34 protein-coding genes are annotated in these 50,056 nt (G+C 71.7%); 23 read left to right on the forward strand and 11 right to left on the reverse strand.

The genetic code is table 11. The annotated features are described in order from the left end of the window. On the forward strand, positions 1-1,011 hold a 1,011-nt coding region (locus VMF70_07440; protein HTT67843.1), incomplete at its 5' end, for a hypothetical protein. A 141-nt stretch (positions 1,012-1,152) separates the two neighbouring features. Here the strand turns inward: VMF70_07440 and VMF70_07445 are convergent. After that, positions 1,153-1,545 (reverse strand): hypothetical protein, encoded by a 393-nt coding sequence (locus VMF70_07445; GenBank protein HTT67844.1) that lies wholly within the window; start codon positions 1,543-1,545, stop codon positions 1,153-1,155. A gap of 237 nt (positions 1,546-1,782) precedes the next feature. On the opposite strand from VMF70_07445, the gene VMF70_07450 reads away from it, so the two are divergent. From VMF70_07450 to VMF70_07475, 6 genes are all read left to right on the forward strand, one after another. Further along, positions 1,783-2,247: a PPC domain-containing protein gene (locus tag VMF70_07450; GenBank protein HTT67845.1), complete on the forward strand. Its 465-nt coding sequence runs from the start codon at positions 1,783-1,785 to the stop codon at positions 2,245-2,247. 22 nt (positions 2,248-2,269) lie between these two features. Further along, complete coding sequence (locus VMF70_07455; protein ID HTT67846.1) at positions 2,270-3,190, forward strand: sugar ABC transporter substrate-binding protein; 921 nt, start codon at positions 2,270-2,272, stop codon at positions 3,188-3,190. A gap of 294 nt (positions 3,191-3,484) precedes the next feature. Next, complete coding sequence (locus VMF70_07460) at positions 3,485-5,002, forward strand: PLP-dependent transferase (GenBank protein ID HTT67847.1); 1,518 nt, start codon at positions 3,485-3,487, stop codon at positions 5,000-5,002. Between the two features lie 2 nt (positions 5,003-5,004). Further along, entirely contained in the window at positions 5,005-6,363 is a 1,359-nt protein-coding gene (gene thrC, locus VMF70_07465; protein ID HTT67848.1) for a threonine synthase, read from the forward strand. Next, positions 6,360-7,595 carry a cofactor-independent phosphoglycerate mutase gene (locus VMF70_07470; GenBank protein HTT67849.1) on the forward strand — a complete coding sequence of 412 codons (1,236 nt, stop codon included), beginning with the start codon at positions 6,360-6,362 and terminating at the stop codon, positions 7,593-7,595. Before thrC ends, VMF70_07470 begins: the two co-directional genes overlap by 4 nt. Before the next feature lie 140 nt (positions 7,596-7,735). Further along, positions 7,736-8,599, forward strand: a complete 864-nt coding sequence (locus VMF70_07475; protein HTT67850.1) for a tellurite resistance TerB family protein — start codon at positions 7,736-7,738, stop codon at positions 8,597-8,599. A gap of 97 nt (positions 8,600-8,696) precedes the next feature. Here the strand turns inward: VMF70_07475 and VMF70_07480 are convergent, their stop codons facing one another. Continuing rightward, positions 8,697-11,213 (reverse strand): beta-galactosidase, encoded by a 2,517-nt coding sequence (locus VMF70_07480; GenBank protein ID HTT67851.1) that lies wholly within the window; start codon positions 11,211-11,213, stop codon positions 8,697-8,699. A 240-nt stretch (positions 11,214-11,453) separates the two neighbouring features. Between VMF70_07480 and VMF70_07485 the strand changes: the two genes are divergently transcribed. The 5 genes from VMF70_07485 to VMF70_07505 all read left to right on the forward strand — a co-directional run bounded on the left by VMF70_07485 (position 11,454) and on the right by VMF70_07505 (position 24,404). Continuing rightward, positions 11,454-12,398, forward strand: coding sequence for a hypothetical protein (locus VMF70_07485; protein HTT67852.1), 945 nt, complete (start codon positions 11,454-11,456; stop codon positions 12,396-12,398). Between the two features lie 57 nt (positions 12,399-12,455). After that, positions 12,456-14,639 carry a TIM-barrel domain-containing protein gene (locus tag VMF70_07490; protein HTT67853.1) on the forward strand — a complete coding sequence of 728 codons (2,184 nt, stop codon included), beginning with the start codon at positions 12,456-12,458 and terminating at the stop codon, positions 14,637-14,639. Then, positions 14,636-15,277 carry a hemolysin III family protein gene (locus tag VMF70_07495; protein HTT67854.1) on the forward strand — a complete coding sequence of 214 codons (642 nt, stop codon included), beginning with the start codon at positions 14,636-14,638 and terminating at the stop codon, positions 15,275-15,277. The genes VMF70_07490 and VMF70_07495 overlap by 4 nt, the downstream gene beginning before the upstream one ends. A 191-nt stretch (positions 15,278-15,468) precedes the next feature. Beyond that, positions 15,469-15,750, forward strand: coding sequence for a hypothetical protein (locus VMF70_07500; GenBank protein HTT67855.1), 282 nt, complete (start codon positions 15,469-15,471; stop codon positions 15,748-15,750). Positions 15,751-15,827: 77 nt separating this feature from the next. Beyond that, a complete protein-coding gene (locus tag VMF70_07505; protein HTT67856.1) occupies positions 15,828-24,404 on the forward strand; it encodes a glucoamylase family protein in 8,577 nt (2,858 codons plus the stop codon). A gap of 5 nt (positions 24,405-24,409) precedes the next feature. Here the strand turns inward: VMF70_07505 and VMF70_07510 are convergent, their stop codons facing one another. Continuing rightward, positions 24,410-24,721 (reverse strand): hypothetical protein, encoded by a 312-nt coding sequence (locus VMF70_07510; protein HTT67857.1) that lies wholly within the window; start codon positions 24,719-24,721, stop codon positions 24,410-24,412. A 283-nt stretch (positions 24,722-25,004) separates the two neighbouring features. On the opposite strand from VMF70_07510, the gene VMF70_07515 reads away from it, so the two are divergent. From VMF70_07515 to VMF70_07525, 3 genes are all read left to right on the forward strand, one after another. Next, positions 25,005-25,697, forward strand: coding sequence for a hypothetical protein (locus VMF70_07515; protein HTT67858.1), 693 nt, complete (start codon positions 25,005-25,007; stop codon positions 25,695-25,697). A gap of 307 nt (positions 25,698-26,004) precedes the next feature. After that, on the forward strand, positions 26,005-26,160 hold the full coding sequence (locus VMF70_07520) for a hypothetical protein (protein ID HTT67859.1): 156 nt from the start codon (positions 26,005-26,007) through the stop codon (positions 26,158-26,160). 132 nt (positions 26,161-26,292) lie between these two features. Then, positions 26,293-26,925 (forward strand): NADPH-dependent F420 reductase, encoded by a 633-nt coding sequence (locus tag VMF70_07525; protein HTT67860.1) that lies wholly within the window; start codon positions 26,293-26,295, stop codon positions 26,923-26,925. A gap of 43 nt (positions 26,926-26,968) precedes the next feature. On the opposite strand, the gene VMF70_07530 is transcribed toward VMF70_07525, so the two are convergent. Beyond that, positions 26,969-28,126, reverse strand: coding sequence for a hypothetical protein (locus VMF70_07530; protein HTT67861.1), 1,158 nt, complete (start codon positions 28,124-28,126; stop codon positions 26,969-26,971). 183 nt (positions 28,127-28,309) lie between these two features. Between VMF70_07530 and glgB the strand changes: the two genes are divergently transcribed. Next, positions 28,310-30,295: a 1,4-alpha-glucan branching protein GlgB gene (gene glgB / locus VMF70_07535; GenBank protein HTT67862.1), complete on the forward strand. Its 1,986-nt coding sequence runs from the start codon at positions 28,310-28,312 to the stop codon at positions 30,293-30,295. Positions 30,296-30,368: 73 nt separating this feature from the next. Here the strand turns inward: glgB and VMF70_07540 are convergent, their stop codons facing one another. Continuing rightward, positions 30,369-30,830, reverse strand: a complete 462-nt coding sequence (locus tag VMF70_07540) for a hypothetical protein (GenBank protein HTT67863.1) — start codon at positions 30,828-30,830, stop codon at positions 30,369-30,371. Positions 30,831-30,911: 81 nt separating this feature from the next. Beyond that, on the reverse strand, positions 30,912-32,387 hold the full coding sequence (locus VMF70_07545; protein ID HTT67864.1) for a multiheme c-type cytochrome: 1,476 nt from the start codon (positions 32,385-32,387) through the stop codon (positions 30,912-30,914). Between the two features lie 303 nt (positions 32,388-32,690). Between VMF70_07545 and VMF70_07550 the strand changes: the two genes are divergently transcribed. Beyond that, a complete protein-coding gene (locus VMF70_07550; protein ID HTT67865.1) occupies positions 32,691-33,092 on the forward strand; it encodes a hypothetical protein in 402 nt (133 codons plus the stop codon). Between the two features lie 209 nt (positions 33,093-33,301). On the opposite strand, the gene VMF70_07555 is transcribed toward VMF70_07550, so the two are convergent. Both VMF70_07555 and VMF70_07560 read right to left on the reverse strand, forming a co-directional pair. Further along, the gene (locus VMF70_07555; GenBank protein HTT67866.1) at positions 33,302-34,201 is read right to left on the reverse strand and encodes a sulfurtransferase; all 900 of its coding nucleotides are present in this window, start codon (positions 34,199-34,201) and stop codon (positions 33,302-33,304) included. Between the two features lie 180 nt (positions 34,202-34,381). Next, entirely contained in the window at positions 34,382-36,259 is a 1,878-nt protein-coding gene (locus VMF70_07560; protein ID HTT67867.1) for a beta-L-arabinofuranosidase domain-containing protein, read from the reverse strand. Positions 36,260-36,483: 224 nt separating this feature from the next. Between VMF70_07560 and VMF70_07565 the strand changes: the two genes are divergently transcribed. Continuing rightward, positions 36,484-38,112: an alpha-amylase family glycosyl hydrolase gene (locus tag VMF70_07565; GenBank protein HTT67868.1), complete on the forward strand. Its 1,629-nt coding sequence runs from the start codon at positions 36,484-36,486 to the stop codon at positions 38,110-38,112. Positions 38,113-38,136: 24 nt separating this feature from the next. After that, a complete protein-coding gene (locus tag VMF70_07570) occupies positions 38,137-38,724 on the forward strand; it encodes a hypothetical protein (protein ID HTT67869.1) in 588 nt (195 codons plus the stop codon). Between the two features lie 6 nt (positions 38,725-38,730). On the opposite strand, the gene VMF70_07575 is transcribed toward VMF70_07570, so the two are convergent. From VMF70_07575 to VMF70_07585, 3 genes are all read right to left on the reverse strand, one after another. Beyond that, entirely contained in the window at positions 38,731-41,448 is a 2,718-nt protein-coding gene (locus VMF70_07575; GenBank protein HTT67870.1) for a UPF0182 family protein, read from the reverse strand. Then, positions 41,445-42,629 (reverse strand): glycosyl hydrolase 53 family protein, encoded by a 1,185-nt coding sequence (locus tag VMF70_07580; GenBank protein HTT67871.1) that lies wholly within the window; start codon positions 42,627-42,629, stop codon positions 41,445-41,447. Before VMF70_07580 ends, VMF70_07575 begins: the two co-directional genes overlap by 4 nt. Before the next feature lie 79 nt (positions 42,630-42,708). Then, on the reverse strand, positions 42,709-43,722 hold the full coding sequence (locus VMF70_07585) for a transglycosylase SLT domain-containing protein (GenBank protein ID HTT67872.1): 1,014 nt from the start codon (positions 43,720-43,722) through the stop codon (positions 42,709-42,711). A 164-nt stretch (positions 43,723-43,886) separates the two neighbouring features. Between VMF70_07585 and VMF70_07590 the strand changes: the two genes are divergently transcribed. The 4 genes from VMF70_07590 to VMF70_07605 form a co-directional block, all read left to right on the forward strand. Further along, complete coding sequence (locus tag VMF70_07590) at positions 43,887-44,510, forward strand: hypothetical protein (GenBank protein ID HTT67873.1); 624 nt, start codon at positions 43,887-43,889, stop codon at positions 44,508-44,510. 123 nt (positions 44,511-44,633) lie between these two features. Next, positions 44,634-45,788 (forward strand): hypothetical protein, encoded by a 1,155-nt coding sequence (locus VMF70_07595; protein ID HTT67874.1) that lies wholly within the window; start codon positions 44,634-44,636, stop codon positions 45,786-45,788. After that, positions 45,782-46,792, forward strand: coding sequence for an AAC(3) family N-acetyltransferase (locus tag VMF70_07600; protein HTT67875.1), 1,011 nt, complete (start codon positions 45,782-45,784; stop codon positions 46,790-46,792). Before VMF70_07595 ends, VMF70_07600 begins: the two co-directional genes overlap by 7 nt. A 676-nt stretch (positions 46,793-47,468) precedes the next feature. Continuing rightward, positions 47,469-50,056: hypothetical protein (locus tag VMF70_07605; GenBank protein HTT67876.1), on the forward strand; the 2,588-nt coding region annotated here is incomplete at its 3' end.

Here is a 50,056-nt window from a genome sequence, read left to right on the forward strand (position 1 = left end):
TCGGCGGCGCTGCGCCCGGCCATCCAGGGCATCGTGGACATCATGGTGGGCAACACGCCGGCGCAGGCGGGCCACCCGAAGCCCGGCCCGGACCAGTGCCACGACATCACCGTCTATCCGGCCATCGGCCTGGCGGGCGGCGCGTGCGCCGGCTACGGGTTGCTGCTCGACATCCACGACGTGGCGCATCCGCGGCGGATCGGGGCCGTCTCCGACTCGAACTTCTCCTACTGGCACTCGGCCACGTTCAACAACGACGGGACCAAGCTGCTGTTCTCCGATGAGTGGGGCGGCGGTGGACAGCCCAAGTGCCGCGCGACCGACCGGCCCGAGTGGGGCGCGGACGCGATCTTCACGGTGGAGCAGGGCGCGATGCACTTCCACAGCTACTACAAGATGCTCGCGCCGCAGACACCGTTCGAGAACTGCGTGGCCCACAACGGGTCGCTGATTCCGATTCCCGGACGCGATGTGATGGTCCAGGCCTGGTACCAGGGCGGCATCTCGGTGTTCGACTGGACCGACCCGGCGCATCCCCGGGAGATCGCGTTCTTCGACCGGGGACCGGTGGATTCGACCAAGCTGGTGGGGGCCGGGTCGTGGTCGGCGTACTGGTACAATGGCTACATCTACAGCTCCGAGATCGCGCGCGGGCTCGACGTCGTCGAGCTCCAGCCGAGCGGGTGGATCTCGCAGAACGAGATCGACGCCGCCAGGACGGTCCACCTCGACTTCCTCAACGTGCAATCCCAGCCCAGGCTGGTCTGGCCGGCGAGCTTCGCGCTGGCACGCGCCTACCTGGACCAGCTCGAGCGGTCGAACGGTCTGGCGGCGGCGAAGATCTCGGCGGCGCGCACGGCCCTGCAACGCGCCGAGCCACAGTCCGGGCGGCAGCGCCGCTCGACGCTCACCCAGCTGGCGTCGCAGCTCGACCGCGACGGGGCCGGTGCGGGTGAGGCCGCGAAGATCCGGACGCTGGCGGGGGTGGTGCGGGCGCTGGCGGCGAGCTAGCTCGAGCGCGGCGCCCCCGAGAGGAGTGACGAAGGCCGGGGCGGTTGCCCCGGCCTTCGTGTCAGCGGCCCGCTCCGATGCGTGTGCTCGAGGGAGGCCGCGATCAGCCGGGGGTGTCCCCGGTCCTCGCCGGTCCGACGCTCAGCCCGTCTCCCACCACGCGATCTCGGCGCGGTGGCCGCACTTGGCGCACCTCGCCATCTCCTGATGCTCGAGCACCCGCACGCGTTGCGTACAAGCCGGGCAGACCGCGTAGATCCGCTGGATCGGAGAGCCGCGGGTAGGGGGCGCCGCGGCGGCGGCATCGCGCGACCGCACCACGACCGTGAACAGATCGGGCCGGTGAGGCCGGACCTCGAGCAGCTCCCTCAGGATCGCGACGCGCTTGCCCCGGACCTCGAGCACGGCACGCTGGCCCGACGCCTCCCCCACCACGGGATACCACGCGCCGGCGCGCGGCATGGGCCGGGCGAACGGACGCGCCGTCGCCCAAATGCGGGCCCAGCCCATCGGTTCGGCGCTGGTGTCGGTCACGGGCGAGACCTCCGACCACGTGCGGGGCGCGGCAACTGACGCCTCATGTCAGTCTATCAGCGAACCGGTTGGCCCGCGAGGGGGCATCGCGAGGGGGCCGCCCCGGTCCTTGCCCATTGCGCCGTCGGGCGTATACTCGCCCGTGCAGGCGTCATCCCGCACGGAGCGGACCTCCGAACCCAGGCACCGGGAAGGAGTACGGCGAGTCTGGCTCACCACGCTTCGACCCTCGGGCGCGTGCTGCTGGCTGGCGTGGGCGTGCTGGCATCGGCCGCGCGACCCGCGACGGCGCAACAGTCAATCGCCATGGGCACGTCCGTGACCGGTACCCTCACCGCGGCGGATCCCGTTCTCCCGTCCGACTCGTCGCACTACAAGCTGTTCACCTTCTACGGCACGGCCGGGCAGACGGTGGAGATCAGGCTCGTATCGAGCGACTTCGACGCCTACGTCTACTTGCGGGACCAGAACGGGCAGATCATCGCGCAGGACGACGACAGCGGCGGCGGGCTGAACGCGCTCATCTTCTGCCCTCTGCCGCGCACCGGGACCTACCAGATTCTCGCCAACGCGCAGCGCGCCAACGAGTACGGCACGTTCACCCTGAGCTTGGCGGCGACAGTGGACCGCGTGGTCAGGACCCCGACGCCCACTCCGGCGCAGCCCCCACCGGTCCACGAGCCCGTCGGCGCCACGCCGTGACCGCGTCCAACGGAGGCTACTGATGAAGAGCATCAGGGTGCTGCTGTCGCTCATCACGCGGGACAACGACTACCAGCGCGAGCAGGCATCGGTCGCGGAGGCCACCGCGCAACGCCTGGGCATCGGCCTGCAGGTCGTCTATGCCGACAGCGACGCCATCGGCCAGACGAAGCAGATCCTGTCCGCGATCAACGCCGCCGCGACGGATCGTCCCGACGCCGTCATCGCCGAGCCGGTGGGCACGGGCATGCTCGGGGTGGCCAGCGCCGCCGCCGACAACGGCATCGGATGGATCGTGCTCAATCGTGAGGCGGACTACCTCGTGCCGCTGCGCCAGCGGTCGTCGGTGCCCATCGGGAGCATCGAGTGCGACAACACGGAGGTCGGGAGAATACAGGGACGACAGTTCGCCGCGCTCCTGCCCGCCGGCGGCACGATCCTCTACATCGAGGGGCCCAGCACCGACGTCACCAAGCAGCGCCGAGCCGGCCTGGACGCGACGCTGCCCCCCAACATCAGGATCCTGCCGGGCTGGGGGAAGTGGACGGAGGAGAGCGGCTACGAGGTCGTCGCGTCGCGGCTGCAGCTGCAGGGGCCGACGCCGCCGAACGTCGGGCTCATCGGGTGTCAGAACGACGCGATGGCGATGGGCGCGCGGAGAGCGGTGGAGACGCTGACGTCCGCCCAGCAACGGGCGCAGTGGATGAAGGTCCCGTTCACCGGCGTCGACGGCGTTCCCACCAGCGGCCAGGTCTGGGTGCAGCAGCGACGGCTCGCCGCGACGGTCGTGACTCCGGCGCTGACCGGGGTCGCCCTCGAGCTGCTGGCGAAGGCGATCGCGACCTCCACCCCGATGCCCGAGCGCACGCTCACGAGAGCGACCTCGTACCCTTCGATCGACGAGCTGCGCGAGAGGGTGGCGGCGGAGACCGCGCGCGTCTGAGCGCGGCGCCTCCCGGCCGGCCTCCGCGGCGGGCGGGCGGCCGGGCCGAGTGCGACCGGTCCGCGCGTGCCCGCAAATCCAACCGCAGCGCTCGTCATTCCGACCGGCTCCCCGCCTCCCTTCTGGCCGTGCCCCGGGCCGCGCCGTACTGTTGAGCGACCAGAGTGGGTCCGGAGTGCTTCAGGGCTCCGAGGTCCGCGCGCAGCTGCATGGCCGGGCAGGCAAGGCCCGCAGACAAACGCAGCACCCAACCTCGAGGGCTGCATCATGTCCGACGCCAGGATCTCTCCGGGAGTGGAGCGTCGCGTCGCGGTTGTCGAGCCGGTCGAGCAGCCGCGGGCCGCCGGCGTCACCAGCGGCTCATCCGGAGTGGAGCGCTACGTCGCCACCGCCGAGGAGGCCGCGCGCCGGCGGGCGGCCGACGTCGCCACCATCCGCAGGTGCCGCTTCGACACGATCGCGGTGCACGGGCTGTACAGCATGGGGGAGGCGCTCGACTTCAACCAGGGCTCGGTGATCGAGCCGATCTACCTGAGCACGTCGCAGGGCTACCGCGACGCCGACGAGATGGAGGCGGCGCTGTCGTACCGCATTCCCACCTGGTGCTACTCCCGCATCGCGAATCCCAGTCTCTACTACCTCGAGAACGTGCTCGCGCTGCTCGAAGGCTACGGGTTCGACGGCGACACCTCCTGCTGTGCGACCTCCTCGGGCATGTCGGCGATCGTCAGCGCCACCGAGCCGTTCATCGCCGTGGACCCGGCGGAGCCCCATCGCCCGATGAACTTCGTCTCCACCTGCCAGGTCTACGGCGGCACCTTCCAGTTCTTCAACGAGCGCCTCGCCCGCGAGCGCGGCGTCGAATGCCGCTGGATCTGCAATTCGACCGATCTCGACGAGTGGGAAGGGAGCATCGACGAGCACACCCGCTTCCTGTACGGAGAGCTGCCCTCGAATCCCGGACAGGCGTTCTTCGACCTTCGCGCCGTGGCCGAGCTGGCGCACGCCCACGGGCTTCCCCTCATCGTGGACTCCACCGTGGCGACGCCAGCGCTGCTGCGGCCGCTGCAGCACGGCGCGGACGTGGTCGTCCAGTCCGTGACCAAGACGCTGACCTCGTCCGGCTTCGGGATCGCCGGCGCGGTCATCGCCCGAAAGGGCCTGACCTGCCGCACCGGTCCCGAAGAGATGAAGGCCGACTTCGCGATGTACCTGAAGAAGCTGCCGAACCGCGACCACGGCCCGAACCTCTCCCCGATGCACGCGATCCTGTCCCTCAACGACATCCGCACCCTGCGGTCCAAGGTGGATCTCTTCAGCCGCAACACGATGCAGGTGGCCAAGTACCTCGAGCAGCACCCGCGCGTCGAGCAGGTGGACTACCTCGGCCTGCCCGGCCACCCGCTGCACGAGCTGGCGAGCCGGTACCTGTTCCTGGTGGACGCCGAGCACGACCTCGAATACGGCGCGCCGACCAACCGCTACGGACACCTGATGTCGTTCCGCGTGAAGGGCGGGGCGGTCGCCGCGCGGCGCATGTTCGACGGGCTGCAGCGCATCTGGCGCGCCACCGACCTCGGCCGGGTGAAGTCGGTCGCCACCATCCCCGCGATCTCCACGCACCTGCAGCAGGGCGAGGAGTGCCGGGAAATGGCGGACATCCCGCCCAACCTGGTGCGGCTGTGCGTCGGCGCCGAGCACCCCGACGACGTCGTCGCGGATCTCGACCAGGCGCTGGCGGCCATCGACGGCAGGGTGTCGGTCAGCGTGCCGGCGTCCTTCTCGGTGGGCGGGGCGTCGCGGGGGAGGTAGGCATCCGCTACTACAGCACCAACCACCGGGCGGCGGAGGTGGATCTCGCCCAGGCCCTGCTGCAGGGGCAGGCGGGCGACAAGGGGCTGTTCATGCCCCGGCCGATCCCGCACATGAGCCGCGACCTGCTGGCGCGCGCCGGGTCGCTTCGCTATCCGGAGCTGGCCGCTTCGGTGCTGGGTCTGTACACCGGGGGGACCTTCTCCCCCGACGCGCTGCGCGAGATCTGCGAGGACGCCTACGACTTCGACGTGCCCCTGGAGCGCGTGGACGGCGCCCGGCACGTGATGCGGCTGGACCGCGGACCGACCGCGTCCTTCAAGGACTTCGCGGCGCGCTTCATGGGACGGGCGCTCGGCCGCCTGGTGCGCGAGCGTGGCCGGGACCTGCTGATCCTCACGGCCACGTCCGGCGACACGGGCTCGGCCGTCGCGAACGCCTTCCTCGGCGTGGCTGGCATCCGCGTGGTGGTCCTGTTCCCGATCCACGAAGTCTCCGAGCGGCAGCGCCGGCAGATGACCACCCTCGGCGGGAACATCACGACCCTCGCGCTCGACGCGAAGTTCGACGACTGCCAGGCGCTGGCGAAGCAGGCGTTCGCCGATCCCGAGCTGGCGAGCCTGAACCTCTCCTCCGCCAATTCGATCAACATCGGACGGCTCCTGCCGCAGGCGGTCTACTACGTGTACGCCGCGTCGCGCCTGGCCGACGCCGGCGGCGGCGAGAAGGTGGTCTTCTCGGTGCCCTCGGGGAACTTCGGCGACCTGATGGGCGGCCTGCTGGCCCGGCACATGGGACTGGCGGTGGAGCGGTTCGTCGTCGCGACCAACGCGAACGACGAAGTGCCGAGGTTTCTCGCGACCGGCTTGTACGAGAGGATCGTTCCGTCGCGGAAGTGCATCTCCAACGCGATGAACGTCGGACACCCCTCCAACCTCGCGCGGGTCGTGGATCTCTACAGCGGCACGATGGACGAGCAGGGCAACGTGCTGACCCCGCCCGACCTCGCGCGGATGCGGCGGGAGCTGTGCGGCATCAGCATCGGCGACGCCGAGACGCGCCAGACGATCGTGGAGGCCTGGCGCCGCCACCACACGATCCTGGAGCCCCACGGCGCGACCGGATGGGCCGGACTGGACCACTTCCTGGCGGACAACCCGCAGCACGCGGACACCGCGGCGATCTCACTCGAGACGGCGCACCCGGCGAAGTTCCCGGAGGAGATCCGCGCGCTCATCGGGGTGGATCCCGCGGTGCCGCCGAGCCTCGTGGGGCTCGACGGGATGCCGGAGCACCACCGCGCGCTGGAGACCGACTACGGGGCCTTCAAGGATCTGCTGATGCGGGAGTTCGGGCGATGAAGTCCGTCATCGTGATCGGCGACGGGATGTCGGACCGGCCGGTCGAGCAGCTGGGCGGCAGGACCCCGCTGCAGGCGGCCAGGAAGCCGCACATCGACCGCATCGCCCGCGAGGGCCGGATGGGGCTGCTGCGCACGGTGGGCGAGACCGGCCCCGCCGATTCCGCCGTGGCCAACCTCGCGGTCCTGGGCTACGACCCCGCGACCAGCTCGCAGGGGCGCGCCGTGCTCGAAGCCGCCAGCATGGGGGTCGAGCTGCGGCCGGACGACGTCGCCGTGCGCTGCAACCTCGTCAGCCTCGAGGGTCCGCTCGACGACCGGCGCATCAGGAACCACTCGGCCGGGCACATCTCCAACGCCGAGGCGGCGCAGCTGATCCGCGCGCTCGATGCGGAGCTGGGAGCGGGGCAGGGGCCGCATCCGGTGCACTTCTTCCCGGGCGTCAGCTACCGCCACCTGCTGGTGCTGCGCGGCGGCTGGGCATCGCCCGCCGTGGAGTGCGCGCCGCCTCACGACAACGTCGGCGGGCGCGTGGCCGATCTGCTGCCCCGGGCTCTCGATCGAGGTGCGGCGCTCACCGCCCGCCGGTTGAACGAGCTGTACGAGCGGGCGTTGCGCATCCTCGCGAGCCACCCCGTGAACGCCGCCCGCCGCGCCGCAGGGAAGGACGAGGCCAACGCGATCTGGACCTGGTCGCCCGGGCGCCGCCAGCCGCTCGAGTCGCTCGCCGCGCGGTACGGCGTCCGCGGCGCGGTGATCTCGGCGGTGGACCTGATCATGGGGCTCGGGGTGTGCGTGGGCATGGACCTCGTGCGCGTGCCCGGCGCGACCGGCCTCGCCGACACCAACTACGAGGGCAAGGCGCAGGCCTGTCTCGACGCGCTCGCGGACCACGACCTGGTGTACGTGCACGTCGAGGCCACCGACGAAGCGGGCCACGCGCGCGACCTTGATCTCAAGATCCGCTGCATCGAGTACCTCGACCGGCGGCTGGTGCGGCCGATCCTGGAGGGTCTCGAGTCGCGCGGGATCCGTGCCGCCATCGCCGTGCTCCCCGACCACCCCACGCCCGTCGCGACCGGCCAGCACGGCCGCGATCCCGTGCCGGTGGCGATCCTCCGTCCGGGTGATCCGCCCGACGCGACCGAGCGCTACGACGAGGAGCAGGCGTCGCGAGGGGCATTGGGGATGATGACCGGCTCGCAGTTCATGCGCCGGATGACGCAACCCTAGGTGGCAGGCGCCCTTTGGGCGGCGGCCCGCCGTCGGCAGGTCCTCGAGCCCGTCCTGAAACAGCCGTCCCCGAGGCGTCGTAGGCTCAGGCGAGCGGTCACGCGCCACCACGTTTCCACCAACCGTCACCGGGTGCCATCATGAACACCGCCGACCGTGCACCTCTGATCGCCATCGCCATGCTCGCCGCGCGGGCCGACGGCTCGACCGACAGCGCGGAGCAGGCGGCGGTGGATGCCGTCGTCGCCCGCATGGGCTCGCCCGACGTCAGCCGGCTCGCCGAGCAGGTGGCCGGCGGGCAGCTCCGGGCCGCGGATCTCGCCGCGAAACTGTCCGACGACGAGGCCCGCGAGACGGCGTACCAGGGCGCGCTCGCGATCTGCAACGCCGACGGCCCCGCCAACGCCGCCGAGCGGGCCTTTCTCGAAGAGCTGCGGAACGCGCTGGGCATCGCCGCGCCCGCCGCCGAGGTGCACGCCGGCGCGCCGCCGGCGGGCCCGCTCGACGACTTCATCCTCCAGCAGGCGATCCTCACGGGCGCGCTGGAGATTCTCCCCGACCAGCTGGCCAACATCGCCATCCTGCCGCTGCAGCTCCGCCTGGTCTACCAGGTGGGCCAGCGCCACGGACAGCGGCTCGACGTCAATCAGGTGAAGGACCTGGCGGCGACGCTGGGTCTGGGCGTCGCGGCGCAGAGTGTGGAAGGCGTGGTGATGACCCTGGTGGGCGGACTCGCCCGCGGCCTCCTGGGCGGTCTGGCCGGCGGCGCCACGCGCGTGGCCACCGGCGCAGCCATCTCCTTCTCGGCGACCTACGCCCTGGGCCACGTGGCCGACCAGTACTACGCGCAGGGCCGCCGCTTGAGCCGCAACGACCTGCTCGCGCTCTTCGATCGTTTCAAGGAGGACGCGAAGACCATCTATCCCCGGGTGCGCAGCCAGATCGAGACCAAGTCGGGAACGCTCAACCTCCAGAGCGTGCTCGCGGGGTTGCGCGGAGCCTGAGCGGTGCCCGGCCGCGCGCCGGTGCCCTCGGGCGCGCGGCGCCTGCCGTCATCGGACACACGCGGGCAGTCGCCGCGGGGCCATCCCTTCGTCCCGCCTAGGGCGCCGTCAACAGCAGCTCGTACCGGGGCAGCAGCTGCACCGACTCCAGTCGCGCGATCTGGCCGCTCGCGGGGAAGTTTTTCGGGCGGTACGCCGGCTCGAGGTAGATGGGCGCGTCGCTGCGCAGCGGCAGGATGCGCAGCTCCAGGGGGCCGCGCCGCAGCTCGCCGGCGAAGCGCGCGAGCCCGATGCGCCAGGGCTGGCCGTTGTAGAAGTTGTCGTCGAGCAGGTCACCCGCCGAGTACAGCCGGGCGACGTCGCCCTCGTAGCGGATCTCGAGCACGTCGCCATCGCCCGCCGCGGCCGCCGGGGACACGCGCAGCCGCCAGACTGCAGCCGCCGAGTCGAACGCGGAGTCGCTCGGCGCGAGCGCGATCGCGACGTGCCTCCAGGTTACCGCGTTGAACAACTTCACCGGCGGCACGAGGGCGGCCGCGCGCACGGTATCCACCGTCAGGCGGGGCCGGCGGGCGGGCAGCGTGGCGGCGTAACGCGCGAAGATGCCGTCGGCGCCAAGGCTCCGCAGGCGAGCCGTGCCGTGCGGCGGCGCCGCCAGCGGCGGGAACACCGCGACCGAGAACTCCGGTGAGCCGACCGAGCCGAGGTGCACGCGCCCGGAATCGAAGAACACCTCCTGCGGCGAGAGCAGCAGCCGGTCGGCGCCGCCGAAGCTGCCCACCGACAGATTCTCCGCCTCCGCCTCGCTCAGGAGCACGATGCGGACCGCAGGGCCGGTTCTCGGGTGCAAGGTGATCGCCGCCGCGGTTCCCGGGCGGAGCCCGCGCACGTAGACCCGGCCGCTGTCGGGCGCGACCGTCGCTCCTGGCGCTTCCACGGAGGTGACGGAAGCGGCGTCGAAGGCGAACTCGGGCGCGATGCCGGGCACCGCGAGGAAGACGTACACGGGTCCGCGGCCCGAGCCGATTCTCGTCACCAGCTGCGCCGTGCTGTACCTGAGCAGCGCGCCGCCCACGTCGAGGTTCACCGGCCAGATGAAGTACGCCCCCGACGGCACGTCCACGGGAGCATCGGGGACGCGCAGCGTCTCGCCTGGCAGCCGCAGCTCGACCTGCACACCAGGCCGGTCCGGCATGTGGTACTGGCGGATGTAGTTGTTGAAGAAGATGAAGCCGTGAGTGCCCAGCGTGCGGGCGGAGAGGCGGGGCACCGTCGTGTCGCCCAGGCTCGAGGGCACCGCGTCCGGGGTTCGCACCACCATCGGCGCGAGATCGCCGCCGAACGCCTTGAGGAAGTCGTGCACGAGCTTGATGCGGCGGAACGACGCGCGCATCTCGCCGTACTGCGAGAGCGGGGCCTGGAAGTCGTAGGAGACGGTGGGCACGTCCGTCGGATAGCCGGTGCGCTGCGATTCCTGCAGGGTCGTCAGCTTGCCCGTGGGGTTCGCGCCACCATGGAACATGTAATAGCCGTACATGTTGACGCCGGAGCCGAGCTGGACCGGGAGCATGGCGGCGATGTCGTCCGGCGTGATCACCGGGCGCCGGTGGTAGGTGTCCTCGATGCCGGGGCCGTACTCCACCCCCAGGAACGGGTAGCGGGCGAGCGCCTCCTGCGCGGTCTCGGCGGGATTGTGCGCGTCCCTGCCGCCGGCCCAGCGGTTCGCGAACCGGAATTCGTAGTTCTCGTTCGGCGGCAGCTGCTCGATGGACTGGTCCCACGGCCAGTCGGGGTAGCCGCCGAAGACCGGGATCACTTCCGCGGGGGGCAGCGCCGCGTTGTCCCAGCCCGTCACCGTGTAGAGCGGCACGTCGAAGCCGGCGGCCAGGGCCATGCGCTTGAGCTGGAGGATGTGCTCGACGCCGCGCCCCGGCCCGAAGCCGTTGTACTCGTTCTCGAGCTGGATGCCGATGACGGGCCCGCCGTCCTTCCAGAGAAGCCCCTTCAGCTGCCGGCCGATCTGGTCGTACCAGCGCGCGGCGTACGCGAGGTAGGTGGAGTCGTTGCTGCGGAGTCCGGGGCCGACCTTGCGGACCAGCCAGTCGGGGAAGCCGCCGTTCCTGACCTCGGCGTGCGACCACGGGCCGATGCGCGGATACAGGTACATGCCGTGCTTCGCGCACAGCTCCGCGAAGGCGCGCAGGTCGCGCCGCCCGGTCCAGTCGAATTGGCCCTCGACCTCCTCGTGGTGGATCCAGATGACGTAGGCGGACACGATGTCCACGCCGCCCGCCTTCATCTTCAGGATCTCCTGCTCCCACTCGGCCCGCGGGACGCGGCTGAAGTGCATCTCGCCCATCACCGGGAGCCACGGCCGTCCGTCGCGGGTGAGATAGCGGCTGGTGACGCCGATAGTGTGGCCCGTCGGCGACGTGTTCGTCCCCATCCGCAGGAACCCGGTCTCCACGGGCGGGGGCGTGCTCGTGGCATCGATCACCAGGGTCTGCGCGGACTGTGCCGCGCCGGCGCCGGGCAGGCCGCAGGTGAGCACGGTCCCGAGAGCCCAGGTCACCGCGCCGCGCAGCACCGGGGAACGGCGTCGTGGGTCAGCCACGGGTCACCTGTCCTCTCCTTGGAGGCAGCACTGGTCGCTCGCGACACGTGGGATGGGCCTGCAATCTAGGCCCCACCCGGGCCGTCACAATGGCCCGGAGCGCGGAGACCCTCGCCGCCCCCCTTGTCATCCTGCTGACAGCTTGACGATGTAGGTTCGCCCGGGTCGCGCGCGCGTCCGCGACACGTCGTTCGTCCCAGTCCGCCGGTTCGGCGCGTGCCGCCACCCAGGAGGGCCACCATGCCTCGCACGCCTGCTGCCGCACTCGCCGCGCTCACCCTGGCAGCTCTGGTTGCATCGGGTCTCGCGGCGCAGACCCCGCGCTACCATGTCGTCAAGCGCACGGTCCTGGGCCGCGCGCGCGCGGACTACATCATCGTGGACCCGGTCGGCCGGCGACTCTACGGGCTCGGAGACAAGGTCATCAACGTCGACGCCGACAGCGTGGTCGGCAGCGTGGAGGGCGGGGGCGGCGGGTACGCGATCGCGGCGGACCAGAACCGCGGATTGGTGCGCAACGGCGTCGTCTTCGACCTGACCACGCTCGCCGTCACGGGGCACGTGGACGCCAGGGGCGACGGCATCCGCTACGATCCGTTCACCCACCGCGCCTTCACCTGGAGGGACAAGGACGCGTGGGTGGTGGACATGCGGACCGGCCAGCTCATCACCAGGTCCACCATCGGTGACGGCCTGGAATCCGGGGTCGCCGACGGGCGAGGGAAGCTGTTCCTGAACGTCGAGGACTCGGGGTTCGTGGTGCGGGTCGACGCCCGCACGCTCGGCAACGAGGCGACCTACCGGATCCCGGGGTGCGGGAGGGCGCAGGGCCTCTCGATGGACACGACGACCCGCCGCCTGTTCATGGCGTGCGACACCGAGATGGTGGTGGTGAACGCCGACGACGGCAGCGTCGTGACGCGGATCCGGGTCGCCAGCCGCGCCGACGAGAACTGCTTCGACCCGGGCGCCAGGCTCGCCTTCAATCCCAATCGCGCGGACAGCACCATGACCGTCGTCCACGAGGACTCGCCGGGCACGTTCGCGGTGGTCGGGACGGTCGCCACGGGCGGCGGCGCCCGGTCGTGCGCGCTCGACGAGAAGACCCACAAGGTGTACGTATTCTATTATGAGGGTGCCTCGCGCGAGACCGCGCAGCTCGTGCTCGCCGTCCTCGCGCCGTGAGCGCGGGGTCGGAGGCGAGGCGCTGAGCCTCCGCGGCGGGGCGGACCCGAGGTCGTGGTGAGGCACCTGGTGATCGCGGCGCTGCTCGCGGCCCGGTCGGCGCCGCTGGCGGCTCAACAGGAAGCCGGGAACGTGCGTCTCCCGTTCACGAACGCCGATCGGCAGCCGGATCGGCTCCAGCTCGACCACTTCCTCAGGGACGGCCGCGCCCTCGGTCCGTCCGACCTCCGGGTCCGCCGCCTGGGCGAAGGCATCACCGAGGTCACCAGCTCCGCGCCCGGGCTGGCGAGCTGGGAGTTCCGGGTCAGGGAAAGCGCCCCGGTCTACGGCTTCGGCGAGCGGTTCAACGCGCTCGACCAGGTCCGCCGGATCCTGGTGAACGCGTCCAGCGACCAGCCCGGCGCCAAGGGCTCGGCGACCTACGCCCCGATTCCGTTCTTCATGAGCCTGCGGGGCTACGGCCTGTGGCTCGACACCTACGCGGAAGCCACGTTCGACCTGGGCGTCACGGACCGGGACGCGTTCATCGTGCGGCTCCGGGACACGCAGCTGCGTATCGTGTTCTTCGAAGGCCCCGACCTGCCGCTCGTCCTCGAGCGCTACACGGGGCTGGTGGGCCGCGCAAAGCTCCCGCCCTACTGGGCCTTCGCGCCCTGGAAGAGCCGCAACTGGCATCCGGACACGTCGGCCGTCTACGAGGACATCGACCGGTACCGCCAGCTCGGCCTGCCCGCGTCGGTCCTGGTCCTCGACAGCCCCTGGGCGACCAACTACAACACGTTCGAGATGAACCGGCTCCAGTTCCCGGACCCCGACGCGATGGTCCGGCGCATTCACCACGCCGGCTTCAAGCTGTGCCTGTGGCTGACGGCCTTCATCAACGCCGAGACGTTCACGCCCTCGGAGCCGGAGCTCGTCGGCAAGATCCCCTTGAGCGCGGCGTCGAACTTCGAGGCGGCCCGGCAGGCCGGCTACTTCCTCAAGACGGACTCCGGCGACGTGTTCCTGGCCACCTGGTGGAAGGGACGGGGAGGGTTGATCGACTTCACCAATCCCGCCGCCGTCGCGTGGTGGCAGAACCAGGTGCGCGGGGCCATTCGCCTCGGGGCGGACGCGTTCAAGGCGGACGGTGGCGAGGGCAGCTTCGTCGGCAACGCGCGCTTCGCGGACGGATCCGATCCGGCGGTGATGCGTACGCGTTACGCGGTGCTCTACAACCGGGCGCTGCAGGAGCTGATCGACCGTGACCTGCACGGCGACGGCGTGCTCTTCTCGCGCAGCGGCTCGGTCGGCAACCACAACCTGCCGTTCCTCTGGGCAGGCGACAACGAGTCGAACTTCGGCGCCGAGAACGGACTGCCGGGGGTGGTGCTGGCGGGACTCAACGCCGGGCTGTCGGGGATTCCGTTGTGGACCAGCGACCTGGGCGGCTACGAGAAAGGCTCCCGGTCGCCGGGCGACAGCGTCCTGTTCGTCCGGTGGACGGAGTTCTCGGCGTTCTCGCCGGTCATGGAGGTCCACTCGGACATCAACCTGGGGCCCTGGGACTACGGCGAGCAGGCGCTCGACATCTTCCGCACTTACTCGCGCCTGCACATGAGCCTGTTCCCCTACCGGTACGCGGCGGCGCAGGAGAGCGCCCGCACGGGGATGCCCCTGATGCGCGCGCTGGTGCTCCTGCACCCGCACGACCCCGCGGCGCGGCGCGCCACCGACGAGTACTACTTCGGGCCGGATCTCCTGGTGGCGCCCGTCGTCACGGCCGGCACGCAGCGCGGTGTCCACCTGCCCGAGGGCGAGTGGCTCGACTACTGGACCGGAACGCGCTATACGGGGCCGGTCGACATCGTCGTGGACGCGCCGCTCGATCGCATCCCGCTGTACGTGAAGGCGGGGGCCATCCTGCCGCGGATACCCGAGGACGTGATGACCCTCGTGCCCTGGAACGGACCGGGGGCTGCACCGGTCCCGACCCTCGACGACCGCCGCGTCTACGAGGTCTATCCCGGCCCGGCCCGGAGCCTGCGGGACTTCGAGGGCCGCCGGCTCGAGGTGAGCGCGAGCGGGGGCCGGACCACGCTCACGCTGAGCGGCGCTCCGGCGCGCGCGACGATGGTGTGGCGATTCCGGCCGCCGACGCACGTGACGCTCGACGGCGCGAGCGTCGAGCTGCGGAGGGACGGGGACTCGGCGTCGCTGGCGTTCACGCACGCCGCCGACTCCCGGCTCGAGTGGTGGTGAGGGGAGCCGCGGCCGCGCAGTCACGCGGGGAAGAGCTCGCCAACAGCATCAGCCACGGTGTGGGCGTCGCCGCTGCCCTCGTGGCGACGCCGTTCCTCATCGCGCATGCGGCGCGGCGCGGCAGTGCGGCATTCCTGGTGGGAACCGGCGTGTTCGCCGCGACCGTCGTGCTGTTGTACCTGGCCTCCACGCTCTATCACGCCCTGCCGCACGGCAAGGCCAAACGCGCGTTTCGGATCATCGAGCACAGCGCGATCTTCCTGCTCATCGCCGGCACGTACACGCCGTTCACCCTCGGCGTGCTTCGCGGCCCGTGGGGATGGACACTCATCGCGCTGATCTGGACCCTCGCGGTCGCGGGGGTGCTCCTCGAGTCGGTGGGCGGGGTGCGCCATCCGATCGTCTCGATGGTGTTGTACCTCGGCATGGGCTGGCTGATGGTCGTCGCGGTGCGACCCCTCTGGCTCAAGGTGCCGCTGCCGGGGCTGCTGTGGCTGCTCCTGGGCGGGCTCGCCTACACGGCGGGCGTCGCGTTCTACGGAGCGAAGCGGCTCCACTATGGCCACTTCGTGTGGCACCTCTTCGTGCTTGCCGGCACCACCTGCCACTACATCGCCGTCGCACTCTACGCCGCGTGAGCAAGCTCACTCGGGCGCAATCTCCCGGTGTCGGCTAGATTACGGTGTCCCATCGGGCCGGACGCGTACCGCCCTTCCCTAACTGTCCGGTCCACAAAGGCAGCATGAGTGCTTACCAGACACAGCAGCACCGTCTCGTCCGTCGGGGACAGTCCTTCCACTTCGTCTCGTACGAGGGGCATCCCGCCGACGTGAAGCGCCAGGAGTCCGAGAGTCCGCCGACCTGGTATCTGATGCTCGCCGGAAGGCGCTGCATGGTGATGCCCCAGATCGCCGCGACCACGCCGGCCGACCTCGAACGCCAGTTCGGTGAATGGCTCGATGCGCACGTGTTCACCGACGGCCCGGCCGTGCAGAGCCAGCAGCCTCCGTCGGCCGGCGCGGCGACGCTGGCCGGCCCGGCAGAGGCTTTGCGGGTGGCGTTGCCCGCCGCGGACACGCCGCTGCGGGGCTCGGTCGGTCGCCGAGCCTGAGTCGTGACACGCGGCCGGCGGGCGCGGCGCCCGCCGAGGCGCTCCATGTCTCCGCCGTCTGACCGGCGCCGGGCCACGTGCTGAGGTCGTTGCTCCGCCTGCTCGGGGCCGGCCGCCGCCCCGAGGCCGAGCAGCCGCTCCGCGCCCAGCTCCTCAGCGTCGAGGGCCTGGAGGAGCGGGCCCGGGCCCTCGCCGCCAGCTTCACCCTCGCCCGCGATCCGCGCCGCAAGGCCCGCCCGTTCTTCGCGCGGGTGGACGACAACGCCCGCGTGCTGCGCGAGGCCTATCGCATCCTCGCGGACGACGTCCACCGCGGCGAGTTCGTCCCCCCGGCGGCGGAATGGCTGCTCGACAACTTCCATCTCGTCGAATCCGAGATCCGGGGCATCCGGCACGACCTTCCGCGTCAGTATTACCGGGACCTGCCCAAGCTGGCGTCGCGCGAGATGGCCGGCATCGCGCGCGTCTACGCCATGGCCCTGGAGCTGATCCGTCACACCGACGGCCGCATGGACCGGCACCAGCTGCTGCGGTTCATGGCGGCCTACCAGACGGTGGCGCCCCTGGCGATCGGCGAGCTGTGGGCCTGGCCGAGCATGCTCAAGCTCGCCCTCATCGAAAACCTCAGGCGACTCGCGGACGAGACGCTCGCCGGACGGGACGCCCGTCACCGGGCCGACCTCTTTCTCGCCCAGATCGGCGGCGCCGAAGCGGCGGCGCCCCTGGCATCGCTGCCCGAGGTGCTGGAGACGGCCTACGTGGTGCGGCTCCTGCAGCGGATGCGCGAGTACGGGCCCCTGGTCTCTCCCGTGCGCGCCGCCGTCGAGGAACGGCTCGCCGCCCAGGGCATGAGCGCGGAGGATGCGATCCGCACGGAGCACCAGGCGCAGGCCGCAGGGCAGGTCTCCGTGGCCAATGCCATCACCAGCCTCAGGCTGTGCTCCACCCTGGACTGGATGCTGTATTTCGAGCACGTCAGCTTGGTCGAGCAGGTCCTGCAGCGCGACCCGGCCGGCGTCTACGCGAAGATGGACTTCCTCAGCCGCGACCGGTATCGGCAGGCGGTGGAGGAGCTGGCGGAGGCCACCGGGGAGGCCCAGCTCCGCGTGGCCCTGCGCTGCGTGGAGAGCGCCCGGCAGGCGGCCGAGGCGAAGTCGGCTGGCGAGCGCGCCGCGCACGTGGGCTACCACCTGATCGGAAACGGCCGGCCCGACCTCGAGGCCGACGTGGCGTACCGTCCGCGCCTCGCCAACCGCGCGCGGCGTGGTCTTTTCGCCCACGCCACCGGCGTCTACCTGGGATCGATCGGGCTCGTCGTCGCCGCCCTGCTGGCCGCGGCCCTCGCGTACGTCCGGGCCTTGGGCGGCGCCCCCTGGACGCAGGTCTGGACGGCGACGCTCCTCCTCCTGCCTGCCAGCGAGTTCGCCATTTCCCTCGTTCAGCGGGTGGCCGCGCACCTCGTGCCGCCGCGCCGTCTCCCCCGGCTCGACTTCCAGGCCGGGGTCCCCGAGGACGCGCGGACGATGGTCGTGGTCCCCACGCTGCTCACGAGCGTGGCCGGGGTGGCCGAGCTGCTGGAGCACGTGGAGGTCCTGGCCCTGGGGAACGCCGACCCGCGCATTCACTTCGCCATCCTCGGCGACTTCGCCGACGCGCCCAGTGCTGAGCTGCCGGACGACGCCGGGATCCTGGAGGCCGCCCGCGCCGGCGTCCTGGACTTGAACGCCCGCCTCGAGGGCGAGGGTCGCACCGACCGGTTCCACCTCTTCCATCGGGTGCGCCAGTGGAACCCCGGCGAGCGATCGTGGATCGGCTGGGAGCGCAAGCGCGGGAAGCTCGAGGAGTTCAACCGCCTGCTGCGCGGCGCCACGGACACGAGCTTCCGCCTGCACGTCGGCGACTCGAGCGTGCTACCCGACGTCCGCTACTGCATCACGCTCGACAGCGACACTCAGCTTCCCCTGCACGCAGCGCGGAAGCTCATCGGCATCATCGCCCACCCCTTGAACCGTCCCCACTTCGATCCCCGCCTGCGCCGGGTCACCGAGGGCTACGGGATCCTGCAGCCCCGCGTCAGCGTGACGATGGCGAGCGCGGCGGGGTCGCTGTTCGCCCGCGTGTACGCCGGGCACACGGGCGTCGATCCGTACACGACCGCGGTCTCGGACACCTACCAGGATCTGTTCACGGAGGGGACTTACACCGGCAAGGGTCTCTACGACGTGGACGCCTTCGTGGCCGCCCTCGAGGGCCGCGTGCCCGAGAACGCGCTCCTCTCGCACGACCTGTTCGAGGGCCTGCATGCCCGGGCGGCGCTGGTGACGGACGTGGAGGTGGTGGACGATTACCCCGCGAGTGTGCTCGCTCACGCCCGTCGCCAGCACCGCTGGGCGCGCGGCGACTGGCAGATCCTGTTCTGGCTGTTCCCCTGGGTCCCGACCCGCTTGGGGCTGGAGCGCAACCGCCTTCCGGTCATCGCCCGCTGGAAGGTCTTCGACAACCTGAGGCGCACGCTGGTGGCTCCCGCCACCGTCGCCTTCCTCGCCCTGGCCTGGCTGGTGCTGCCGGGAGAGTCACTGGTCTGGACCGTCGCGGTGCTCGCCGCGATCGCCTTTCCCCTCTACCCGCTGGCCGTCCGGTTCAGCGCCGGTCCCGCCCCCCAGCAACCGGTGGGGGTCTTCCTGCGGATGCTGCGCGAGGACGCGAGCACCGCCGGCGCCCAGACGCTCCTCCAGATCACGTTCCTCGCCTACCAGGCCTACAAGATGGCCCACGCCATCGGGCTCACCCTGGTTCGCCTCGTGATCACGCAGCGCCGCCTCCTCCAGTGGGAAACGGCGGCGGCGGATACCGCCCGCGCCGCCGGCCTCAGCGCCCGGGCCGGCGCGCTGCTGTTCCTCACCGGGATGGCGGCCAGCCCCTTCATCGCCGCGACGCTCCTCGCCCTGATCGCCGCCGTTCAGCCGAGCAGCCTCACCGCGGCCGGCCCCCTCCTGGCCCTGTGGATGGCCGCGCCGCTGGTGGCCTACTGGCTGAGCCAACCGGTGTCGCCCGAGCGTCGTCCGCTGGGCTCGGAAGACCGACGGCTGCTCCGTCTCGTCGCACGCAAGACCTGGCGCTATTTCGAGACCTTCATGGGCGCCGGGGACCACGGCCTGCCTCCGGACAACCTGCAGGAGACGCCCGCGCCGGTGGTGGCCCACCGGACGTCTCCGACGAACATCGGGATGGGACTCCTCTCGACGCTGGCCGCCCACGACCTCGGCTTCATTCGCACGCCCGAGCTGGTCGAGCGGCTCGACGCCACGTTGTCCACGGTGGAGGAGCTGGAGCGCTTCGAAGGCCATCTGTTCAACTGGTACGACACGAGGACGCTGGCACCGCTGCCTCCCCGCTACGTCTCGACGGTGGACAGCGGCAACCTCGCGGGCGCGCTCCTCACGCTGGCCCAGGGCCTGCGCCGGCTGGCCGATGAGCCCCAGTCCGCGGCGCAGCTCTGCGACGGGCTCGCCGACACCGCGCAACTGGCCCAGCTGTGCCTGGCGGACGCGCCCGCCACAGGCCGGGCAGGGAGGAGCCGTCTGGCCGCAGCGGTGGCGTCCGTGCTGGACGCCCTGGATGGTCCCGACGACGCGGAGGCGAAGCTGGCGCGGGCCGGTGGAATGGGCCCGGCTCTGACCGAAGCGCTCGCATCGTTCGAGTCGGAAGGCGCGGCCTCCGGCGCATACGCCGAGGCGACGTTCTGGGCGCGGGCCCTCGCGGCGGGACTGGCAGCCCCGGACACCGCGCCCGGTGCGCTGGCGACGCCCCTCGACGCGCTGGCCTCGCGCGCCCTCACGCTCGTCGGCGCGACGAACTTCGACTTCCTCTACGAGTGGCAGCGACAGGTGTTCGCGATCGGCTATCGCCTCGCGGACGCCGAGGGCCCGGGCCGACTCGATCCGTCGTACTACGACCTGCTGGCGTCCGAGGCCCGCCTGGCCAGTTTCGTCGCGATCGCCAAGGGCGATGTCCCGGACGGCCACTGGTTCCACCTGGGGCGGCTGCTCACGAGCGTCGCGGGCGCCCCCACGCTCCTGTCCTGGAACGGCAGCCTGTTCGAGTACCTCATGCCGCTCCTGGTGATGCGGACCTACCCGGGCACGCTCCTCGATCAGTCGTGCCGGATGGCCGTCCGCCGGCAGGTGGAGTACGGGAAGCAGCAGGGCGTGCCGTGGGGGATCTCGGAGTCGGCCTTCAACGTCGTGGACCGTCACGGGACGTATCAGTACAAGGCCTTCGGCGTCCCCGGCCTGGGGCTGAGGCGCGGTCTCGGCGACGAGCTGGTGGTGGCCCCCTACGCCACCGCCCTGGCCGCCATGCTGGACCCCGAGAGCGCAGCGCACAACTTCCGGCGCCTGGCACGGGAAGGGCTGGACGGCGCGTACGGCTTCTACGAGGCCATCGATTACACGCACCGCAAGGGAGACGAAGGCGAGAGCGCCGCCGAGCCTCGGCCCCATGGCACGCGCGGGGTCGTCGTCCACGCCTTCCTGGCGCATCACCAGGGGATGAGCCTGGTCGCGCTGGCCAACGCCGTCCTCGGCGATCGCATGGTGCAGCGCCTCCATGCCGATCCCCGCGTGAAGGCCACGGCGCTGCTGTTGCAGGAGCGTGCGCCCCGCCACGCGCCCATCACGCAGCCCAGGCCCGCGCAGGAGACGCGGGTGACGGCGCCGGTCTCCGCGGTGGCGGTCCGGCGATTCCGGTCGCCCCACACCCGCTTCCCTCACGCGCAGTTCCTGTCGAACGGCACGTACACCGCCATCGTCACCAACGCGGGAGGCGGGGCCAGCGTGTGCCGCGGCCGCGCGGTGACCCGGTACGGCGAGGACCCGACCCGTGATTTGGGAAGCCAGTTCCTCTACCTGCGCGACGTGCGCAGCGGCTCGGTCTGGTCGGCGGCCTACCATCCCACCGACCGGGAGCCGGAGGAGTACCTGGTCACCTTCCGGGCCGAGCGCGCCGTCTTTAGCCGGGTGCACGAAGACATCGCGACCCAGCTCGACATCGCCGTCTCCACCGAGGACGACGTCGAGGTGCGCCGCCTGACCGTGACCAACCAGAGCGACCGGCCCCGCGAGCTGGAGATCACGAGCTACGCCGAGATCGCCCTGGCCCCCGTCGCCGACGACCTGGCCCATCCCGCCTTCAGCAAGCTGTTCGTCGAGACCGAGTACCTGCCCGAGAGCGCCGCGCTGGTCTGCGCCCGCCGACCCGGTACCCGGGACGAAGCCCGGGTGTGGGCGGTGCACGTGCTGAGCGTGGAGGGCAGGATGCAGGGGCCGGTCGAATGGGAGACCGATTGGGCACGGTTCCTGGGTCGCGGGCGCAGCCCCGAAGATCCCGAAGCGCTCGACGGACGGGCTCTCTCGGGCACCACGGGGGCCGTGCTGGACCCGATCGTCAGCCTGTGCCAGCGGATCCGCCTGGCCCCCGGCGGTTTCGTGCGCATGTCATTCTCGACGGGGATGGCCCTGAGCCGGGATGGTGCGCTGGCGATGGCCCACAAGTACCACGATCCCAGCGCCGCCGCGCGCACGTTCTCCCTGGCCTTCACCCATGCGCAGAGCACCTTGCGGCACCTGGGCATCACCAGCGACGAAGCCCAGCTCTTCGAGCGCCTGGCCTCCCGCCTGCTGTACGCCGACGCCTCGCTGCGGGCGGAGCCGGAAGTCCTGGCGCGCAACGTCCTCGGTCAGCCGGGCCTGTGGGCCCACGGAATCTCCGGCGACCTCCCCGTCCTCCTGGTGCGCGTCGTCGAGGGGAAGGACTTCCCCCTCGTGCTGCAGATTCTCCAGGCCCAGGAGTACTGGCGTCTCAAGGGCCTGAGCGCGGACGTCGTGATCCTCAACGCGCAGCCGGTGAGCTACGTGGACGAGCTGCACGTTCAGCTCGCTGCGCTGCTCGACACCGGCCCCTGGGGGGCGTGGAAGCACCGGCCGGGCGGGGTGTACCTGCTGCGCGGCGACCGGATGAGCGAGGACGAGCGCAACCTGCTCGCCAGCGTGGCCCGAGTGATCCTCAGCGGGGCTCGCGGCAGACTGTCGGAACAGCTGGACTGGCCGTACTCGGAGCCCGAGTGGCAGGAGGAGCAGCCGCCGCCACCGCCGCGCCCGGCTCCTGGCCCGGACGATGGTGAGATCGAGGTCCCGGCTCTGACCTTCGCCAACGGCACGGGCGGGTTCGCCGACGGCGGCCGCGAGTACGTGGTCGTGCTCGACGGAGATCAGGAGACGCCGCTGCCGTGGGTGAACGTGATGGCAAACCCCGCCTTCGGCGCGGTGGTCTCAGCATCCGGCTCGTCGTTCACCTGGGCGGAGAACAGCCGTCAGAACCGCCTCACGCCCTTCGCCAACGACCCCGTGACCGACCTCACCTCCGAGGCCCTGTTCCTGAGGGACGAAGACCGGGGCGACGTATGGTCACCCACGCCGGGGCCGATGCGGCGGACCCGGGAGGGCGGACGGTTCGTGACGCGACACGGAGCCGGGGTCTCCCGCTTCACCCACGCCTCCCACGGGATCCTCTCGGAGCTCGCGGTCTTCGTGGATGCGAAGGACCCGGTGAAGCTCTCGATCCTGACCCTCACCAACCGTTCCGAGCGACGACGGCGACTGAGCGTGTTCGCCTACAACGAATGGCGCCTGGGGCCGCCGCAGAGCGGGGAACGGCTGCACGTGAGGACGGAGCGCGACAAGGAAACGGGCGCCATCCTGGCGACCAACCCCTTCAACCAGGAATTCGCGGGCCGGGTCGCCTTCGCCCATGCCAGCGAGGCGGCGACCTGGGCCACCGGGGACCGGTTGGCGTTCCTGGGGCGCAACGGCTCCCTGGCCAGGCCGGCCGCCCTGCATCACCACGCCCGGGTGGGTCAGTTCGGGGCGGGGCTCGACCCCTGCGCGGCCTTGAAAGTCAGGGTGAGTCTCGCTCCCCGAGAGCGTCGGAGCATCGTCTTCGTCCTCGGGCAGGGAACGGACCGCGCGCACGCGCGCGATCTGGCGCGACGCCATGGCAGCGTCGCCGCCGCGGACGTCGCCCTCGAGGCGGTGCGGCAGTCCTGGACCGGCATCATGGAGACCGTCCAGGTGCGCACGCCGGACGACTCCTTCGATCTGCTGATGAACCGCTGGCTGCTGTACCAGGACCTGAGCTGCCGCCTGTGGGCGCGGTCCGGCTTCTATCAGCCGGGAGGCGCCTTCGGCTTCCGCGACCAGCTGCAGGATGCCATGGCCCTGTCCCTGGCGCGGCCCGACCTGTTCCGCGCGCACATCGTCCGGGCCGCGAGCCGCCAGTTCCTCGAAGGGGACGTGCAGCACTGGTGGCACGAGCCCTCCGGCCGCGGCGTGCGCACCCGCTGCTCGGACGACCTGCTCTGGTTGCCGTACGCGGTGACGCACTACGTGGACACGACCGGAGATCGGGGCATCCTCGACGAGCCCGCCCCGTTCCTCGAGGCTCCCCTCCTCGCTGCGGGCGAGACGGAGACCTACGGAGAGCCACGGGTGTCCGCCGCGTCGGCCTCGATCTTCGAGCACTGTGTGCGCGCCATCGACCGCGGCCTCACGGCGGGGGCCCACAACCTCCCGTTGATGGGCAGCGGCGACTGGAACGACGGCATGAACCGGGTCGGGCTCCAGGGTCGCGGCGAAAGCGTCTGGCTCGGGTGGTTCCTGTACACGGTGCTCCAGCGGTTCGTCCCCCTGTGCGAGAACCGGGACGCGGTGCGCGCGGCGCGGTACGCGAGCGAGGCCGGCCGGCTGGCGGCCGTGCTGGAGCAGTCCTGGGACGGGGAGTGGTACCGGAGGGGCTACTACGACGACGGGACGCCCTTGGGCTCAGCCCAGAACGACGAGTGCAGGATCGACTCGATCGCCCAGTCCTGGGCCGTGCTGTCCGGGGCCGCGCCCGCGAGGCACGCCGAGCGGGCCATGGACGCCGTGCGCACCCACCTGGTGCAGCGTGGAGCCCGCCTGGTGCTGGCGCTCACGCCCCCCTTCGACCGGTCGGCGCAGGACCCCGGGTACATCAAGGGATACCCGCCCGGCGTGAGGGAGAACGGGGGCCAGTATACGCACGCGGCGGTGTGGACGGTCATGGCGGTGGCACGGCTGGGCAACGGCGACGAGGCGGTGGAGCTGTTCCACCTGCTGAATCCGATCAACCACACGCGGAGCGCCGCCGACGTCGAGCGGTACCGGGCCGAGCCGTACGTCACCGCTGGAGACGTCTACGCCCACCCGGCCCACATCGGGCGTGGCGGCTGGACCTGGTACACGGGCTCCGCGGGCTGGATGTACCGTGCGGGCCTGGAGAGCATCCTCGGCCTCAAGCGCCACGGCACGAGCTTCGAGCTGGATCCCTGCATTCCGACGGCGTGGCCCGGATACTCCATCGTCTGGCGATTCGGCCGCACCACCTATGAGATCTCCGTCACCAACCCCGAGCACCGCTGCCGCGGGATCGCGGCGGCGGAGCTGGACGGCCACCCCGTGGATGCGGCGGCCGTGCCGTTGGTGGACGACGGTGCCACGCACCAGGTGCGCGTGGTGGTGGGGGTCGAGGAGCAGGGCAAGCCGAGCGCGGCCGCGCGGGGCACGGCGCCGCGGGTCTGACGCGCCTAGGCGCCCGTCTGGCGCGGCGCCTTCGCCTTCGCCTGAGTCGTCTTGGGGTCCGCCGGCTTGTCCCGTCGCGCCCAGTGGCGCTGCTGATCGTTCATCTGGCGGCGGGCCAGGTGGTTGGCGTAGTAGGCCACGATCCGGGCCTGGATGGACTCGCGCGTATCGTGCGAGAGCGCGTGAAAGGGCGCGTACCGGTTCCCGTCGTGCGTCACCGTGAACCACCACCACATCTCGCTCTGTTCGCCCTGCCGCCACTCCGGCTGGCAGGTGTACGTCCGGTTGTCGTGCACGAACGAGAAGCCTCCGATCATCGGTCACCCCTCCCGGGAGATCCATAATCTACATCGGCGGCGCCGGCAGTTGCAGCGCCCCGGCACGCACGGTGCCGGGGCGCACCGCTTGCGTCGGCGGGTGGGGGCCAGCTAGTCGTTAACGGCCACCCGACCAGCTGCGTGCAGCAAGGAGTGAATCGTGCGGTTCGCTGCCCGATTCCGGCCGACCATGACGGCCGGGGACGATGGAGCGATGGACGCTGCCGGAACGCCTGCGGCCGAGGCCCCGCAGGCGCGCCGATCCCCCCTGGCGTCGGTTGCCGTGAGGGTCCTGCTGCACGCCGCGTTCCTGGTGATCTCGGTCGGCTGCCTGATCGCGTACGAGCATTTCAGGGCCGGAGGGCATTCGACCGCGTCCGTGGTGAGCTTGGTGACGGGTGCCGTGCTCGGCTTCGCGCCCGTGCGCGACGTGGTGCGGATCGTGTTCAAGGTCGAGGGCAAGACGTTGCACCTGGTGCACGGCCTGGGTGGCCTGGCGCTCCTCGGGCTGCCGGTCGCCGGCGTCGTCGGCGGCCCGCCGGTGCTGAGCCACGCCGCGATGGCGCCGTTCGCGATCATGGGCGCCGCGCAGGCGGTCATGCACCAGGGCCATCCGCGCAACGCGAAACAGGCCGCGGCGCTGCAGCGCTTCGCCACGAGCCTTCCGGAGGTCGCGCAGTTCACGAGCTCGAAGAACCTCGCCTCGCCCGAGAACGCGCGGCGCGCCGTCGCGGTCCTCACCGATATCGTCGCCAAGGCGCAGGCGCTGGGCGAGACCGAGCTCGAGTCCGATCCCGGCTTCCAGAGCGCGTTGCGCCGGGTGTCGACGCGCTTCGGGGCGGGCCTGGGCCTGGACGCCGTCGACCTGGTGCTCGCCAAGCTGGCGGCGCTGCCCGGCACGGCGGCGGCGGTCCCCGGCCTGCGCCAGCAACTCACGGCGGCGCGCAGGGCGCTCGCGGGCACCGGGAGTCGCTAGAGGAACGCGTGCGCTCCGTCACTGGCGGCGTCGCCCACCGCTTCGCGCCGTAGAGGATCTCAGCAAGGGAGTCCGGCCGCGACGCCCGAGGCGGCCGCGGTCCCGGTGCGGAGTCGCATTCCGACCACAGGGTGTGTCGGCGGCGCTACGGAATGGTCATCCCCGGATCGCGCCATCGGAATTCGCAGAGTTGGTACGTGCAGGCGCGACCACGGTTTCCGGAACCCGGCGGCCGCTAGGCGGCTCGGGGGGTTCGAGGAACGGCCTGTGCATCAGTATGATTGGTCCCCGGAACGGGAGGCGTGCGGTGCCCGAGTGGTGGGGTTTGCGAGTGCAGGGCGCGCTGGTGCGCGTCATTCGCTGGCGCGAGCCGTTGGCTCCGACGCTGGCCGATTTCGGCACCGTCGTGCCGAGCGGCATCGAGTACCAGATCGCCCCGCTGCACACCGCGGCACCCGAGTGAGCGGAGTGCCGCGGTACCGAGATTGACCCTCGCCGTCTTTTCCCGCATGGTTGACTAGGCCTCACCCTCGACAGCCGCTGTCTCGAGTCGTTCACCTGATCCTTGTCCGCTTCACGACGCGAGGAGGGCGCCATGCGCATCGGGATCATCGGAGCCGGCATGATCGGGTCGACGCTGGCGAAGCTGTGGGTCGACGCCGGGCACGAGGTCCGCGTGGCGTCGCGCCATCCCGAGGACCTGACCGCCATCGTGGAGCCGCTCGGCGAGCGCGCATCGTCCGGGACACCGTTGGAGGCGGCGGAGTTCGGCGAGCTGGTGATGTTGACGGTGCCGCTCAAGGCCGTCCCCGACCTCGCGCGCGACCTCGCGTCGCGCCTGGCCGGCAAGATCGTGCTGGATACGGGGAACGCCTACGAGCGGCGCGACGGCGACGCGGCACGCGAGGCCTCGCGCCATCCGCGGGGCTCGGCCGGCTGGGCGGCCGCGATGTTCCCCGGCAGCCCGTGGGTCAAGGCGTTCAATACGGTCTATTTCAAGACGCTGCTGAGCGAAGCCCATCGGGACGGAGACCGCCTCGGCATTCCGCTGGCCGGCGACGATCCCGAGGCCCTGGAGACGGCGGCCGCGCTGGTGCGCGACGCCGGATTCGATCCCGTGATCGTCGGCCCGCTCGTGCGCGGACGGGACTTCGAGCCGGGCTCTCCCGTCTACAATACCGGCATGAGCGGCCGCGAGCTGCGGGCCGTGCTCGGTGAGTCCCGATGAGCCGCCCGGTCGGCGGGGCCGGGCATCGGGGAGCGGCCGGAGGTCAGGCGGGGTCGAGCCTCGCCCAGAACGCCCATCCGCCGGTGACCTCGAGCACGGCGAAGACGATCTCGTTCGGGCCGCGCCTGAGCGGCAGATACACGGCGTCTCCCACGGTGGCCATGATGCCGAGACCGCCCCGCAGGCCTCCCGGGTTCATCGCGAAGACGAGCGGCCGGCCGTTCGCGTAGACGACGACCCCGTTGTTGTAGCCGTACTGCAGGCGCCGGATCCCGTCGCGGTCCGCGACGATCGTCGTCCGCGCGAACACCAGCTTCGCGCCGGCGATCCTGCCCGTCATCACGCTGTCGGCGAGAATCGCTCCGGTGCTGTCCGTCGGCAGTCCGGCGGCCGGCGATTCCCGATAGCGGTTGATCAGCACGAATCCCTGCGGCTCGGGCTCGACGCGCTGCCAGGTGAGCCGCGCGAGGTCGGGGAGCGCGGTCGGCCTCCACCCGGCGGCGTCGACCACCTCCGACAGCTCCCACCGCTCGATCGTGCCTGGCGGGAGGCTCGGCCGGGCAGCGGCGGCCGACGGTGCGGTTCCGGCGGCATAGCGGATGTTGGAGAAGTACGCGCCGCGCCCGAAGGCCCCCGCCCACACGCCGAGGCCGTTGCCGCCGGATGCCGCCAGCCGCGGGACCACCAGCGTGGGCGCCGTCGCGGTGTCCACGTACACGCGCGCGACGGGGCCGTCGAGCTCGATCCTGAGGTGCACCCAGCGCTCGCGCGGAATCACGGCGACGGCATTGGCTCCCTCGCCGTGATATACCTGCCAGGCCGTCCCCACGCCGTTGAAGGCCGGCCCGTACTGCACCGCCTCCTGGGAGCCGCTCGCGCCCGGGCGCACGAAGACGACGTTGGAGAACCGCGGCGCGGCGGCGCGGAACGCCGCCCCCAGGAAGGTCGTGGACGGCGTGGCGGCCATGTCGAGCTCGATCGTGCCGTTGTCGAGCGAGGCGTTTCGGGCCAGTGCCACGCCGCGGTTCACGTACAGGCTCGGGCGGCCCAGGTAGGGCTCGAACCGGATGCTGTCGGTCGCGATCCAGGCGTCGGCGGACAGCGGCACGGTGACGGTCTGGGCCCCCGCTGCGGCGGGGATGAGGCAGGCCAGGGAAAACGGCAACGCGAGGCGTATCGCACGGCCTGATGCGGGCATCATCGCGGCGCTCCGTGGTATCGTGAGGTGGTCGGCAAACTACGACGGCGCCGGTGGGCGAGTTTCAGCGGGGCGGGGCCCGTCCCCGGGGCCCGCAGTTGCCGGAACGGGGCTTTGCGCTTACAAAGACTGGGTTGGGTGGGGTGCGCAGCGGGCCCAGAGGAGCGGGAAGGACGACCGGAGCCAATGGCCGACGACGCGGCACCGAGAGAACGCGGCGCATCCGCCGGAAAGCGAGCCTCGACCGAGGGGCGGGGTGCGGCCGAGGCGGTCAACGCGCCCCCGATCACCGACGACGACCTGTACCTGTTCAACGAGGGCAGCCACTACCACCTCTACCACAAGCTCGGCTGCCATCTCACCACGCTGAACGGGATCGCCGGCGCGACGTTCGCCGTGTGGGCCCCCAACGCCAACTACGTGTCCGTCATCGGCGACTTCAACGGCTGGAACCGGGCCACCAACAAGCTCGCGCCGCGCGGCCCCTCGGGCATCTGGGAGGGCTTCGTCGGCGGCGTCAGGAAGGGGCACACCTACAAGTTCCACATTGGCTCGCGCCAGCGCGGCTTCCGCGTGGACAAGGCCGACCCCTTCGGCATCCACCACGAGACGCCGCCCAGGACCGGCTCCAAGGTGTGGGACCTGGACTACGACTGGGGCGACGCGGCGTGGATGGCCGGCCGCGGCGCGCGCAACGCGCTGGCGAGTCCCATCTCGATCTACGAGGTGCACCTCGGCTCGTGGATGCGGGTGCCGGAGGACGGTTACCGCTCGCTCTCCTACCGCGAGCTGGCCGAGAAGCTGGTGCCCTACGTCGCGGACCTGGGCTTCACCCACGTCGAATTCCTGCCGGTGATGGAGCATCCGTTCTACGGATCGTGGGGCTACCAGACCACCGGCTACTTCGCCCCCACGAGCCGCTACGGCACGCCGCAGGACTTCATGTACCTCGTGGACCGCCTCCACCAGGCTGGGATCGGCGTGATCCTCGACTGGGTGCCGTCCCACTTCCCCACGGACGAGCACGCGCTGGCGTACTTCGACGGCACGCACCTGTTCGAGCACGCGGACATGCGCCAGGGTTTCCACCCCGACTGGAACAGCTACATCTTCAACTACGGCCGGCACGAGGTGCGCTCGTTCCTGCTGTCGTCGGCATTCCTGTGGCTCGACGTGTACCACGCCGACGGGCTCCGGGTGGACGCCGTGGCGTCCATGCTCTACCTCGACTACTCCCGCAAGCCGGGCGAGTGGATCCCCAACCGGTTCGGCGGGCACGAGAACCTGGAGGCCGTGGACTTCATCCGGCGCTTCAACGCCGCCGTCTACGAGCGCCACCCCGACACGCAGACCATCGCCGAGGAGTCCACCGCGTGGCCGATGGTCTCGCGGCCCACCTACGTCGGCGGGCTGGGCTTCGGCCTCAAGTGGGACATGGGCTGGATGCACGACACGCTGCGGTACCTGTCCAAGGACCCCGTGCACCGCCGCTTCCACCACAACGACCTGACCTTCCGCGGGCTGTACGCCTTCACGGAGAACTACTGCCTGCCGCTCTCCCACGACGAGGTGGTGCACGGCAAGGGCTCGCTGCTGGCCAGGATGCCCGGCGACGGGTGGCAGCAGTTCGCCAATCTGCGCGCGCTGCTGGGGTACATGTACAGCCAGCCCGGCAAGAAGCTGCTGTTCATGGGCGGCGAGATCGCCCAGGGCGGGGAGTGGAGCCACGAGTCGAGCGTGGAGTGGCACCTGCTGGAGCGCGCGCCGCACCAGGGCGTGCAGCGGCTCGCGAGGGACCTGAACCGGCTGCTCCGGGCGGAGCCCGCGCTCCACGAGCTGGACAGCGACCCGGCCGGGATGGAGTGGATCGACGCCAACGACTCCGACAACTCGGTCCTGACCTACCTGCGCATGAGCCGCGGCGCGAAGGACGTGATCGTGGTGGCCTGCAACTTCACCCCTGTCCCCCGCCCCGGCTACCGCGTCGGCGTGCCGCGCGCCGGCTACTGGCGCGAGGTGCTCAACACCGACGCGTGGGAGTACGGCGGCAGCGGCCAGGGCAACCTCGGCGGCCGCAGCACGGACCCGATCCCCTTCCACGGCCGCGCCCAGTCACTCGACCTCGTCCTGCCGCCGCTGGCGGTGGTGGCCCTCAGGCACGAAGCGGGCTGAGGCCCGCGCCCCGCTCGGGTCTCCCGAAGCCCACGCCGGCCCTCGAGCGCCGGGCGCCTCGAGGGCGCCGGCGTCAGCGGCTGCCCGACCCGCCCGGCGCGGGCGCCGCCGGGTCGTGGCACAGGCGGCAGGTGGAGACGTCGAACGCCTGGTGCGAGGCGGGTGGCGAGGGGGCGGCGGGGGCGCCGGCGCCCGAGGGCGCGGCCACCGAGGTCGTGGCGCCGGCCGCCGGCTGGACGTGGCAGCTGCGGCAGTTCGTGTGCGCCGCGTCCACCGCGTGCTTGATCGCGGGCGGCGTCGCGGTGCTCGGCTTGTGGCACATCCCGCACGCGCCGTTGGCGAAATGGTGCGAGGCCGGCACGCTGGTGATGTGGGCGTTGGCCCCGGCACCGTGGCAGCTCAGGCAGTCCTGCTTGCCGGCCGCCGGATGCAGCATCTGCGGCGGCGTATGCAACACCTGCTGCGCGAAGCCCGGCGCCGCGCCGCCGAGCACCGTGACGACGCCGAACGCGATCAACCCGCGCACCGAACTCATGGCACCCCTCCGGAGAATCCCCCGAACGCCGCCCCGCCGGCGGCTGCGCTGCACAATGCGACCCGTGGTGCGGCGGTCCGCCTAGGGCCTGAGCCCGACCGTGCGGGCGCGGGCCTCCTCGTAGGTGGCCTCGGCGGGTGGCGCCGGCGGCAGGTACGTGTACTGCGCGCGCACCGCCTGGGTGCTCCCGAGGAGCAGCGCCTCGGCGTAGATGGGATTGTGCACGCCGAAGGACCCGTCGCCCCGCTGAATCAGGTCGCAGTTGAACCAGGCGCCCTCGCCGACCGTGATGGTGTTCGCCCCGGCTCCCGTGGTCGAGAAATCGCCCGGCGTCGTCGCCATCACGATCGCCAGCAGCCCCGAGTCGGTCGGGAACGGGTCGAGCACGCCGTTGTGGTTGGCATCGATCCACAGCACGTTGATCTCACCCTGCAGCCGTCCGATCAGCACCTGCCGGTCGGCCAGGGCCTGCGCCCCGGTGGCGTGGCAGCCGCCCGTCGCGCACGCGTTGAAGCGGCGCTGGGTGTCGGCGCAGCTGTCGCTGAAGACCGGCGCGCCGGTGGAGTCGGTGCACGGGATCGCGCGGAACAGGTGGCCGACCGAGTGCAGGACGAACGAGCCTGTCGCCTTGTCGGTGACGTCGTAGAACTCCATGTGGCACGTCACGCAGAGGTTGGGGTTCGCCTCGGTCCCGTGCGTGGACGCCTGCTCGGCGGACGCGTACTGGAAGTTCGGCGGAATCCAGCCGGCCTCACCGAGCAGCATCGGCCCCTGGGGCGAGTGGGCGCCGCGGGAGCTGGTCGGATCGGGGTTGGCGCGGCGGTAGTGGCACTGCATGCACAGGTTCGTCGTCAGGTCCGGCGTGCTGATCGGGTAGCGGAGCTGGTGCGGATTGCTGCTGCCGTGGGGGTCGTGGCAGACCGCGCAGACGATCGGCTCCCAGGTCGTGCTGTTGAGCTCGATGTAGTTGACCTTGGTGTCGAACCGCGCCAGCGCGCCCTGGCCCGAATGGCAGCCGGCGCACGCCGCGTTGCCGTTGGCGGCGGGCTCCACGGATCCGTGGAGCGATTGCCGCCACTGGTCCACGAACGGCTCGTGCGTCCCGGTGTGGCAGGTGCCGCAGCCGTTGGCCGACGCCGTGTCCGCATGGATCGAGGCCTGGGGCTGCGTCTCGTCCGGCGCGGAGATGTGGGCGGCGCCGGGCCCGTGGCACGACTCGCACTGGACGTCCTCGTAGTACTGCTTCGCCGTGCCCGAGACGGCGAAGTAGCCCGCCGTGTCCGCACCGAGGTTGGTCGCGCCGTTGGTCGTGTGGCACACGTCGCACGATGCCGTCGCGTGGCCGCTGGCCTGCAGGTCGGTCCAGGCGCTCGCGTGCTTCGTCGCCTGCCAGTCCCGCTGCCGGTCGATGTGGCAGTTGCCGCAGGTCGTCATCTTCGTGGCCGGGTCGCTGTAGCCCACGAAGGCGGCGTCCTTCGGCGTGCCCGTGACCGCCGAGGTGTTGTCCTTCACGCAGCCGGCCGCGGCGAGCGCGACCAGAACGGTGGCGGTGAGCACCAAGGGTTTGGCTGACGACGCACGTCGCACACCGGTCTCCCGTCGTGGATCTGGCCTAATATGTGACTACATCTATCGGAATGCCACTTCCCATGAGCGGGGAAGCACGCGTGTTCCGCTCGAGGCTCGCCCGGCGACCTCGGCGGGCCGAGGGGCGCTGCGACGCCCGCGCCCCGGCGGGCATCCCCGCCTCATGGTGCCTCGAGCCGCCCGCGACCGCGTGTCCGGCGGTGTCGGACTCGGGCCGCGGGGCCGGCGGACCCGAGGAGCCTGCCCCGAAACTCCCACGACGAGGAGGTAAACATGAGGTCAACCCTACCCGCGCGCGTGGCGATCGCGGGGGCGGCGATCGCGTTCGCCGCGGCGAGTCGATCGGCAGGCGCCCAGGCGAGCGCCGGCCCGTCGCCGCGCCACCCGCCGGTGTGCGCCGGCGGGGTGCGGACGTACGCCAGCATCTCCGAAGTGCCGACGCCGTTCGACAGCCTCACGCTGCCTCCGGCTCCTCCGCTGCGCGTGACGAGTCCCTCCGAGGCGGCGGCCGCGGAGGATGCCATGCACGGCCTGGCGGGCTCGGTGGGCGCAACCGGACTGGTCGTCACGGACGAGACCGAGACCGACGGCGGGGTGATGCGGGTGCGGCGGCGCGTGCTGGCGGTCTTCGTCCCGTCGGACAGCGCCCGCGCGCAGCAGGCGTGCAAGCGGTGAGGTGAGGCGGCCGGCGGCGGGCGGACACGCGCCCGCCGGCTCATTCGAACGGCTGCGCCAGCGGTGCAGCCGGCGGTCGCGGGCGCGCCGCGAGCGGCGGGCCCCGCCGCCCCGGGGGGCGGACGCCGCCCCCTCGAGCCTGGCGCTCGGGGAGCGGCCTGCGATCGCTGACGAGGAAGAACGGGAATGCGGCGGCGGCTTCCTGCCGCTCAGAGCTTCTCGATGGGCGCCCCCACCAGGTTCCCCCACTCGGTCCACGATCCGTCGTAGTTGCGGACCTTCCGGAAGCCCAGCAGGTAGGTGAGCACGAACCAGGTGTGCGAGGAGCGCTCGCCGATCCGGCAGTAGGTGATCACGTCGTCGTCGGGCTTGAGGCCGCCATCGATCCGGTAGACGCCCCTGAGCTCCGGCGCCGCACGGAGACAATGCGTGTCCGGATCGACCGCGAGGCCCCACGGGATGTTCAGCGCCCCGGGAATGTGGCCCACGCACACGGCCCCTTCGTCCCCGTACGCAGGCAGGTGCGCGCGGTCCCCGCGGAACTCCTCGGGGCTCCGCACGTCCACCAGCGGGAGGTGCTCCGCCACGTGGGCGAGCACCTCGTCGCGGAACGCGCGGATCGCGCGGTCGTTCCGCGGCCCCACCACGACGTCGCCCTCCGGGTAGCGGGGCACGTCCCTGAACAGGGAGCCACCCTGCTCCCCCCACCGCACGCGGCCGCCGTCCATCAGCCGGACCTTGAGATGGTCGAGCGCGAACAGCCGGAACACCCAGAACGCGAACGCGGCCCACCAGTTGTGCTGGTCGCCGTACAGGACCACGGTGGTGTCGTCGCTGATGCCCTTGGCCCGGAGCAGCTGCTGCATCCGCTCCCGGGACAGGTAGTCGCGCACCACGGGCGCGCTCAGCTCGTGCACCCAGTCCATCTTCACGGCGCCGGGGATGTGCCCCGTTTCGTACAGCAGTACGTCCTCGTCGCACTCGACCAGGCGCACCTTGGGATCGGCCAAGTTCTCGGCGACCCATTCGGTGGACACCAGTACCTCGGGATGCGTGTAGCCGCGTGCCTCGATGGAAGCGAGCGGCGCGCTGCTCGCCGTTTCCAACATCGCTAACCTCCTGTCCACTAATGAGCTACGCGCCATTACTAACGAATGGTTCCCTGTTGTCAACACCTTGTCCACATGTTGCGCACATGCGACGGCCGGTTTAGGGCACATGAAGCGCGGGACGGCGGGCGGCGCGTTCGGGGATCGGCGGCGGCGCGCCGGGCCCGCCGGCGCGGCGTGTCAGCGGAGCGGGAACGCCGCCCGGCGCAGCACGGTGCAGCCGAGTGGGACGAGGGTCGTCGCACCGCCGTGCAGCAGGAAGCGCGGCACGTCCCAGGGATGGTCGCCGTCCCCGGCCGCTCGCGCCTCGAGGGTGAGCCCGAGGTCCGGCGCCTTCGAGTCGAGCACGGGAATGCGGTATCCCTGCGCGATGTCCTCGGGAACCACGTCGTAGTCGCACATCCCCTCGATGTCGTAGCGCCTGACGACCTCGAGCCGGTGGTCGAGCGGCATCGCGTACTGGAGCGGTCCGCGCAACACGGCCACCTCGCCGTTGGCGTACGGCTCGCTCCGCACGGCCCAGCCGAACCCGACTCGCACCCGCTCGCCGGCCGCCCACGTCTTCCTGATGCGCCACCAGCCGTCGGTCGCGACGGCCTCGGCGCCGGCGAGAGCCACGTCCATCGTTCCCGGCCAGCCGGGCCGGCGGAGGACCAGCGTGAATTCGACGGGACGCGCCGGCGTGACCGTGAGCTCGATGGCGTCCGAAAACGGATAGCCGGTGTCCTCGGTGATCGTGACGGGGACGTCGCCCACCGACGCGCGCAGCTCGCAGGGGCCGTAGGCGATCGCCGCGAAGCCCTGGTCCGACGCCAGCCGCATCCACATCCGGCTCACGAGCTGGGGCAGGAAGCGCACGGCGTTCGGGTTGCAGCAGCAGGCGACGTCGTCGTGCGTGGGCGAGTACTTGTAGCGACCGCTCGGGGCGCCGGCGGAGTAGCTGTCGGGCCGGGCCGCGGTCGCGAACAGGCGCGTGTCGGCCGAGAGGTAGGCGATGGCGCGCCCGTCGGGGAGCCGCGCGCCCTGCGCGGCGTTGAAAGCGAGCGTCTCCAGGCGGTCGCCCGCGCCGGCGCGCCCGAGCTTCTGCACCGCGCTGGCCAGGCTGAGCGCCAGCTCGGCCGTGGTGCAGAACTCGTAGGCCGATTCGGGGAGCGGCAGGCCGTGGATCGCCTCGTCGCCCGGCAGCGCGCCGCTCGGCAGCCGGTGCCGGTCGAGTCGAAGCAACGCGGTCTCGACCGCCGCCGCGCTCACGCGCTCCGGCGCGGCGGCGTGCGCCCACAGCAGGGCGCGGAGGTGCTCGGCCGTGTGGACGGCGTGTCCGGCGTAGTCGCGCTTGGGGTCCGCGAGGCTCGGCAGGGCGAGGTCGTCGTTGGGGAACGGCCGCGGCATCCGCGAGAACTCCTCGTAGAGCCGCACGCCGGCCTCGGCGTACGCCGCCGCGCCCGTGTCGTCGTGCAGCCGCTCCAGCGCGTCGAGGTAGCAGAGGCCGTGGGTGAGGCCGGTCAGGGCGTCGCGGGCGACGCGCTCGCCGCGGCGGAAGCAGGGCCGCTCCGCGGTGCAGTGGCGCAGCGTGAGGTCCGCGGCGCGGCGGACCGCCTCGAGCGCGCGGGGCTCCCCGGTCGCGTCGTGCCACGCGATCAGCGACAGCAGGGCGCGGCTCTGTGCCCACAGCTCGCCGTTTTCGCCGTCGGCATGCCGATAGCGCTGGTCCGGGGCGTAGATCCCGATGTACCCGTCGGCGTCCTGGGTGGCGAGCAGCCCGCGCATCAGCTCCGCGACCCGCGCCTGGTGCTCCGGCGCGTCGGCCAGGTGGGCCATCATCACGTAGCCCCACAGCCAGTTGCCGCGGGTCTCGGCGTCCCACCACGCCCGCGGCTCGCTGGAGGAAGGGATGCGGTCCCGGAACAGGTCGTGCGCGGCATGCGGGGTGAGCCGGTCCAGGCGCGCGGCGAAGCCGTCCGCGAGGTCGCGCCGCAGCTGGGCCAGCAGCCAGCCGCGCGGCCGCACCGCTCCCAGGGGCAGGGTGCGAAAGGCGGGCCGCGCGAGCGGCGGGTGCATGAGCATCGACTCCCGGTCTCCGAGGAACCGGCCGAATGCTAGCCCGGGTTGCGGGCCCTCGCCAACGGGCGCGCTGCGGCAGCGGGCGGCCGGGTGCCGGGCGCAGCCCGCGGAGGCGCGGCGCCCGGCCCCGGACGGGGGCGGGTGGTGCGGGCCGATCGCAAAGGCCAGAATTAGGTCGTCGGCCGGGCCGTCGCGGCCGACCCAATCTCGAGGGACCCACGATGGACGCTCGCGGAAACGTCACGCGGAAGAGGCTGCTGGCGATCGGACTGCTCGGCCTCGCGGCCGCCGGCGCCCCGATCGCGGCCCAGGCGCAGGCAGGCGCGAGCCGGGCCCGGATCGCGGAAGACGAGGTCGTCTACCAGATCTTCGTGCGCAGCTTCCGCGACGGCAACGGCGACCGGATCGGTGACCTGCGCGGCATCCAGGAGTCGCTCGGCTACCTGCACGACCTCGGCATCACCTCGCTGCTGCTGACGCCGATCAACCCTTCGCCCGCCTATCACAACTACTTCGCTTCGAACTTCTGGGGCGTGGACTCCACGTTCGGCGACATGGCCGCGTTCCACAGCCTCGTGGAAGCGGTGCACGCGCGGGGCATGAAGATCTATCTGGACCGGGAGGACCAGTACGCGACCGGGGACAATCCGTGGTTCAAGGAGTCGCTGGGCCATCCGGACTCCCGGTACAGCCACTATGTCCTCTACAAGGACTCGACCAACGCCGTCCCCGAGCCCATCATCTTCGGCCTCACGGCGCTGCCCTCGTGGGACGGCACCATGATCCCCGTGGCCACCGTGAACCTGCTCGAGCCCGGCGTGCAGCACGATCTCGACAGCCTGTACGTGTCGCTGGTGGACCCCGGCCACGACCGGCGGTTCGCCGACGGGGTGGACGGCTTCCGCCTCGACCACATGATGGACGACCTGGACGGCAGCCCGAAGCTCCCCCACCTGTTCGCCGACTTCTGGGCGCCGCTCTTCGCCAGGGTGCGCGCCGTCAATCCGCGCGTCCGGCTCATCGCCGAGCAGTCGGACTGGGGCTACGGCGAGGACTGGCTGACGCGCGGCGGGGCCGACATGGTCTTCGCGTTCGGGCTCCAGCGCGCGATCGCGTCGTTCAACCGCGATTCGCTGGCCCAGGTGATCCTGGCGACGCTGGCGCACACGCCCCGCGGCAAGGGCCAGCTCGTGTTCATCGAGAATCACGACATGGACCGCTTCGCCTCCCGCGTGGACGGCGACCTGCGGCGGGAGAAGGTGGGCGCCGCGCTCGACGTGCTCCTCGAGGGCACGCCGCTGATCTACTACGGGCAGGAAATCGGGATGAAGGGGAAGCAGTCCCACGCGGCGTTGAACGACGGCAACGACATCCCGGACCGCGAGGCGATGCGCTGGACCCGCCGGCTGGAGGACCCGGGCTCGGCCATCTGGTACAAGGGCCCGGGCCCGTGGTGGACGGAGCGCTACAACCGGGACAGCGACGGTGTCTCGGTCGAGGAGGAAACGCACGACCCCGCGTCGCTCCTGTCGTTCTACCGGCGGCTGCTGGCGGTCCGGCGGAGCCGGCCGGAGATCGTCGCCGGCGACGAGCGCGTGGTCGCGACCGACCGGCCGAGCGTGCTCGCGGTGGTGCGCAGCACGCCGGCGGCGGCCAGCCTGATCCTGGTGAACCTGGCGGACTCGGCGGTGACGGCCAGCGTGGCGCGGGACGTCCTGCCCGCCACGCTCGCCGCGAGCCGGCTCACCGACCTGCTCACCGGAGCGGCCGAGCCGGCGCCGGCCGGCGCGCGGCGGGTCCGGCTTCCCGCGTTCGGGGTCAAGCTCCTGGCGCGCCGGCCTCACCATTGAGGCGGTGGGGGGTATGTTAGGGCCGTGAAGCACGCCCCCCTGGTGCTGAAGCGGGCGCGGCAGCAGACGCGGCCGTGGATCGGGATCAAGGCCGTGGTGGCCGCGGTCGGTCTGACCGTGCTGATGTCGAACGTGACGGTCCCCAACATCCTGATCTGCTACGTCGTGGTGCTCGCGGCGGTGTTCCTGTGGAACGTCGTCCGCGGCGTCGCCCGGATCCGCGCCGAGGAGCGCGCCCACCTCACGCCGCAGCAGATCCAGGATTCGCGCCAGGACGACGTGGACGCGCTGGTCGTCCTGGGCGCCGCGGGGGAGGCCCTGCTGCAGCGGGACGTGGCGGACCTCGCCCAGCAGGAGCAGTGGGTCGCCGACCTGAGCACGTGGTACGCGGCGGTCCGGTCGCGGCTGAAGGACCGGTTCGCGCCGGCCGACGTGGTGGGCTTCGACGCACCGGCGGGCCAGCTGGATTCCGGCCCTGCGGGCCAGGGCTTCAACCCCCAGCACCAGCAGGCGCGGGTGATGCTGTACCGCCGCGTCAAGGCGCTCGAGGCGGTCATCGACCAGTACCGGTACCGGCCGCTGCTGGTACCGCGCCCGTTCCGCGAGGGGTAGGCCGGGCTAGCGTCCCCGCGCGGCGCCGAGGCGCTCGAGCACGCCGCCCAGCGCCTTGATCTCCTCGCCGTAGCGGGCCCAGTCGCCGGCGCGCTGCGCCGCCATCGCGTCGGCGTAGTGCTGCCGCGCCTCGGCGACCAGCGCCTGCTGGGTGTCGCCCGCGGAGGTCGCCGCCGCGGCCGGCACGGCTTCGGCGCGCGGTCCCGCCGACCCGCCGAACAGCTCGCTCAGCGCGCCGTCCAGCGTCTCCGCCATCGCCACCTCGTTCTGGTAGGCCACGACCACGCGCTTGAGCTCGGGGATCTTCCCGCCCGCGGCGCGCAGGTACAGGGGCTGCACGTACAGCAGCGACGTCCCGATCGGGATCACCAGCAGGTCGCCCCAGATGACCTGGGAGCCGTGCTGGTCCCACAGCGAGACCTGCTGCGAGATCTCGGTGTTCTGGTTGATGCGGTTCTCGATCTGCGTCGGGCCGAAGACCAGCGTCTGCCGCGACAGGCGGTAGACCCGCAGCTTCCCGTATTCCGCGCCGTCGTTCCGCGCCACCATCCACGCCGCGAGGTTGTCCTTCCCGCGCGGCGTGAACGGCACCATGTACACGTACTCCTCCTGCGCCTCGCCCGGCAGCTTCATGATGATGTGGCGCATGAAGGGCACCGCTCCGCCGGTGGACCGGTTCACGATCGGGATCTGCCACTGGTCCTCGCGGTGGTAGAAGTCCACCGGCGCGTCCATGTGGTAGGTGGCGTAGAGCCCGGTCTGGATGCGGTAGATCTGGTCCGGGTACCGGAGGTGCGGCTTGAGGTCGGCCGGGAAGCTGTCCAGGGGCGCGAGGATGCCGGGGAACACGCGTGCCCAGGTGCGGACCAGCGGATCGGCCGGGGCGCTGACGAACGCCTTGAGCGAGCCGTCGTACGCGTCGATCACGACCTTGACGCTGTTGCGCATGTAGCTGGTGCCGTCGACGAGCCGCTGGGCGTACGGGTAGCGGTCGGTCGAGGTGTAGCCGTCGAGGATCCACTCGAGCCGGCCCGCCGGCGTGATCACGAGGTACGGATCCGGATCGAACGTCAGGAACGGCAGGGCCTTCTGCGCCCGGCCCAGGATCTCGCGGTTGTAGAGCGCCCGGCTGTCGCTGGTGATGTCCTGCGAGAAGAGCACGTTCGACGAGCCGAACCGCACCGCCAGCAGGAGCTTGCGCCAGACGTTGCCGACCCGCACGCCGCCCGTGCCGGTGTAGGCGGCGTAGACGTCCGCGTCGCCCGACGGGTAGTCGAACTCCCGCTGACGGGTGCCCACGAAGGCGTAGTCGTCGTCCAGCTCGCCGTAGTAGATCTGCGGGCGGGTGACGTTCAGCGAGACGCTCGAGGTGGGCGGCAGGTCCTTCACGAACAGCACCGGCAGTCCCTCGGCGGTGGACTGGTTCACGGGGCCGAGCGTGAGGCCCATCCCGTGGGTGAAGGTGAGGTGCTCGTTGATGAACGTGCGCGTGGGCAGCGAGGCCGGGTTCAGCTCGCGCGGCGAGAGCAGGATCTGGCGGTACTTCCCGTCAATCCAGTAGCGGTCGTCGTCCACCGAGACGAAGTCGTAGTAGGTCCGGATCTCCTGCAGCTGGCCGAAGGTCTGCAGCAGGGGGTCGCGCTCCCACAGCCGCACGTTCTCGATGGTGGGCGTGTTGGCCCTGAGGGTGGCCAGCGTGAGCGGCGTCTCGCTGCCGAGGTCCCGGACCTCGACGCCGTCGAGGCCCCAGGCCGCCCGGGTGGCGGCGATGTGGGCGCGCAGGTACGGCGTCTCCCGCGTCAGCTCGGTGGGCGCCACCACGAACTTCTGCATCACCAGGGGGACCAGGCCGCGCCCGAGCACGGCGATGGCCGCGTAGCCGCCGATGGCGAACAGCGCGTGGCGGAGCAGCCGCTCGCGCAGCCCGCCGACGAGCACCGCGGCGGCGGCCGCCACCGCCGCGACGGCGCACAGCCGCAGCGCCGGCAGGCTGGCGTGGAGGTCCGTGTAGCTGGCGCCGACCAGCGGGCCGGTGGTCGAGTACAGCAGGTTCGAGGCGTCCACCAGCCACAGCTGCGCGGCGGCGACGAGGAACAGCGCCGCGAGCACGGCGGCCAGGTGGATGCCCGCGCGCCGCTCGACGTGCGCGGCGCGGCCGCGGACGGTGAAGGCGCCGCGCAGGGCGTACACCACCAGGAGCAGCAGCAAGGCGAGGAACAGGAGCGCGAACAGGTACGCGAGCACCGCCGCGAGAGCCGGCAGAGTGAAGACGTAGAAGCCGACGTCGCGCCCGAACACCGGGTCCGTCACGCCGAACGGCGTGCGGTTCATCGCCGCCAGCGCCACGTCCCACAGCGACGTGGCCGCGAGGCCGGCGAAGAACGCCAGCACCACCACGATCCACGGGCTCGCCCGCCGCACCGAGCGCGACACGTCGAGTTGCGGCGTCGAGGGCCCCACCCGCATCACCACCGGGTTGAGGACGATGCCGCGCTGCGCGACCCGCAGGTTCAGGTGCAGGATCAGCGCCGTGACGGCGAACCCGGCCAGGAACAGGTCGCCCCGCGCGAGCACCGAGCGGGTGAAGACGACCTGGAAGCCGACCTCCCGGAACCACCACCAGTCGGTGAGGAGGCCCGCGAGCGACGGCACGACGATCAGCGCGAGAACGACGGCGGCCAGCAGGATCAGCCACAGCCGGATGCGGCGCGTGGACGGGCTCACGGATGCACCTCCGCCGGCGCGTGGCTCGCGGGACGCGCCCGCAGCGCGGGCAGCGAATCCAGGACGAACACCACGGGCCCCGGGGTGCCGTCCTCGTTCCACGCCCCGAACTCGGGCGCCCAGTACATCGCGCCGATGCCGCGCGGCGCCTGCTTCATCGTGTTGATCAGGTCCGCCATGAACTGGACGCGTCCCTGGGGTGTCAGGGGCCACATCATGTCCGGGTTGTTCACCACGTGGGAGTTGCCGTAGCCCGTTTCGGCGACCAGGAAGTCCTTGTGGTAGCGCGCAGCGCAGCTGTCCATGTTGGTCACCAGCTCCTCGAGTGTGCCATGGCCCCACTCCGGGTAGAAGCTCTCGGCGATGATGTCGTAGTCCACGTGCGCGGCCTCGAGGTGGTCGAAGAACCACTTGGTCTTCGGCCAGTCGCCGCCGCGGTCGATGTGGATCGCGATCCGGGGCGGCGTGTCGCCGGCGCCTTCCTGCACGCCGCGGATGCCCGCCTTGAGGATGCGCGTCAGGTGGTCCCACTGCAGCGTCGAGTCGTAGGGCGGCGGCGGCAGGTACGCGGTGTCGCCCGGCTCCTCCACCTGGCCGAGCGGCCACAGCGTGCCGCGGGTGATCTCGTTGCCGACCTGCACCCAGTCGGGCATCGCGCCCGCGTCCTTGAGCGCCGTGATGACGTCCCGGCTGTAGCGCTCGACCTGCTGCTCCAGCGAGTCGAAGCTCAGGCCCCGCCACGCGACGGGAATCTCCTGGTGCTGCGGGTCGGCCCAGGTGTCCGAGTAGTGGAGGTCCAGCAGGAAGACCGCCCCGGCCGCCTTGATGCGCCGCGCCAGCGGGATGGTGTTCTCGAGCGAGTTGTCCGGCGCCTGGCGCACCGGCGAGACGAACACGCGCAGCCGGAACGCGTTCCAGCCGTGGTGCTGCAGGATGGTCAGCTCGTCGCCCGCCCGGCCGTTCTCCTGGTAAGTGCGCGGCGGGTGGCCTCGCATCGGCGAGTCGAGGAACGAGACGTCGGCGCCGAGGGCGAACGGCGTGGCCCGCGGCGCCGGTCGCCCGGCGGCCGTGCACGCGGCGGCGGCCGTTCCGAGGAGCAGGGCCGCGGCGGTGAACGCGGAGGCGCGCAGCGGCCGGTGCCGCGTCGGCGCTGCCGTGGTGTCGAGTCGGTGGGAACGCATGGCGGGTCTCCCGTCGTACCGCGCCGGTTCACCGGATGCCGGGATCGTGCGCGGCCCTGATGCCGTGAGTGCCGCCGGCCTACAGTCCCCGCAGGCCGAACGCCTGGGGATCGGCGGCCGCGGCCGCTGCGGCGACGATGCCCACGACGTAGCCGTACGTCTCGTCGGGGATGTCGTCGCGGTGGTGCTCGAGCACCTGCCAGAAGTTGCGGTCCTGCGGCGTGGCTGGGAGGGAAAGGAGCAGGCGCCGGACCAGCGTCTGGCCGGCGTTGTAGCTCGCCATCACCAGCAGCCCGGACCCCTGGGCGTCCACCATGTAGAGGTCGCCCATGTACTTCACCGCGGCCTTGGTCGCGAGGGCGACGTCGTACCGCTGGTCGCGCGGATCGTAGCGCGGCTGGCCCACCAGCGGCCCCACCCGCAGGCCGTACTCCCGCGCCGTCGACGGCAGCAGCTGCCACATTCCCTTGGCGATGCCGAAGCGCGTGTCCGGGCCGACGGCCGCCGGCCGGAAGCGGCTCTCCTGGAAGCCGAGATACACGAGGTCCCTGGGCAGGCTGTTCGCGGTCAGCACCGACTCGATCAGCGCCGGGTAGCCGCGGTCGGTCGCCGTGCGCAGGGCGCTGCTGAACTCGGAGGTGCGGCGCCACTGCGCCACGCGCTGGCGTACGTCGCTGATGAAGCCGTCCGACACGAGCATCGGCGCCTCACCGAGCCGCGCGACGGCCGCGCGGATGGCCCGCACGTCGCCGGGATCGCTGCTCGCCTTGTCGAGCTGGCCGTTCCAGTCCGCGTACACGCCCTCCAGGCGGGCGCGCTGGTCCGCATACTCCTTGCGCTCGGCCGTGCCGGGCTGCAGGTGCGCCACCTCGAGCTCCAGCGTCTTCATGCGGTAGAACACGTCGGCGGCCTGGCGGCGGATCGTCTCGATGCGGCGGTTGACGACGTACAGCCGCACGCCGATGCCGATCGCGGCGACCGCAGCGGCGACCGCCAGCCAGCGGTAGAGGAGGGTGCGCCGGCGCATGCGCTCGTAGAGGTGGCGCACCAGCACCAGGGATTGGCGCTCGTACAGCGAGCGCACGACCGCCATGGTCTTGCGACCGATGCCCGGGCTCGTAGGGGGATCCGAGTGCGTCGACTTCGTCGCCGTGTGGGTGGTCCAAGCCGAGGTCGGCTTAGGGTACGGCAATGCCGCTCCCGGGTCAACCGCCGGCTCCCTGGCGGCCCGGCCGACGCCGGGCGATAGTTTCGGACATGGCGAGATACGGCGACCGCGAGGACGATCTCGTCTCCTATCGGACGCTGCGGCGGGTCGTGGGCGTGCTGGGCGTCGCGCTCCCGGTCGTCCTGGCCGTGTGGGGCTTCGCGCTGTGCGGCTGCGTGCACTTCCAGCCGTCCATCAGCGACTACTACGCCCTGCGCACCCGCGACGCGTTCGTCGGGATCCTGTTCACCATCGCCTGGTTCCTGTTCACCTACCGCGGTTACGACCGGCGGGACGACGTCGCGGGGAATCTCGCCTGCGTGTTCGCACTGGCGGTGGCACTGTTCCCCAACACCGGCTCCAGGATGGAGCGGACCGTCCACTTCACTGCGGCCCTCGCGCTGTTCCTCGTGCTCGCCTACTTCTCGCTGTTCCTGTTCACCCGGTCGGAAGGCGCGCCGACCAACCGCAAGCGCATGCGCAACACCGTTTACCGCGTCTGCGGCGTCGTCATGCTGCTGTGCATCGGGGCGATCGGGCTCAGCTACGCGGCTCTCGGCACGGCGGTCTTCGACGCGCTCCACCCGGTCTTCTGGCTCGAGACCGCGGCGCTGTGGGCGTTCGGCCTGTCGTGGTTCGTGAAGGGCGAGACCATCCTCAGGGACATCCACTGACCGACGCGTAGCGCCGGCCCCCGGCCCCTCCCGCTCACCCGCCAGGCTCCGGCCGTCGCCGGGTGGCGCTCCTGGCACGGGTCCTGCGAGATTGACCTCAAGTCAACCAGCCGCGGAAGGGTCATGTTCGGCGCCGGTCGCTTGCTCAGCACGGTCGGGCGCGCCGTTGAGACGCGCCGCTACGCGAAGATCTACAGCGGGCTCCACGACAACCTGGACGTGGAGACCCACCTGCGCGAAGCCGCAGGCTGGATCGCACGCGCTCAGGACGCCGGCCCGGATGCCGGGGTGGCCTACGGCGCGCGGTTCGGCAAGTCGTTCCTGCCCAGCTACCCGGAGACCACGGGCTACATCGTTCCCATCGTGCTGCGCCTGGGGCGCGTATGGAACGACGTGAGCCTCCACGAGCGCGCCGTGCGGATGGGCGACTGGGAGATCGACGTGCAGATGCCGTGCGGCGCGGTGATGGGTGGCATGGTGACCGAGCCTCCGACCCCGGCGGTGTTCAATACCGGGCAGGTGCTCCTCGGGTGGGCCGCGCTGGCGCGGGAGACGGGCGCCGGCCGGTTCCTCGACGCGGCACGCAGGGCCGCCGAATGGCTGGTCGGGGTGCAGGAGGCCGACGGCAACTGGCGGGAAGGCAACTCGCGCTTCGCGCACGCCGGTGCCACGGTCTACAACGTGCGGGCGGCTTGGGGCTTGTACGAGGTGGGCGAGCTGGCGGGCGAGGACCGCTTCCGCCAGGCGGCGCTGCGCAACGCCGCATTCGCGTTGTCCCGGCAGGCCGCGAACGGCTGGTTCAGCGACTGTTGCCTGAGCGAGCCGGCGCGCCCGCTGCTGCACACGATCGCCTACACCATGGAGGGCCTGCTCGAGATCGGGCTGCTGCGGCGCGACGCCGGGATGATCGCGGCCGCGCGCCGCACCGCCGACGCGCTGGTCGCGATCCTGGGCCCGGACGGATACCTCCCCGGCCGGCTGCGGCCGGACTTCTCGGCGGCGGCCACGTGGTGCTGCCTGACGGGCAGCGCCCAGACGTCCATCGTGCTCTCCAGGCTCGCCACCTGCACCGGCGAGGGCCGCTATCGCGACGCGGCGCGGCGCATCAACCGCTACCTGATGGCCCGCCACGACATTTCCTCGGCGGATCCGGCGATCCGCGGGGGTCTGGCGGGGTCGTGGCCGGTAGACGGCGACTACGGCAGGCTGATGATCCTCAACTGGGCCACCGCGTTCCTGATCGACGCGCTGCTCTGGGAGCGGGAAGCCTCGTGCTGAAGGCGCTCAAGGAGCGCCTGCTGCCGGGGGGGGCGAGGCGCAGCTGGAACCGGTGGCGCAACCGGTTCCTCCGTCGCGTGACGGCCCGCCGGCTGGCCGGCGACCTCCGGCGCCTCGGTCTGGCCGAGGGCGACCTCGTCTGCGTGCACAGCTCGCTGAGCGGCGTGGGGTACCTGGTGCGCGGCGCCGACACCGTGATCGAGGCCCTGTGCGCCGCGGTCGGCGAGCGGGGCACTGTGATGATGCCCACCTTCTCGGGCGGCGACAGCACGTACCGCTACGTGAAGAGCGGCCCGCCGCCGTTCGATGCTGCGGTCGCGCCCGTCACCACCGGGACGCTCCCGGATCGGTTCCGGACGTGGCCGGGCGTCCGGCGCAGCCTTCACCCCACGCACTCGGTGGCCGCCCGGGGCCCGCTCGCCGAGCGGCTGCTCGAAGGCCACGAGCGGTCGGAGACCCCGTTCGGCGACGCGACGCCGTACGCCCGACTCGAAGCCCTGGGTGGCAAGGTCCTGCTGCTCAACAGCAACGCCAACAGCCTGCTGCATCGGGTGCAGGAAGCGATGGACTGGCCGAACCATTACCGCCCGGAGCGGTACGATCTCCAGGTGGTCGCCCCCGATGGCCTGCGCACGGTGCGTACCGCCGTCCACGGCCCCGGATTCTTCCAGCGGGTGGTGCTGCCGGGCCGGGAGGAAGGCGAGTGGCGGACCCTCCACATGCCCTGGTACGGCCTGCAGTTCATGCTCCCGGAGGCCGAGGGTGGGGAGCTGGAGCGGTTGCATCCGGACGCCGCCCAGAGGCTGGCCGAGCGCCGGGCGTGGCTCGAGCGGGAGGGCATCGTCCGCTTCGGCCGGGTGGGATACGCGCCCGCGGCGCTGCTGGACGCCGCGCGGTACGGCCGCCGCATCGCGGACGACCTGCGCGCCGAGGTCGCCGCCCACCCCTCGTGCTACGAGCCGGCGCGCATGGAAGCGCTGGCGGCGGCACGGAGCCCGCACTAGCGGAACGGCCGCCGGCCCCGGCGTGACCGGCGGCGCGGAGTTCGCGCCAGCGGCGCATCGACCGGCGCGGCAGCTCGTCCGGCCGGCAGTCCCTTCGGCCCTGCCTCGCGGGCGTCTCCTTCCACAGCTCCCGGATCCCCTCCCACCGACGACAGCGTGGCCGCCGCCGCGCGATGGCGATGAACAGCAGGATGAAGCCGACCGAGATCAGCTCGATCAGCAGGGCGGCGATGGCGATGCCGAGCCAGGCGAGCACCATGGGGACCCCGGTCGCGGGCGGCCGGGCGCGACCAGCGTCGCGCCCCCGGGCGGTCGAAGACGCCCGGCGTGGCCGGTTGCGACAGTTGCGAATCGCTGCGGGCGGCGCGCCAGCGCGATAGCGCAGCGGCAACTGTTGGAGGTGGGCAACAGATGGCCCGCAAGTCGGTGATCCCGGCGTATCACGCGGCCGCGCAATGACATAGGGAGGCTCACGGGCCGCCGAGGGGTGCTAGTTGCGGCGGCGCGACAGGTGGCACAGCCATTGCGATGGTACCCCTCGAGTGCCGGGCCAACTTCGCGTCCATGGCGCGCGCCCAAACGCGCGTGACCACTCGAGATCGAGCCGCGAGTGCGGCCCGCGGCACGTCGCGATGCTCACACTGATCGATTCCGTCAACGGGAACCGAGTCGCTCCATGAACCGGTTTGCTGCCACGCGCCGCCTCGTCGGTGCCAGCCTCTCCCTGGCCGCCATCATCCTCGTGGCCTCCACGTGCGGTGGCGAGAAGTCGTTCACGCCGCCTCAGCCGGCCTCGATCTCGCGCTCGGCGGGCGACACCCAGACCGGAACGGCCGGCCAGATGCTGCCGACGCCGCTCGAGGTGAAGGTGGTGGACGGCTCCGGTGCCCCGGTGTCGGGCGTCAGCGTGTCGTGGTACGTGGTGAGCGGCGGCGGGTCGGTGACTCCCGCCACCTCGATCACCGGTTCGACCGGCCTGGCCCAGACGTCGTGGAAGCTCGGCCGGGTGGCCGGGGCGAACGTCGTCAGCGCGAGCCTGCCGGGCAGCAGCCTGATCCCCCCGATCAACTTCACCGCGTCCGCCACGGCGGCGGCGCCCTCGGCCCTCGCGTTCACGGTGCCGCCGACGACGGCTACGGCGGGCGGCGCGATGACGCCGGCGCTCCAGGTGACGGTGCAGGACTCGATGGGGAACACGGTGACCACGGCGACGAACAACGTGACGGTGGCGATCGGGTCGAACCCGGCGGGCGGAACGCTGACCGGCACGGCCTCCGTCGCGGCGACCAGCGGCGTGGCGACCTTCTCGAACCTGAGCATCAACAAGGCGGGCACGGGCTACACCCTGACGGCGTCGGCGAGCGGGCTCACGGGCGCCACCAGTGCGCCCTTTGCCGTCAATGCGGGCGCGGCGGCCAAGCTGGCGTTCACCACTCCGCCGTCGAGCGTGGCCGCGGGCGCGGCGATCAGCCCGGCGGTGGCGGTGACGGTGCAGGACGCGCTGGGCAACACGGTGACGGGGGCGAGCAACAGCGTCACGGTGGCGATCGGGACCAACCCGGCCAGCGGGACGTTGAGTGGGACATCGAGCGTGGCGGCGGTCAGCGGCGTGGCGACCTTCTCGACCTTGAGCATCGACAAGGCGGGGACGGGCTACACGCTCACCGCCGCCGCCAGCGGTCTGGCCGGGGCGACGAGCGGCACGTTCAACGTGGCCGTCGGCGCCGCGAGCCAGCTGGTGTGGACGCAGCAGCCGGGCAACGTGGTGGCCGGGGCGACGATGAGCCCGGCGACCCTGACGGTCGAGGACGCCCACGGCAACGTCGTGACGTCGGCCAGCGGGACGGTGACGCTGGTGCTGACCACGGCGGGCGGGGCGACGCTGACCGGCGGCGGCGCCGCGTCGGTGGTGAACGGCGTGGCGACGTTCTCGGGGCTGAGCGTGGACAAGGCGGGCAGCTACACGCTGACGCCCGCGACGACGGTGGCGGGAGTCACGGGGCTGCCGGCCTCGAGCGGCTTCACGGTGAGTGCCGGCGTGGCGACCCAGATCGCCGTGAACGCGGGCAACAACCAGAGCGCGGCGGGCGGTACGGCCGTTTCGGTGCCGCCGTCCGTCGTCGCCAAGGACGCGTTCGGCAATCCGGTGGCCGGGGTGAGCGTGACGTTCGGCGTGGCCAGCGGCGGCGGGACGGTCGTGCCGACGACGCCGGTCACCACCAACGCGTCCGGGATCGCGCAGGTCACGAGCTGGACCTTGGGCGCGGCCGCGGGCACCAATACGCTGACGGCCACCTCGACCGGCCTGACGGGCTCGCCCCTGACGTTCACGGCGACGGGCACCGCGGGAGCGGCGACCCAGATCGCGATCAACGCGGGCAACAACCAGAGCGCGACGGCGGGGACGGCCGTCTCGGTGGCGCCGTCGGTGATCGTCCGGGACGCCAACAACAACCCGGTGAGCGGGGCGAGCGTGACGTTCGCGGTCGCCACGGGCGGCGGCACGGTGGTGCCGACGACGGCGGTGACGACCAACGCGAGCGGCATCGCGCAGGTCACCAGCTGGACGCTGGGGACGGCGGCCGGCAGCAACACGCTGACGGCCACCTCGGCTGGCCTGACCGGCTCGCCGGTGACGTTGACGGCGACGGCCACCGCGGGGGCGGCGACCCAGATCGCGGTCAACGCGGGCAACGCGCAGAGCGCGACGGTCGGCACGGCGGTGGCGGTGCCCCCGTCGGTGATCGTGCGTGACGCCAACAACAACCCCGTGAGCGGGGCGAGCGTGACCTTCGCGGTGGCCTCGGGCGGCGGGACCGTGGTGCCGACGACCGCCGTGACGACCAATGCGAGCGGGATCGCGCAGGTCACCAGCTGGACGCTGGGGACGACGGCGGGCGCCAATTCGCTGACGGCGACGTCGGCCGGCCTGACGGGCTCGCCGCTGACGTTCACGGCGACCGCTACGGCGGGCGCTGCGACGCAGATCGCGATCAACGCGGGCAGCGGCCAGAGCGCGACGGCTGGGGCGGCGGTGGCGATTCCGCCGTCCGTGATCGTGCGGGACGCCGGGAACAACCCCGTGAGCGGAGTGAGCGTGACCTTCGCGGTGGCCTCGGGCGGCGGGACGGTCGCGCCCACCAGTGCGGTGGTGACGGATGCGGGCGGCATCGCGCAGGTGACGAGCTGGACCCTGGGCACGAGCGTCGGCGCCAACACGCTGACGGCGACGTCGGCGGGGCTCACCGGCTCGCCGGTGACCTT

The organism is Gemmatimonadales bacterium (genome assembly GCA_035502185.1).
Lineage (GTDB): Bacteria > Gemmatimonadota > Gemmatimonadetes > Gemmatimonadales > JACORV01 > Fen-1245.

Coding starts and splice junctions, on each gene's coding strand:
- VMF70_07455 (HTT67846.1), top strand. CDS start 2,270: ATGAAGAGCATCAGGGTGCTGCTGTCGCTCATCACGCGGGACAACGAC.
- VMF70_07470 (HTT67849.1), top strand. CDS start 6,360: ATGAAGTCCGTCATCGTGATCGGCGACGGGATGTCGGACCGGCCGGTC.
- VMF70_07475 (HTT67850.1), top strand. CDS start 7,736: ATGAACACCGCCGACCGTGCACCTCTGATCGCCATCGCCATGCTCGCC.
- VMF70_07485 (HTT67852.1), top strand. CDS start 11,454: ATGCCTCGCACGCCTGCTGCCGCACTCGCCGCGCTCACCCTGGCAGCT.
- VMF70_07510 (HTT67857.1), bottom strand. CDS start 24,721: ATGATCGGAGGCTTCTCGTTCGTGCACGACAACCGGACGTACACCTGC.
- VMF70_07525 (HTT67860.1), top strand. CDS start 26,293: ATGCGCATCGGGATCATCGGAGCCGGCATGATCGGGTCGACGCTGGCG.
- VMF70_07530 (HTT67861.1), bottom strand. CDS start 28,126: ATGATGCCCGCATCAGGCCGTGCGATACGCCTCGCGTTGCCGTTTTCC.
- glgB (HTT67862.1), top strand. CDS start 28,310: ATGGCCGACGACGCGGCACCGAGAGAACGCGGCGCATCCGCCGGAAAG.
- VMF70_07540 (HTT67863.1), bottom strand. CDS start 30,830: ATGAGTTCGGTGCGCGGGTTGATCGCGTTCGGCGTCGTCACGGTGCTC.
- VMF70_07550 (HTT67865.1), top strand. CDS start 32,691: ATGAGGTCAACCCTACCCGCGCGCGTGGCGATCGCGGGGGCGGCGATC.
- VMF70_07555 (HTT67866.1), bottom strand. CDS start 34,201: ATGTTGGAAACGGCGAGCAGCGCGCCGCTCGCTTCCATCGAGGCACGC.
- VMF70_07560 (HTT67867.1), bottom strand. CDS start 36,259: ATGCACCCGCCGCTCGCGCGGCCCGCCTTTCGCACCCTGCCCCTGGGA.
- VMF70_07565 (HTT67868.1), top strand. CDS start 36,484: ATGGACGCTCGCGGAAACGTCACGCGGAAGAGGCTGCTGGCGATCGGA.
- VMF70_07580 (HTT67871.1), bottom strand. CDS start 42,629: ATGCGTTCCCACCGACTCGACACCACGGCAGCGCCGACGCGGCACCGG.
- VMF70_07585 (HTT67872.1), bottom strand. CDS start 43,722: ATGGCGGTCGTGCGCTCGCTGTACGAGCGCCAATCCCTGGTGCTGGTG.
- VMF70_07590 (HTT67873.1), top strand. CDS start 43,887: ATGGCGAGATACGGCGACCGCGAGGACGATCTCGTCTCCTATCGGACG.
- VMF70_07595 (HTT67874.1), top strand. CDS start 44,634: ATGTTCGGCGCCGGTCGCTTGCTCAGCACGGTCGGGCGCGCCGTTGAG.